Origin of the sequence: Treponema sp. (assembly GCF_052169735.1) — a bacterium.
Classification (GTDB): domain Bacteria; phylum Spirochaetota; class Spirochaetia; order Treponematales; family Treponemataceae; genus Treponema.
Window position 1 is genome coordinate 1 of the sequence record NZ_JBQNBW010000005.1, and the last position, 57,671, is coordinate 57,671.

Sequence of the window (57,671 nt, forward strand, 5' to 3'; positions counted from 1 at the left end):
TGCGCAGCAAAAACTCGCGTTCAAAAATTGACAAGGAGGTCAATTTTTGAACTTGTCACGGATACCGCTGGTTCCAAGCCGAATCGAGTTCGCATTGCGAACTCGCAGCTAAAGAATGTACAGGCGGTACATTCTTGAGCGTGCCTGCGGTACTTTTTTGCTAAACTCCTTGTATCTACGCCATCTATTTGCAAAAGCGCTGGAGATACGGCATATGAGCATTCCCCCGTACGAATCAGAGAACAGATGCGGAATGTGTAACGAGGTTTGTGAGTATTCGATTTCTGTGAAAGAAAGACCGGGAATGTTACAAATAGCACCAAGCGAATCCCCTATAGAGAGCATCGCGATTGCTATTTCACGTTTTTAATGACAGAAAGGCAACCGCACCTATTAAACCTGCTCGGGTCTTACGTTTCTGAATAGGTCTATTCCTCGTGCGGTTGCCCTGCTCCCTCTTTTTAACCAAACAGCAGGTTATTCTTTTACTTCTTTTAAGTAGGCTCCTACACCGTTTTGCAGGATATCTGCATACGAAGGCAATCCGCCCAGAAGGATTTCCTTCTCCGGTTCATTTTCCCCCATAACCTCAATATGCTGGACAACACCGGTTAAGTGCCGTCCTACCCGCTCTTCGATCGGATGCCCATTCTCATCATAGGGAACGAACAGCCGTCCGATTTTTTGAGCTTTTACATACATCGGGTCTTTTCCGGTAAGTACGAGGTTTTCGTCAGTCTTACCCCGGAGCCGTCCCTGTGAGGCATTCGCTGTCTCCATGAGAGCTGCATACGTGTTCGTGTAATCGCCCAACTCTCTGTGCGTAAGTCCGTGCAGAGTTGCAGGGGAAGGTTCAAGTCCGATCTGGATGTCTTCAAACTCCATATTCATAACAACCTGCGAAGAAATCGCCATTGCCCGCTCGTGCGCAACAATTGCGTTAATGACAGGATATTCAGGCGATGCTTCATGCAAGTCAATCGTCATATTGATGTCGTTTTTCTTGATCATTTCAGTGATGGCGAATGCGACTTTTTCCGTAAAGGTTCCATCAGGTCTGCCCGGATACGCCCGGTTTAAGTTGCGAGTTTCATTCCCAGACAGCTTTTGCCCGGACGCTGCATGGATATACACATCGGGATCCGGCCATTGGTCAAGCGGGTTTGTCGCACGGGAGCCGAACCTAAACCAGCGTTCACCGTAAGGGGTCTTAATGGTATAGCGCTGCGGAGAGCCTTCCTGCGGATCGTTATGAGAAAGCGCACTGGCATTTGCCCGCGGGAGTATATACACCATACCTTTTTCAACTTTCAAGTTTTCGATAAGCAGTACGGTTGTTAAAAAACTGGATGGTTCATTCGGGTGCGTATTTCCCAAAATCAATACGCTGCCTCCCGGCTCTGCTCCCTGCAGCACATAGACATCGCTATCACCCCGCGTACCTTTCAGCGCCGGAAGGTAGTCGCTCAAACGCTGCATTGAGGTAACCCCTTCGCCTTTTACAATCGGCTCTTGCTCCCGCGTTTTTAAAAATTCCCGCCCTGCAGCAAAGGCAATACCCAGCGCACAAACAATTAGAATAATGCCGGTTATTTTTGATCCTTTCATTGTTTTCCTCCGTTATTTTATAAATAAAAGCCTGAGAATAAGCGGGATAATAACAAGCGCAGCATTTAATTGCTTCGTTATACTTTTTTCTGTGACAAGATTGACTACAACCATTACCAGCACATAGAGCAGTATGGCTAAATAGATATACATCATCATATAGTGCTCCTTTCCGGCTTAATAGATGAGCGCCGCTAATTCTTTTGAGAAGATAATCATCACAATAGAATAGATGATGATAACCAGCGCCGGGATCAGCGATTTCTTTAACACCGGTGTGTACTCTTTCATACCGACAATCTGCGCGGCAAAAATACCGGCAAGCGCTGTCGGGGGCATTAAATCTCCCAGCGCTGCGATAAACGATATTGCAGAACCGGTGATGATTTGGTTTTTTGCCAAGAAGACCATAAGGAAGGGAACACCCAACACAGAGGATGCGCCAAATGACGAAACAGCGCCGAACAAAGGAATTGTTATTGCCATAGCGATATAAACCAATGACGGCGGCAGGCTTAAACTGTTCACAACAATAAAGCCCCGCACACCGGTGAGTGTTATGGTTTGGATAAACATTCCGACACCCATCAATATGCCCATAACCGGTAAGCTCTCGCTGATTGCATTTTTTGACACTGTAAAGAAATTGATTTTCTTACCGCAAAAAGCCCCCACCGCAGCACTAATGATAAAGATAAGCGGCATTCCAAGCCCGAAAATATTCGGCAGAACCTTATCCATGGTCATCAAAAACAGTGCGATAAGAATGGGAAGATAGAGTCTAAATCCGTATTGATTGATGGCGGAAAAGTCTATTTCATTCTTGAGCGTATCATAATCGATTTTCTTTACGTGCTTTAAGCCTAAGAACAAAACAGAGAAAATAGCAACAGGTACGGTCAACAAAAGCAGCGGAATAGTGAAACCGACATACGGCATATCAATACCGCCGCCGATGATCATCGCAGGGATATTGACCGGAGGTGCGATCATACCGCATAAGCCGCCCAGTGCAATAATCGTTGCGGTTTCTACCATCGGAATACCGATAAGCAGCAAAACCGGAGCAACAATACTTCCTGCAGTCAATACCGATGCGGTAGAAGATCCGGTGATCATACCGGGGAACATCGAAATAAACATAAGCAGGATTAAAAGCAGCCACGGTGTTTTGTGGAATCGTTTAATGATAGTTGCGCTGAGCGCATTAAGCGTTCCGATTTCTTGAATAACCTTCATAAAAACCATAGCGGTTGCTATCACCAAAATGGTATCTAAATATCCAAACATTCCTTCAACCAAATGGCGAATAGGAATGCCTTTACCGGCAATAAGGGTTCCTGTTATAGACGCAAGTACCATCGCTAAACTAACCGGTAATTTGAATGTAAAGCAGGAGATTGCAAAAACTGCAATCATCGCTAAAAATAATATCAACTCAATTGACATACAATTCCTCTACAGGGTAATTTCATCAAGCTGTTTCTGTGCCCCCGCAGAATAAGGAGGCTGTTCAACCAGAATTTCGCTGCTGCGCAACTCAAATGGTTGCCCAACCTCCTTATTCTGCTATTCTTATTTCTTTACTTGATGCAATTACCCTTTTGCTAAAAATAAAGCGTGCGGGATTTTAGAAAAATTCCGCACAAAAAGACAACCGCTCAAAATTGCTATTTTGAGCGGTTGCTGAACAGTTTACTGGAAAAGCTTTTTTAAAGGCTCAACAGCATTGGTGATTTTGGGAACAGTCTCCAGCTGTATTTTTTTTTCGGCAGCTGTTTTGGTAAAAAGACCGTCCTTATTTCCTTCATTGACAACAATTAAGTAATCGCAGTAAGGAGCCGCAACCTTTACGAACTTATCAGAAAGTTCTCCTCTTCGTGCTTCGCCGCCAATGTGCAGACCAATAATTTTAATGTTTTTTGCTTTTGCTGCTTTAATCAGCTTTTCTGCGCGGGCAAGCTCATCCTCTGCCTTTATCCCTGCAGCTCCCAATCCCTTGGAGCTGCCGCCGATTGCCAGCACGAGGGTTTTTTCATCCTTCAAACCTGCATCAGTGATCAATGCATCAAACTTTGCTTCAATACCTGCTTTTTTTAAGAGAGCTTTTACCATCTGCACATCGGCGCTCTGTCCAACGGAGGTCAGTGTAGCAGGCTTTTCAAACTGGGCAGCAAAAAGCGCCAATGCCGACAATAAAAATACGAGGGTAACAAATAATTTCTTCATGTGTCTTATCTCCCATAAAAAGTCAAGAAGAAAGTATGAACTTTCGATTGACTTTTTACGCACGTTCGCAACGAAGTGAGAACGTGCAGATGATATACTAGTTTGCGTTTGAGCAAACTAGGGTAAATAAAAGCCGTGCCATTTGTACGGCTTTTATTTTACACTCCTTAGCATAATTTTGAGGTATTTTCCAAATCACAAGCGGTTTTGGAAAATACCCTGCTTAAAACCAAATGGCTTTGTATAAACAATTAGAGTCCTAATGCCTTGCCGTCTCTTCTCGGATCAGCGCCGCCTTCAAGCATTCCGTTTGACTTATACAGTACGCCCTGTACGGAACCCATGCCTCTATCCCACTCGGAGGTCTTGTTTACTTTGTGCCCCATTTCTTCAAGCTGCTTGATGGTTTCATCGGAAATACGGGTTTCAACATTGATCTTGTTAGAGGTATTGTCCCACAAACGCGGGGTGTCGATTGCTTCCTGCATACCCATCTTGTGGTCGATTACTCTACTGATAACCTGCGATACCGTGCTGATAATTTTTGTTGCTCCCGGTGAACCCAGTACCATAAAGGGTTTGCCATCCTTTAATACGATAGTCGGAGACATAGAGCTCAGCGGTGTTTTGTTAGGAGCTACCGAGTTGGGGTGTCCTGCACCGAGTACAAAGTCATCCATCTCGTTATTCATAACAAATCCATAGCCGTCAACTACAACGGTGTTTCCAAACAAACCGTTAACGGTTTTGGTAATTGCCACCATGTTACCTTCTTTATCAGCGATGGAGTAGTGAGTAGTATCTTCAGATTCATAGAGCCACGGATCATGAGCTTTGCTTTCATGTGATACTTTAAGGTCGATGTCCTTTGCAATTTCCTTTGCATATTTTTTAGATACAAAGCCCTTCATTGGAACCGGTGTGTAGTCGCTGTCGCCCATGTACTTTGCTCTGTCCGCATACGCCAGTTTGTATGCTTCTGAGAACAGGTGAAGATACTCGGGTGAGTTTACTTTTAACGAACCGACATCGAAGTTTTCCAAAATATTGAGAATTTCAATAACGATTGCACCGCCTGAGCTGGGAGAAGGTGAAGAAATAATTTCATATCCGCGATAGGTACCTTTAACCGGCTGCCGTACCAAGGGCTTGTAATTTGCCAAATCTTCCATTGTATACAGCCCGTCATACTTATTAAGCGTCTTTACAATGGCTTCTGCAACCTCGCCTTTGTAGAATCCGTCTTTTCCATTCTTGATGATGATATCCAAGGTTTTTGCCATATCGGGGTTTGTAAAAAGATCGTCCACTTCGTAGGGCAGTCCTTCTTTATTCAAAAAGACCTTTGCCGATTCAGGATATTTTTCCAATTTGTCGAATTGAGATTTCATGTCGTTCGATAAGGTGGGGGTTACATAGAATCCGTTTTTTGCAAGATTAGCAGCTGGACGGATGACTTGTTCCCGTGTCATTGTTCCGTAGTTTTCCAGTGCATACAAAAGACCGGCAACCTCTCCCGGAACAGCAGCAGCCTTTCCGCCTTCCAGTTTCTGATTTCCCACAACCTTTCCGTCTGCGCCGACAGTCCACATCTCAGGTGATGACTTTTGCGGAGCGCGCTCTCTAAAGTCAATAAAAACGGTTTCTCCGGTCTTGGCAATTCTGATTAACATAAAACCGCCGCCGCCTAAACCGGAAGAGTTCGGTTCAACAACACCGAGCGCAAAGCCTGCGCCAACCGCAGCGTCGATCGCATTACCGCCTTTTCTTAAAATTTCCGCTCCTATTCTGCTTGCTTCAACCTTACTGGTAGACACAACACCGACTTTACCACTTGCATTTCTGTCGGTTCTAATCATTTCACCGTTTTTATCATACGGTTTCCAATTCTCTGCAGACTGAGCAGATTCTCCTTGCGGCGTACTGGTACATGATACCAGCATCATCGCAGCCAAAGCCGATACGCATGTGAATAATCGTAAAAATTTCAGTTGTTTCATTGCGAAGACTCCCTAAAACATTATTTTCCGGCAAATTGCCAATTTACTTTATGATAGAAACTCTTATTTTGTCAAGGTAAAATGAACAGTATACATATTTGCCGAAATATCGCTACTGCGTAGAACCACCGCCATCTGTGGCGGTTTTTACGGTCATAACAATGTAAAGACTTGTTATCAGCTTTGCTGATGTGGCATCTTCTGAAAATCTAACCAAGTTTTTAGAGATGTCCACCCTCTCTGTTACCGTAATACCGAATACCCTGAGGCAAACCGGAAAATCAGCTCTTCTGCCGAATTGTATAAAAAAGTATACTTTACTTAATTTAAAATATGGTTATTATCATTGCTCATTATGACTGGAAAACTTTATTACGATCCGCATGAAATACTGGCGGTTACCATTGAAAAGGGGATTATAAAAGCTGGGAATCCGTTGTACAAGCAGCTGATCTTGAGCTTTATGGCAGGAGCATTTATCGCTTTTGCTTCAGAAGGTTCCAACATGGCGGCATTTGGCTTCTTGATAAAGCCGGAACTGTATGGTTTGGGTAAATGTATCGCCGGACTGATTTTCCCCGTGGGGCTTATGCTTGTGCTGCTTGCAGGAGGAGAGCTTTTTACCGGAAATAATTTAATAACCGCTGCCTATATGGATAAAAAAGTTTCTTTTCTGGCTATGGCAAAAAATTGGCTTACCGTATATGCCGGAAACTTTGCTGGATCAATTTTTATTGCGTTCCTTATTGTAAAAAGCGGTCAGCTATCCCATGGGGCTCATCTCTTAGGAGGAGTCACCATCAAAATTGCGTACTCAAAGGTCTCACTCACGTTTATGCAAGCTGTTTTTTTAGGAATACTCTGCAATTGGCTAGTGTGCCTTGCGGTTTGGCTGTGCTATGGTGCAAAGGATATGACCGGTAAAATGCTGGGCGCTTTTTTTCCGATTTGGCTTTTTATTACCTCCGGTTTTGAACATAGTGTTGCGAATATGTACTATATTCCTGCCGGTATTATGGCTAAAGTTATTCCGGAATATGCCGCGGCATCAAAGCTCTCCGCAGAAATGCTTGCATCGCTCAATTGGCATACATTTTTTGTGCATAATCTTATTCCTGTAACACTGGGAAATATCATAGGCGGTGCATTTTTCGTTGCCTGTTTGTACAGTATTTGTTATAAACCGCGTTCATAACATTCATAACTGGAAAGAAAAGCTCTAAAAAATTGAACGCCTATCATTGGATGTAATGACAGCGAGCGCCGGGAATGCAGAATCAACATCCCCGACGCGGCTTGTGAGTATTAATCCATCGCACGAATAAAAGCAGCACACCAGCCTGAAAAATAATATACAGGATATTCTTTTGAGTGCTGTTTCAGTACATGTGGCTGTAATCCCGACAGGAAGAAAGTCTTTCTATCGGGATTTTTACCAAATGATTGCATGAGTATCCGGCAAATACATCACTTTTTATTTGCGATGCCCCCACTCCGATATTACATTATCGAGGCGAGGCATAAGATATGTTAGGTTGATGCCGCAAAGCGGCACCTGTTGGAATATTACCATAGATTTTTCTCATGTCTTAAAATTTACTGATAGGTAAAACAAATAATGATATGGTGTGCTAAGTTTATCTATAGATTCGGTATTATAACTATCTAAATCATTGTATAATAATAACTTGTTATAAAATATAATAAAAACGTAAAGCGTAGAAGTTATTATAAACTATGAGTTTATAGTTGTAATGCGAAACCCCTGTGATTTTTAGTATTATTTATAGAACTCTTTCGGAAAATATGTTAAAGTATCCTAAATAAGGGGGATCTGATGTCCTATGCAACAGTTATCGAACAGATAAAAACTTTACCAGAATCTTGTCTCGGCGATGTCTCAAAATATCTTGATTTTCTTTTTTATCAATATGCACAGGAAGATCAGAGTCTCTTAATTGAATCCAATAAAGAATTTGAAGCGAAAATGCAAAAAGGATTTGATGATATGAAGGAAGGTCGTGTTACTCCTATTAGAGAAGCTTTTACAGAAATAGAAAGTCGGTTTGCATAATGGAAGTAGTTTTATCAGATCAATCAAAAAATGATATAGCAGAGATTTATGGTTATATTTTAAATGAATTACAATCGAAAATTAATGCAGATGCTGTTTTAAGTAGACTTTATGCAGCTATAGATAATTTGAGTTTTATGGCGAAAAGCTACCATCTTTACCCGCACGAGCCTTGGTATTCGATGGGAGTTCATTATTTTTCTATAGGTAATTATTCTATCTTTTATGTCGTGGAAAAAGAGATTGCAACGGTAATACATATTTCATATGGGAAAAGAGATTTAAATAACATTTTGTCAGATTACAGAAGAACCTAACACCCGTTTCAACCTGACATTGCCTTTGCGGCAATGCAGGTTAAGCGGCAGTTATACGCACAGCCCGCCTGGCTGGTTATTTTAGGAGAAATAGTGGCGATAGTATATAAGGGATAAGTACTGTTTTTCCAGCAAACCAAATTTGCTTAAAAAAAATGGAAGCAAATGTTACGCTTTGGAGAATATACTGTATTTTAATCTTTCTAAAAATACATTTGCTTGACACCATATATAACCCCATTTATAATAAAGCCGTGGCTCAATGGGAAAAACTGCTGGCTAAAATACTATCTCTTGATAAAGATATGCGTTTTGCAGAACTCAAGAAAGTTCTACAAAGTTACGGCTATAGAATGACACAGCCAAAACAAGGAAGCAGTCATTATACTTTTCGGAAAGATGGTTGTAATCCGATTACCATTCCAAAACATGAACCGATAAAAATTGTTTATGTACGAATGGTAAAAGAGGTTGTAGAATCAGAAGATGAGCACAAGGGAAAGGAGGACTGATATGAAAACAATTGATGAATATATGAAAATGCCATATAAACTGGAAATTGTTCCGGATTCAGAAGAATTAGGTTTTGTAGCTTCATATCCAGACCTCCCTGGTTGTATAACATGCGGTTCAACAATTTCTGATGTGGTTAATAATATAGAAGATGCAAAAAAGGAGTGGTTCTTGGCTGCCATTGAAGAAAATATTGAAATTGCAGAACCGGAAAGTGTAGATTCTTATTCCAGTCAATTCAAGCTGCGTATTCCAAAATCTTTACATAAGACTCTTGCCGAAGATTCTAAAAAGGAAGGAGTAAGTATGAACCAATATTGCGTATATCTTCTTGCAAAGAATTCAGAAAAAGAACGTGGTGTATTAACGCAAAGACAAGCTGTATTCGCATAACACCGTTTTCAAAGCCGACAACGCAGACAAGCTGCGTTGCGGTTTAAAACCATGTCCAGAGAGCTTGAGGCTATAATCCCGATAGAAAGAGAGTCTTTCTATCGGGATTTTTTTTACCGTTACCGTGCAAGCAGCTTGTTCAAGCGTTTTACAAAGTCGGCGGTGTCTTTGAGCGTACTGCCTTCCAGCAGCAGCGCCTGATCTAACAGCACAAATGCGGTGTCGGCAATGAGCGCTTCGTCATCGGTATCCTTGAGCCGCTGCAGGATAGGGTGTTCCGCATTGATTTCCAAAATGGGCTTTACCTCGCCGCGGAGCTGCTGCCCCATTGCCCGCATCATGCGCTCCATCTGTAAGCTCGGATCGTTTTCGTCCACTACGATACACGAAGGTGAGTCGGCAAGCCGCTTGGAAAGGCGTACTTCTTTTACCGCATCGCCGAGCGCGTTTTTAATCTTTTCGACAATCGGCTTAAAGTCCTTTTCCTTCTGCTTTGCTTCTTTTTTTTCTTCGTCAGTACTCAGCTCTTCGTCGGAGCCGGCGCGGTTTGCAGCCTTGAGTTCCCAATCCTTATACTTGCCGACAGAGGGAATTACAATATCGTCGATTTCATCCGGCATAATCAGCACTTCAAAGCCCTTCGCCTTGTATGCTTCCAAGTGCGGGGACTGCCTCAGCGCCTTTTCATCGCCGCCGGTGATATAGTAAATCGCCTTTTGCCCTTCCTTCATCCGCTGTACATAGTCGGCAAGGCTCGTCCACGTATTTTCCTCATTCGTTGTTCTAAAGCGGATCAGTTCCAAAAGCTCGTCGCGGTGTTCATAGTCGCTGTACAAACCTTCTTTTAACGGACGGTTGTATTCGGCGATAAAGGTTTCGTATTTTTCCTTATCATTTTCCGCGAGCTTTTTAAATTCGCCCAAAAGCTTTTTTACCGATGCTGAGCGGATATTGTTTAAAATACGGTTCTGCTGCAAGATTTCGCGGCTGACATTGAGCGGCAGGTCTTCACTGTCGATAATACCGCGCACAAACCGCAGATACACCGGCAGCAATTCTTTTTCGTCCTCCGTAATGAACACTCGCTTTACAAAGAGCTTTACGCCGGGCTTGTAGTCGGCATGGTACATATCAAAAGGCGCCTTTGCCGGAACATAAAAGAGCGTGGTGTATTCCTGCGTGCCTTCCGCCTTGGTGTGGATGTACAGGAGCGGATCCTTAGAATCGTGCGAAATCGATTTGTAAAAATTCTTGTAGTCCTCGTCTTTCAGCTCAGATTTCGGTTTTTGCCACAGCGCACTTGCATCGTTGATCTGCTCGCTCTTTGCCGCCTGCGATTTTTCATTGCCCTTATCATCATATTCTTTGTGAATATAATGGAGGTAAATCGGGAAGGCTATATGATCCGAATAGCGTTTGATAATGTCTTCAATCTTCCAGCGGCTTGCAAATTCGGAATCTTCATTGTTCAGATACAGGGTGATGCAGGTACCGCTTGCCCCTTCGGGAACATCATCAATGAGCGGGAATGCCGAATCATCGGTTTGCTCTAGTTCATATTCGCCCTTGCCGTCGGAAATCCACTTCCATACGGTATTTTCGCCTGCTTTTTTAGAAATTACTTCGATTTTAGATGCAACCATAAAGGCTGAATAAAAACCGACACCGAATTGTCCGATCAGGTTGGAGTCTTTTTTATCTTCCGCGGCAAGCTGCTCCAAAAACGCCTTGGTGCCGGAGCGGGCGATCGTACCGAGGTTGTTTTTGATGTCCTCATCGTTCATACCGATACCCGTGTCGCGGATAGTCAGCGTTGGTGTTGCGGCATCTTCGTTAAAACTAATATCGATACGGGGATTAAACTGGAGATTTTTTAACGCGGCATCCGATACGGTCAGATATTTCAGCTTATCGAGCGCATCCGACGCATTTGACACCAGCTCCCGCAGGAATATTTCCTTATTTGAATACAGAGAATGGATAATCAGATGGAGCAGCTGATTAACTTCCGTTTGAAACTCATACTTTGCCATGCTATACCTCAAATTAATACGGGAACTGCTAAACACTTCACTATTTAGAGAATTCCCTCAGATTTATTTGTAAGCGGGTCAAACTGTTTATTGCCGCTATTATGCAATATTATTATGCAACATATTGAAAAATAAACGCCGCCGCTTGTGAGCCTTTCGTATTTTTATATTCAAAGGCAGATAAAATGTACTCAAAATAGTGGAAAACGGCAAATAGTTCCGGTTGAATTAACACCCCCGGTGTGAGTTATGAGCCTTAACCTTCGGCACGAATAAAAATACTCGATAAAGCTGCTTTTTAATCAAATATCTATCGTAACGATAAAAAAAGATTTGACAAAACAATGTTTACCGCGTAGTATTTATAATATAAACATTTGAGGAGGATTCTCATGAAAAAACTACTCAGCTGTGTGCTTGGATTTGCACTGCTGACTTCCGCTGTTTTTGCAATGGGCGGAAGTGATAATAATGCTGCAGCAAGCAGCAATGGTCCCGTTACCATCACGTGGTGGGAGTTCCCGAACTTCGGCGGAGAAGGAGACTTTGAACGGAACTTAATTGCCGCATTCGAGGCAAAAAACCCTGGTATTAAAGTCAACTTCGAAATGATTTCTTATGCAGACGGTCCTGCTAAAATTACCACCGCTATTGCGTCCAACACAGCGCCTGACTTTACCTATGACGCACCCGGACGTGTTATCGCTTGGGGTAATGACGGCATCCTTGCTCCGCTTGATGATGTAGTCGGTATGGAAAAAGCCAATTTGGCAGCAGGTCCTTTGGCAGCATCGAAGGGCGCAGACGGCAAGTTCTATATGTACCCGGTACACTCAGGCGGCTTTATGATGGCTTTCAATAAAGAAATGCTTGAAGACTTAGGTCTTTTGGACATGCTTCCGTACAAAACTGCGGATAGAACGTGGACATTAAAGCAGTACGAAGACCTTTTGAAGGCATTAAAAGAAAAACTGCCCGCAGGAAAGGTTCCGGCTGTGTTCTACGCAAAGTCCCAGGGTGGAGATCAGGGCACCCGTGCATTTATGGTGAACCTCTATGGGAATGCCCCGCTGATGAACAAGGATCTGACAAAATATACCTTTAACAATGCAAATGCTGTTAAGAATGCTCAGTGGCTGCAAAATGCAGTAAAAGAAGGCTGGATGATGAACGGTTCTGCTTTGCAGGCTGGCGATGCAATTGATATGTATTGTTCTTCCAATGCAGCAAGCACCATTTTGTATTCATTGCAGCTTGAACGCATCAACGAATCTAAAATCAACTACAACGGCAAAAAATTTACTTCTATCTTTATGCCCTTCCCGAACGATGCAGGCAATCCTGTACTTGAGTTTATCGTAGGCGGTACCTGTGTATTCAATAACGGAGATGAGGCAAAGATCATGGCTGCAAAGAAATTAGCACACTTTATCGCAACCGATCCCGAATGGGCGCCGAAAGTTATTGAAGCAACCGGTCTGTTCCCGGTAAGCAGCAAGATCAAGGTTCAGCTCAAAACAGACGAGCAAAAGTGGAATGCTAATGCAGTGAAATTCTTTGGTGCATTCTACAACACAGTACCGAGCTTTACCGAAATGCGGACATACTGGTTCCCGGCAATGCAGGCTCTGTTGAATGGTCAAGATGCACAAAAAACGCTCGACACCTTTGTTACACAATCGAATAACATAAAATAAAACCAAGGGGCTGTCCAAAACCTTAAGCGGCTTTTGAGACATCCCGGGAATACCGCGCGTCTATGTGCGGTATTCTTTTTTTATTCGTGCGGAAGGGTTTGATGCCCCGGCGCTTATTGAGCCGTAATAGAAGGGTATGAAAACCGGCTGCACCACCTTATTGTGGAGATATACCCATGACTATACCTCGAGTAAAAAAACTAAGCCCACAGCTTAAACAGGAAACTATTGTTGCCTATATTTTTTTGCTGCCTGCTTTTGCTTTCTTTGCCATTTTTGTATTATTCCCTATCTTTAGAGGAATATACGTTAGTTTTTTTGACTATGGATTGCGTAAATTTAAGTTTATCGGTTTAGGAAATTATATACGTCTTTTTCAAGATCCCGTATTTTTAAAATCGTTACTTAACACATTTATTCTTGTTGTAGGAACCGTTCCGCTCATCTTGATTTTTTCAATTTTTGTTGCAGCAAATATCTACACTAAAAAGCCTGCAGTGCGGTCGTTTTTCCGCGGCGTTTTTTATCTTCCCGCCGTTTCTTCCATTGTTAGCATCACCGTTGTATGGGGCTGGATATACCATCCGCTCTACGGTATTTTAAACTATGTACTGATGTTCTTAGGCATTATCCAAGAACCTATTGCCTGGCTTGGAGACCCTACCTATGCACTCGGCGCAGTTACCGCAGTTTTGTTGACTACATCTGTCGGACAGCCGATTGTATTATATACCGCATCGTTGGGAAATATTCCTACCAGTATGATCGAGGCAGCGGAGATTGATGGGGCAAGCAACTGGCAGGTGTTCCGCTATATTAAATGGCCGGCGCTGCTGCCTACAACGCTCTATATTCTGATTATTTCTACCATCAACTCATTCCAATGTTTCTCGCTCATTCAGTTACTCACCGCCGGCGGTCCGAATTTTGCCACATCGACCATCATGTACCTTGTATATGAACGGTCATTTACGCTGTACCAGTTCGGCTATTCTTCTGCAATGGCGATGGTGCTTGGGGTTTGTATTGTATTGATCTCTACAATGCAATATAAGATTTTCGGTCAAGAAGTTGATTATTAGGAGAGGCAGATTATGATGGGTTCACAGTTACAAAAAAATAAAGAGTCTCTTTTTGCAAATATCATCATTTATACGTTTTTAACGGCTCTGACGGTATTTTTTATCTTCCCCTTTTACTGGATACTCACCGGAGCATTTAAGCAGCAGCTGGTAGCGGTTGCATTCCCTCCGCAATGGTTCCCAAAAGAGCCGACTTTTATCAACTTTATTGATCTTTTTAAGCAGCCGACAACGCGGTGGATTAGTAACTCGTTTATTATCGCGATTTTAACAATGCTGCTGGTATGTGCAACGGCAACGTCGGCAGGATATGTGCTGGCAAAAAAACGTTTTGTCGGTGTGAAAACAGTGTTCTGGATCTTTATTGCGGCGATGTCCTTGCCTAAACAAGTTATCCTGATTCCGTTGGTGCAGCTGGTTTCCTCCTGGGGCTTCCATGATACGCTTGCAGCGTGTATACTCCCTGCGGCAGGTTGGCCATTCGGTATCTTCTTAATGAAGCAGTTTACCCAGACAATGCCTACAGAGTTGATTGAAGCGGCAAAAATAGACGGCTACGGAGAGTTCAAAATATTTACCACCATCGTCGTTCCGCTGGTAAAGCCCGGTATTGCAGCGCTTGCGATTTTTACCTTTATTGCTGCTTGGAACGACTACTTTTCTCAGTTAGTATTTTTGAATAGCCGCGTTAAACTGACGCTGCCGCTTGGTTTGGCGACATTGGCTCAGGAGTTTGGGGCAAACTACGGTGTTTTAATGGCAGGAGCGCTCCTTGCCTCAATTCCGATGATCGCAATTTTCTTGATCTTCCAAAAATCCTTTACCCAAGGTATTACCATGGGAGCGGTAAAAGGCTAAGATTACAGGAGTTATTATGAATTACGCACAATTACGTGACGAATATAAACTAAGACTCACCGATAGTGTGCTGCAGTTTTGGCTGAAACACGGTATGGATAAGGAAAACGGCGGTATCTATACAGCGCTTGATAGAGACGGCAGCCTGCTTGATACCGATAAATCCGTATGGTTTCAAGGACGGGCGCTGTGGTCGCTTGCTTCAGCCTACGCTGATGTTGAACCGCACGAAGAATATTTACCAGCCTGTGAATCGCTCGTGCAGTTTATCGAGGCGCATTGTTTTGATACCGATGGACGCATGTTTTTCCGGGTAACAAAAGACGGTCGCCCGGTTATTAAACGCATCCGCTATTTTTTTAGTGAGACCTTTGCGGTAGTCGGTATGGCAGCGTATAGCCGTGCATTGACACGGGCGGGGAAAACAGCCGAGGCAGAAAAAATGCGGGTGAGGGCGTATCAGATTTTTGAACAGATATTGCATATCCGCAATACCCCCGGTATTTTAATCCCCAAATTCGACCCTCAAAATGCACCATCCCGCGGTTTTGGCGTACCAATGATACTTTTAAACACTGCGCAGGAATTGCGTAAAGCCTATCCTGAGAAAGCCGCAACGCTTACCGCCTTTATAGATGAGCTTTTAGCCGAAATACAAACCTATTTTATCCGTCCTGAATTAGAAACCGTTCTGGAGCAATGCGCCCCCGACGGAACATTCCAAGCAGATCACTTTGAAGGCAGGCTGTTGAATCCCGGGCACGCTATCGAAGGTTCGTGGTTTATTATGAACGAAGCACGCTACCGGAACAACGATGCCAAGCTCCTCAAGCTGGGAACGCAGATGCTTGACTGGATGTGGAAGCGCGGCTGGGATAGCGAATACGGCGGGATTATCTACTTCCGGGATGCGCTCGGTAAAAGTGCAACGGAATACTGGCATGATATGAAGTTCTGGTGGCCGCAAACCGAAGCCATTATTGCAAATCTGATGGCGTATCATTTAACCGGCAAGGAGCAGTATGCTGAGCAATTCAAAACAGCACACGAATATGCGCACAAGCTCTTCCCTGATCCTGAATACGGCGAGTGGTTCGGGTATTTCCACCGTGACGGCAGCCTTTCCACACCACTCAAGGGAAATATGTACAAAGGTCCCTTCCATATCCCGCGTATGTATATCATCTGCCATGAACTGCTGGGAAAATTTTGAAAATTTTAGCAAAAAAGTAAAAAAGTCTAAAAATTTTTAGCCATTTCTTTATCAACGGGCTATATAGTATACAAGACTGAAAAGAGACCGGCGGCTGTAAAACCAGCTGACCGGGACTCTTATTACCCAAGGCGGGGATGTACCACATTGTACCCGCTGCCTTGAGGAGGAGGATACTATGCACAATTTGAATTCGTTGATTATTGAGGGAAATGTTGTACGAGACCCCGTGGTAAAAGCAACACCGCGGGGCACACCGCTCTGTCTCTTTTCCATTGCATCCAACCGCTTTTTTAAACAGGACGACCAAACAACGCAGGAAACATCGTTTTTTGATGTGGAAACATGGTCACGGCTGGCAGAGCTGTGTCAGGAAAATTGCATGAAAGGACGCGGTGTCCGTGTAGTGGGGCGGCTCAAACAAGACCGCTGGGTTGGAACTGACGGTAAGCACTACAGCAAAATTAAGGTTGTAGCAGAACATATTGAGTTTAAGCCGGTTTTTAAAAACGGGAAACAGCCCGCTGATGCACTGGATGAACTGCGGAAAGAACCCGAGGCTATTCCCGCATTTTGACCCATTCAAAAATACTTGAGAGACGGCTTTAATGTCCCGAAGCTCCGCTCCCAACACGAAGATATTAAAGCCGCTGCCCCGCCAAGTATGTCTATCCGGAGACATACTTGGCAGTGCGATCAAAGTTCGGATTTTGTTAAAACAAGAAAACCGCCGACCCCGGCACGGCATGTAAGCATTCCCCCTCCACATGAATTAAGAATGACTCTTATACTTGACAGCTAAAGTAGATAAATAAACCTGTTCGGAAACTGCCGTTTCTGAACATGTTACCTTGAAATGCGATGTTCTCAATCGTGCTATTTGCGCGATTGAGAACTCGTCGACCTATTCGAAAACACAGTTATCGAATAGGTCTAATATATAGTGAAAATACACCGATACTATTAGAAGGCAGGCGATAAAATAGGTAAGTGTTATAAAGAGTGAACCATTACAAAATAACATGCTGCTAAAAACAGCGGAAGGATGAATTAAAAATGAAACTTGACTTTTTAAATAAGTCAGCGTACACTTATTATAAATATCCATATCACAAATCGTCGTATTATAAATCGTTAGAAAAAAATCTCAAAAGGATAGTAGTGTCCGGACAGTGAATCCGGAAAATATCAGGAGGAATACGATGTCAATACGCTTTAAACTCAGCCTTTTTATGATAATTACCGTACTTGTTACAGCTGCACTCAGCCTTACCTTTATGGTATTGTCCGTCCGCCAAAAATTCGAGCAGCGTTTTTATGAAAGTACTAAGGCAATACTCGATTCAGCGGCAATCAATTTAAAAACAGATTTTATCAGGGGGTTTTCAGCTGCACAGTATTGGTCTGAGAATAATAATCTTATCAACTGGGTTGAGCAGGGACAGCCTGAGGGAGCGTTGAAGGCAGAAGTAATGCGGGATTTTCAGAGCCTTGCATCGCAAGAAAATATCATTTCAGTGTTTGTTGCCGGAGCCAAGGCGGAAGCAAACTACCAATCTGATGCAAATAAAGCGGTGAAAGTAGGAAAGTTAAGTAGTAAAAATGATTCTGACACATGGTTTTATACAACTTTGCAACTCAAGGATCCGATCACTTTTTTTATCAATAAAAATAAAGAAACGGGTCTTACCGCTTTATGGATTAATGCGCAGGTATTTGGAACACAAAAGCAGATTATTGGTGTTGCCGGTGTCGGACTGGGGCTGGAAACGTCGGTTACGGGCTTAAAACAGGCTGTACCGAGCGCCCATTCAACACTATATCTCGTAGACTCGGATGATAACATCGTCATATCATCAAACGATGCTGTATTCGGTAAGCATTTACAAGATTATATTCCTTCTGAAGCCCAGCCGATTCAAGGATATGTGGATATAGGATCATGGATGGAAAAAGAGCAAGGCAAAATGATCTATGCAAAAAAACCGGCTACCAAGGGATTCCCTTATACTATTGTGCTAACAGCTCCGATTCAGGATTTTTTACCGTCAGTGTTGGGAATTGTGCTAGACTCGATTGTGGCGATAATAGTTCTACTGGTTTTGGTATCGCTGCTGATTGCAATGAATGCGCGAAGAATGTCAAAACGCATTAGCGGACTGGGAACAGTATTGGGTTCGTTTGCTCAAGGAGATTTCACCGCGGAGGCTGACACTTATAAGGATGAAATAGGACAAATCGGCACTTATGTAAATCATACAACGAGTACGATGCGGGAATTATTCAAGCAAGTGAAAGATGAAGCAAAAAATATGACAGCGGTTGGGGAAAATCTATTCTCGGAAATGCAAAAATCAGGAGATGCAATTAATCAGATTGCTGAGGATATCGATGGTCTTCACGGAGCCGCAGATGATCAAGCACACAGTGTTTCTGAAACTTCCAGTGCCATTGCGCAGATCATTGAATCAATACGGGAATTAAATGTTTCGATAGAAGGGCAGTCCTCTGACGTTAGCAATGTATCTGCAGCAGTAGAGCAGATGGTTGCAAATATCCAAGCAGTTACCGCGAGTGTACAAAAGGCAAACACAGCCCTCCAGTCTCTTTCTTCGGCAACAAGCGACGGCAAAAATACCCTTGTTGAGACCAATACTATTTCGCAAAAAATTGCAGAACAATCAGGAGGTTTACTTGAAGCTTCAACTGTCATCGAGAATATAGCAGCGCAAACAAACCTACTGGCAATGAATGCAGCTATCGAAGCCGCTCATGCAGGTGAAGCGGGAAAAGGCTTTGCGGTTGTTGCCGGAGAGATACGAAAACTAGCAGAAGAATCGAGTGCGCAAGGTAAAACAATTAGCGGTACATTAAAGATGATCACAGCAGAAATAGATCAGTTGGTAAAGGCAGCGTCATTGGCTGTAGAAAAATTTACCGTTATTTCCCAACATACCGATGCAGTACAAAACTCCGCTTCTATGGTTGCCTTTTCTATGACTGAGCAATCAAAGGCCGGTAAAGAAGTGCTAGTCTCGATGCAAGATATAAATGCCGTAACACACTCGGTTCAGCAAGGGTCTGCAGAAATATCCAGCGGAAGTGAAAAGGTTATGGATGAAGTGAGAAAACTAGACAAGGTAACACACATTCTTCAAAATAGGATGGAAGAAATAGCATCAAACTTTATGAAGATTAATAACTCGATATATGAAGTAAAATCGTTTACGGGAAAAAACAAAGAAAGTATCGACCGGCTTGTCGGTGAAATTAGTAAATTCAGGGTATAAAGTACTGGTACAGGGATATTTCTGTGAATACCGGCGATATTTATGTTGACAAATCCCTGTACCATGCTGAAAGGCTCTGCTTAGCTTACAGCAAATCAGCTATTTTTTCCTTAGGCATAAACCCGAGTGAACGTTTTACTTCTTTTCCATCTTTAAATGTGATAAGTGTCGGGATGCTAGTAACACCAAAGCGGGCAGCAAGGTCTTGCTGTTCATCTACATTCACCTTCGCAAATACAGCCTTGTCGGCATTGTCTCCTGCGGCTTCTTCAAAAATAGGTCCAAGCATTTTACAGGGACCGCACCATGGCGCCCAAAAATCCACAAGTACCGTTGGGTTGCCTGTAATTGTTTGATCAAAATTATCCTTTGTAAGATATAATACTGACATAAATAGCTCCTTCATATTCATATATTTTTACCGTACTTACACACGGTTTAGGATCCACATTGATAATCCCCCTCAAGACAAAAACAGGGGCATCGAATTCTCTGCAAAAATCAATATTAAGACTCGCTACTAATAATACACAAAAAATAGTGAAACGGATAGCCTTTTGCAGGCAAACAGTGCAATTTTTTATAGCTCCTATAACCCGCAAAGAGCATTACACTGAATGTAATACAAGCCACAAAATATAATATTCGGTATAGAGCTTCAGAGCGCCTCTATTCTTTACCTTACTCAGTCCCGATGTACTGGTAATTGCCTCTGCTAAATTATGAATACGGTCTGAGGATAGTTTTGTAAATGACTGTGTTTTATGAGCCAGTTTTACCTGATCACGGATAAAAGCATTGACATCTTCAGTATTTTGTTTTCTAATCACCGGATCGATGATTGTGTTCCAGCGATCAAGCTGTTCGATAATACAGTCTTGTAGGCTTTTTCCCTCCGGTACAAATTCCGATTGCAGTTCATAGGCAATTTCCCGCGGAGAAACTTTTTTAGTAGTCTGTTGATCAAGTTTTTTATTTTCTTGCTGCACGGTATCACGCTTAGGTGCATCTTTTCCCTTGCCGCGCGGACGTATAAAAAATGCAATAATAGACGATAAAACCGGAATGGTATACCAAAACGGCAGGAGTATCTTTGTATCGGTTAAGAGCTCCTGTCTATTGAGCATAAATAAGTCGGTATAAGATAAGAGTCGGTCATTTGAAAAAATACGCCGTATTTCTGCTGCTTGATGTTCGGTAATACGCTTATTCGTTGCCAATGCCGAGATAAACGATGCCGAAAGTAATGAATAGAGTATTGGGACATATTCCGCGCATAAACTTTTAAGTAACGCATTAAAAGCGGAATCCGTATGCATTGCATCGGTTTGTTCAAATCGAATCAGCAGATGGTACCACTTTTTTAAGCACACATCCCGAATTTTTTTCCGGTTATCGTTTACGAGCGAAATAAGCAGCGGAACAGTCTTTTCCAGCATAATATAATAGCGTTCACCGTCTCCGGTTTTAAAACTAAGCAGCTCCGGCAAACCGATATCACCGTCTGTCGATGTTTTTTCCTGCATGAACTGCTCAAGGTCTTCCTGACTGTACTGCCCAAGCAATGGAACGCCGCGCGAATCTTTAAAATTAACGATTGCCGCCTTATTAAAATAATACGGCGGTTTTTGCAGCGCCAAGTCAAGATTTTTTAGTGCAGTTTCACGCTGTATAGACTGCTGCGTTGTATTACGATAATAATTATTCAAGTACTCAATGATAAAGATCGATTGTAATATCGTAATCTCATCATTCATTTTTTCTGTTTTTTTAGCGAACTCCTGCTTTACGACCGAACACAGATAGCTCCAGTATAAGTATACATCGCCTGATTTTTTCAACGTATACATTGCTTCGGAAGAATGAGCTTGAATGGTAAGCATAAATTTTCTAATAGAGTACTCTTTGCCCGGATTCGCAGTAAGGAGTTTTTTTTGAATAAAATCCCGCAGTTCATCCTTCTGAAAGAAAAAGCGCAGTTTAGCAATTGCAAAATCCAGCATTTGATCGGTAGAAAAGTTACCGGGAAAAATCAGCGCAGGGGTGTCATCAGGGAATCCAAGCTGATAGAGAAAGGTGCTGTTTCCCGTTTCCGGTTCAAGATCGGTAAAATCCGTATTTATTCTGATATAGCGGAGAAAGCGCTTGGAAAAATTCTGAGGAATTTCACTTGCAAGAGGAAAGGGCAGTTCAGGTTTCTCTTTAATAGAATCGTATTGACGAGCAATCTTATCAAGAAAGAAGAAGGGGATAAACAGCATTTTCCCTTTCCGTTTATCATCGATAAGTTCTACTTTCCCTTCAGACTCGAGGGCTTCCAGTTCTGTAATCAGCCGGCTTTCCGATACATCAAGATATTGAGCACAATCCGGCTTTTCTACCATGTTCCGTTGAGCATACCGATGCAAATACTCAGCAAGCTCGCTAATACCTACAAACGGACTATTAAAACGAAGCGCATAGGTACGCAAAATGTCCGGGAGTTTTCCACTAATAGCCATTCTATAATTATAGTACACTTTTCTGCTTTTAACAAGGGAACTACAGAAACTCAGCTTGCTTTTTACCGGTCTTTTTCTTATAGTGGCATATCTATGAATATCTTAGGAAAATTTTATGCAGATGCCAAGCGGAGGATGGAAAAACAGCCTGATTCCTCATTCCGGCAAGAATTATGCTCGTTTTTTATACAAACCATCCGTAGTTATGATAAATCCCTCCTCCCATTGGCAGAAAGTGCAGGACAACACTGGCTGGATACGCATCAGCTGGACACGCGGGAAGATGGCGTGAACTGGTTCTATTCCGTATTCGCACTTTTTGACGGGAGCTTTAGTGCCGATATGGATTTTTCCGATGAAGATTGGGATGCGCTTGATATGATTATTTCCGAATCAGCTGAATCGCTCGATATGAACACTGTTCAAACCTTACTGAGCGTTATGGTTGAACGCCATAAATTTGAATAGGTGCCGCCAGTGATACAGGACTTTTGCTGCCCCGAATATGAGTGCTGCCGAGCCTGCCCAAGACACTGCGGCATAAACAGAAATATAGGCGAACGAGGCTTTTGCGGCGAAACCGCTGAGCTGCGTATTGCCTGGGCAGGGCTGCACTTTGGAGAAGAGCCTCCGGTAACCGGAGCCGGTGGATCGGGAACCATCTTTATCACCGGCTGCAACCTTCGCTGTGCCTTTTGCCAGAATTTCCAAATTTCTCAACACGGAATGGGCGCTGCGGTTACGGTGGAAACATTTACCGGTATCTGCCTGAGACTACAAGCAGCAGGAGCAGAAAACATCAATATTGTTACTGGAAGTCATGCTATTCCGGCACTCTGTATCGGGCTGCGCGAGGCAAAAAGGAAGGGATTGACCATACCCGTAGTGTGGAATTCTTCCGCCTACGAAACCGTACCGGAGCTGGAAGCACTCGCGGGATTGGTTGACGGCTGGCTGCCGGACTTAAAAACCCTTGACAGCAGCACTGCCCTGCGGATTTTTGCCGCACCGGACTATCCTGAACGCGCCTGTACCGCAATCGGTGCTATGTCTGTTCTTTCTCCCTTGCTCATCACTGATTCTGATGAACGGTACCCTTTCGGCAAAATGCTGAGCGGCGTGATTGTTCGCCATCTAGCCCTACCGGGAAAACTACAAGATTCAAAAGCAGTGCTGCAGTGGTTTGCACACAAGCTCAAACACAAAGCCCTGCTCTCCTTGATGACGCAGTACACCCCTGTTGCAGCAAATCCGCAGGCACGGAAAATCACCGCTTTCGAAAACCGGCTATTAAATGAATCCGAAGACCTGCATTTGAAAACATTTCTGGATGACTTAAATATTGACGACGGATTTTATCAAGAATTAGTCTGCGATCAGGACTGGCTCCCCGATTTTAATAGGGTGCAAACATTTTCGTCATCGCTCTCAAAACCGCTCTGGCATTGGAAAGAAGGTTGGATATCCCCCCTCCCCAGTTTTCCAATCTCGATATAACTGGTGTGAACCGCTAAAAACCTCAATTTTTAGAAACACCCCGGTAGAATCAGAGGTTTCGCAGCAATTGACATTTTAAGATTCTTTTTACTGTAAGATACCTGCTTACAAAGATATCTGTTTACAGCGTTCGTTTTAATGCTATTTTCCCCTCAAACATAGACAAAGGAGTAGTATACGCAAGCGGATATACGGTAACACGAAAGTCTAAATCGCATGGTCCAATATTGACCGTAAAAAATGGTACCGCTGCAACCAACAAGGCAGTAGAATCTTTCATGTTTTTGATATTTGCTGCAACAAGAAGATGAAAACCGCCTTGCAGCTTATCCAGTTCTAAGCTCCCAAATCCTGAAAAAATATTGAGTCCCCCGTACAAGTCACCGGCAGTACCGGAGAACATTTTCATCAGTGGTGCCCGCGGGAATGGAGTATAACTATTTCCAATCTTGGAAACAAAGAAGGTAAAATCAAAATCGATATGATCAAGGTGTACCCGCGGCTCAAAGAAGCTGAAGAGATTATTTAAAAGCTCATCCTTCAGTGCAGTACTTCTCATATTGGTTTTATGCAAACCGGCTTGAGTAAAAAGGCTAAAGTTATCATGGAGAGTAAAAAGTACAGACACTGCAGTATCTAATGACACAGCCTGAACACCATTAGCAAGATGCACCGAAAAATATACATTTGTCAGCGCAATATTCGAAAATGCTCCGCCCTGCATATATACTCCGTATTCTTGCTTATCCTTAATTTGCGCATTCCATCCGAATGATGCCCCCAAGTAACCGCTGTTTGCAACTAATCCGGCAAAACTTATGCCAACACTTTCCCGTGCCTGCGCCGGTAAGAACCAATGTGCCGTATCATTATCATAGGCTTTAACCGGACGTATACCATGTTTTAGAAAATCGAAACTATAGGAGGAGCCGGTAAGACTTTGATGTCTTCCGGTAAATATTGAAAAGCTCAGATAGCGGCCGCCTAGCCGGGGAAAATTCAGCGAAAAATCAGCAAAAGCGAAGTGCCCGAGAGAGCGGCTTTGATAATTAGGATGAAAAAAATGCACAATATCAGAAATATGCATCCCAATGGCAAGATCGCTATAAAACCGCTCCCCCTGCAGTAAGCGGAAATTTACAGCGGCTTCTTGTGCGATCTTAACTGTGCTTTGATCCCGCGGCTTGCCTGCCATTACATCAAAATGAAATTCCGGCACGGTCAGTTCTAAAGCAGAAGCTCCATACACAATCAAAAAACAGGATAAAATGTACACTATCTTTTTTTTCATCAGAAACTCCCATTGCATCCTCTTCCGGAATTTTCACCTATCGATACCTTAAAAACGCAGATTGTTTTTACAGATATCCGCATGTCAACATAGACCGATCAGCTTTTAGAAGGCGGTGATAGTTGATAAGGACACTTATAGAATATCGGCAGTTTTCAGCGCTGCCTTACCTTTTTCGTCAAGCGGATAGAAAACATTTAACACGCTTCCCATACGAGACTAGCCCTATTGGCTAACTGCGTTTTCGAATAGGTTTAATTAAAAAGATAAACTGCTGCAAATAACTTATTTACTGCGGCAAGAGTTGTCATCACCGTTTGTTACAATCTTGCTCTGTACTCACAAATTTCCGTTTCGGGTCTTCTGTGTATTTTGCTCTTGCAGTATGAAAAAAAGCATTATACAATAGTAAATAGGTTATTTTTAGAAATATTCATCCATTTTTAAAGATGGCTGATAAATGCTGTTTGCAATACAAAGCGGCATTTTGTCTTGAAGGAGGACTATTGTGAAAAAAAGAAGCGTTGTATTGGCTGCTGTTTTGCTTGCGGCAGCAGTGGTGTGTACCGTAAGCTGCGGGAAAAAAGAGGAAACAGCCAAAGCAAAATTGGTGTATTGGACGATGTGGAACGAAGCGGAGCCGCAGGGTACGGTAATTGCGCGGGCGGTGGAAGCTTTTACAAAGGAAACAGGCATTGAGGTAGAGGTGAACTTTAACGGGCGGGAAATCCGCAAAACACTGCAGCCTGCGCTGGATGCAGGGGAAACCATTGACCTCTTTGACGAAGATATTGAACGGGTGCTTAACACGTGGGGTAACTACTTGCTCCCGCTTGATACCTATACAGCCAAGGCATATTCCACAACCGGCGGTAAACCGTATAACACCGTTGTAAATCAAACGCTGTACAATCTGGCAAAGGAACTGGGAGGCGGAACGGTAAAGAATATTCCCTATCAGCCTTCTGCCTTTGTTACGCTCTACAACAAAGATTTATTTTCAAAAGCGGGTATTACCAACACGCCTAAAACCTGGGATGAGTTCCTTATCGCATGTGAGAAGCTCAAGGTGCTCGGTGTTCCGGCTATTACCGTTGATGATGCGTATATGGCATGTTTCTTCGGCTACAATATGGACCGCTTGGTTGGTGAGGAAGCAACGCTGGCTATGGTGAATAACAAGGACTTTACTGGACCGCAGGTGCTTGAATTTGGTAAAATCTGGGAGAATATGGCAAAGAACGGTTATATCAGTGCAAAAGCGGCATCCAACATTTGGCCGGCAGGACAGGTTGAAGAAATGGCTGTCGGTAAGGTAGCAATGTACTTGAATGGAACCTGGCTGCCGAACGAGATTAAGGCTCAAGCACCGGATTTGAATTGGGGAGCATTTGCATGGCCTGTAATGTCTGAAAACGGAGATGGAATTGAAGCAAACAACTACGGCTGCCAGAGCTTTGCTATCAATAAGAATACGAAATATCCGGAAGAAGCCTTTAAACTGATTGTATGGCTGACAACGGGAGAATGGGATGCCCAGCTTGCAAAAGAAAGTATCGGTATTCCTGCTGGGAATGACACCGTTTGGCCCACACAGCTTGCGGAGGCAAAAGTTATTGTTGATAACACTACAAACCGGCTCGATTGGGCTGTCGGTATGGAAAATGACCCTGAAATCAATGCAAAAATTAAAGAAAACTTTGCAAAACTGATAAAAGGCGACCTCGACGCTGAAGGTTTTGCCGCAGCTATGGCAAAATAAACAAACATAATGGGTTGGGGGTATCCCCAACCCATTAAAAAAGCAGAATGGTATGTTAAGAAAAAATAAACCGATGATCATTATTTTTTTAACACCGGCAGTGCTGTGCTATGTGCTGGTGTTTTTGTATCCGACACTGCGGACGTTTGCAATGAGTTTCTTTTCCGTGGTAAGTGTGTCGGATCCGCTCAGTGCATGGTCGTTTGCCGGAGTTGCAAATTATAAAAAGCTCTTTACCACACCGATGTTTTTGCAGTCGATGAACAATATTTTCCGGCTGTGGTTCTGGGGCGGCGTGGGGGTTATGTTTTTTGCGCTGCTGATTGCGGTTATTTTGACAAATGGGATGTCAGCGCGGCTCAAGTCATTTTACCGCAGTATTGTGTATTTGCCGAATGTGGTGAGTGCGGTCGCGATGGGAACCATGTGGATTAACTATATATACAATAGCGACTACGGTCTTTTGAACAAGCTGTTCGGTATGCTGGGATTTGAAACATTGGCACAAACACTGTGGACGGGGCCGGGGATGCGCTTTTGGAGTATGCTGATTGCGTACTGCTTTGGAATGGTAGGCTACCACATGCTGATTTTTATGAGCGGGATAGAGCAAATTCCGGGTGATTTTTATGAGGCAGCCTATTTGGAGGGCTGCAATGTGTGGGAGCGTTTTATCCATATTACCGTACCGTTTTTGCGCGGGGTTTTGAGAACGAATATTGTGATGTGGACGGTGTATACCGTTGGTTTTTTTGTGTGGGGGCAGCTGTTCAGCCCAGTCAATCTATCCAACGATACGGTAGCGCCGATGAATTATATGTATGAATTGGTCTTTGGTTCGTCGTCTTCTGCAGCAACAATCCGTGATAGCGGAAGCGGCGCAGCGATCGGTGTGGTGATGATGTCGCTGGTTATTCTGATCTTTTTTGCAACCGAGCGGATTGTAAAAAATGATGATATTGAAATGTAGAGACACGCTTTATGAATTTTTAGATTACTGTACTCATTACTGTTTTTTGTGTAAAATTAAAAAAAAAGGATTTTTCTTGAAAATCCGGAAGTATTCTTGAAATTAAGGCGTAAAATCTAACCTTCGCTTAACCAGGCAGTACCTTTGCGGCAATGCAGGGTCGCGAATGTTAGACCGATGTCTTACGGCACTGATTGTGTAATTAGAAGTTCATCCTTTGAAAATCTTATATCATATTGTGTGTACAAATTACGCATATTATGATATATTTAATATGGAGGTAATGAAAATGGCAGTCGCATTAAAAAATGTAAGAATTGATTTGAGAGCTAACATTCAACAAAAATCTACACTTGAGAAAGCTGCTGAGCTTAAACATATTTCTCTCTCTTCATATATTCTTTCAACGTCATTGAAACAAGCACAAATAGATTTAACAAAAAATGACACTCTTGTGCTTTCCAATCGCGATAGAGATTTAATAATGATGGCTTTAGATAATCCTCCAGAACCTAATGACGCTTTGAAAAGATTATTTCAATAATGAGTGATTATAGATTAGTTTCAATCAAAGAAATACAACGAAAATCGCTTCTTAAAAATTTTGATTGCGGTATTGAGAAATTAAATGAATTTTTATCAAGATATGCAATAAGGAATGATGAGTTAGGTATAGGCAGAACTTTTGTTGCTTTGAATAACAGTAACCATATTTTAGGCTATTTTACATTAGCGACAGCTCAAGTTGCGTATCAAGAGATTCCTGATGAATGTAAAGGTAAATTACCAAAATATCCAATTCCTGCACTGAGAATTGCGAGGCTTGCTGTTAATAAAGAATTACAGGGAAATGGAATAGGAAAATGGCTTCTTTCACAAGTTTTTATAAAAGTGGTTCAAGTATCAGATATAACAGGTCTCTATTTGATAATAGTAGATGCGAAAGAAACTTCAAAAAGCTTTTATGAATATTACGGCTTTCAAAGACTCGTGGATGAGGAGTTATCGTATTTCGTAGTGATTGATACAGTAAAAAAAGCAATTCTGGGATAATATTGTATTAGGAGCCTCTAAAAACCGAAGTTTTTAGAGATACCCTATTGTTTGTTCATTTTATTCCAAACGATAGTAGTTGAATGGAGTAGTAAGAATAAAATCGTCTAACCCTCCGCTTCAACGCTGACATTTATTTTTCATGAAAGTTGCCTGAGCGGTCGCCTACGGCTCCCTTTTTATGCAACTTTCGCGCCAAGTTTACCTTACAATTCGCGTCGGCAAAGGAACAAATGCAGGGTCGTGAATGTTAGACCGATGTCTTACGGCACGATAAACTGTAATTTTAAAATAAGGGGTATTTTTTGTAAACTATGGTTTAAAATCAAAATTAATAAATGTGAACTATAAATGAACATAAAAATATGCTATAGTGAAACCGGAGGGGATTTATGTTTGCTACAATCGGAATAATTCAAAACAATACAGTTTGTGTAGAAAATCGGGTACTCGATAAATATAACGGGCGAAAAGTAATAATCACTGTTTTAGATGAAGATAATGGTTATGTTGTTGTTCCTGATGAGCAAGTATTTGAGGTTTCAGATTCGATAATTTCCCAAAATATGCAAGCGTATCAGGAACTGGCAAAATGAACTATTTTTCGAACGAACAAATTTTAAAAATTCATTCGTCATTGATAACGAAAACTGGTGGAATAGACGGTATTCGAGAATACAGCCTCTTAGATTCAAGTTTAAAATCAATATTTCAAACTTTCGATGGGAAAGCATTGTATCCCTCAATTTTTGATAAAGCGGCGCAGCTTTGTTTCTCATTAATTGAAAATCATCCTTTTTTAGACGGCAACAAAAGAATTGGTGTTCATCTAATGCTCATTTTTCTTAAAATAAACGGAATTGATTTGAATTACACTCAGGAAGAGCTCATTGATTTTGGATTAAAAATAGCTTCGGGAAAAATGAAAAAAGATGAAATAATGGAATGGTTTGGAAAGCATAGCAAATAAACGCCTAACACCGTTTTCAAAGCCGACAACGGGACTGAGTCCGTTGCGGTTTAAAACCATGTTAGATTGTTTGATCGTGGAAGATATAAATACTGAGGTGGTTTATGAATTTTGGGATAAAAAATGGATCGATAAAACAAAAACTGATGAATAGCCCGGGGTATGTGCTGTTGACGCTGTGGACTGTTTTTACGGTCATGCTGATCGGCTGGGTGGTGTTTGCCTCTCTTTCCACTTCGAGCGAGATATTTTCCGACCACATGTTCCGGTTTGATACCGGTTTTCACTTTGAAAACTACATAAAGGCGTGGAAAACACAAAAGGTCTCCGTGTTTTTTATGAACTCCCTTATGTATACCGTGATTTCTTGTACGCTGATTGTACTTATTGCAGCGCCCGCAGCGTATGTACTTTCCCGTTTTAAGTTTAAGGGAAATCTGCTTCTGCAGAATATGTTTGCATCTGCACTGGGAATTCCGGTAATTATGATTATTATGCCGCTCTTTGGTCTTACATCATCGCTGCGGCTGACAAACAGCAGGACATTGATTATCTTTCTGTATACGGCGGTGAATGTGCCGTTTGCCGTGTTCTACCTGCTTGCTTTTTTTAAGAACTTGAGCTTTACTTATGAAGAAGCCGCTGCAATAGACGGCTGTACTCCGATGCGGACATTCTGGACTATTATGTTTCCGCTTGCACAGCCGGGTATTATTACCGTTTCTATTTTTAATTTTATTACGGTGTGGAATGAGTATTTTATGTCGCTTATTTTTGCGAACAAAACAGCAGTCCGTCCGGTAGCGGTTGGGTTATACAATATGATTTCTGCTATGCGCTATACCGGTGACTGGGGCGGGATGTTTGCAAGTGTTGTTATTGTCTTTTTGCCGACGTTTGTTCTCTACCTCTTCTTGTCTGAGAAGATTATCCACGGTGTTACCGGCGGTGCAATTAAGGGGTAGATGCTGTATTTTTGCAGCGCAATATTCAAAACAAAAGGGTTAAAAAATGAAACGTTTGTGTACTGTTCTTGTATTGTCTTTTTTGTGTGGAGCGTTCTGCGCTGCCGACACACCGTATGCCTTATTTGTAGAAAATGATCATTGGATCTATGATGCAATGCATATTTTGTCGGTTGAATCGAGGAAAACAACCCTTGCTGACCGGCAGCCCCTTTCCAAGGGAGAACTTGCCGAATACTTTTCTGCCTTTGATAATGCCTCAGTACCAGACATGAGTATGCCCTTGTACCGCATGATGCAGGGGTATTTTTCCGGACATCCGTTTTTGTACAGCAATAAGTATCTGTCGTTTGATGTCAACGGTGTCTTTGCTCTGCAAGGACAGTATGTGCATAAGCGTGAAAATGAGGTACGGCAAGACAGCTTTTTACGCTATAACAAAACACCTGCCCTTATTTCCGCTCCGATGCACGTGATGTTCACCCCATACGTTGATTTTTTTTCTAACCTCAGCATAAAGAAGAACTACTGGGCAACAGTATTTTCCTATCCGTATACCAATATGCCGCTGGAAAGTAATGCATTTGATATGTCCTTTCCTATGCAGGCAGGCTTAAGCCTCGGCAGCCGCTTTGTTAATCTTACCATTGGGCGCGGGGCTTTGAATATCGGGCGGTCACTTGCGGGGAGTATGCTGCTTGCGGATAGTGTAGACCGTCTGGACTATATAACGGCATCCTTCTTTCATAAAAAAATCCGTCTGGCATTGAATGTGGTGGAACTAGAGCCGACACGCTTTGTTTTTTCCCACGAAGCGGCGTTCCGTCCGATTGACTGGATCGCAGTCCGTTTTTACGAAGGGATTGTGCTGAATGCTCCGTTTGATCCGAAATATGTAAACCCGATGATGATTTTTCACAACTTTTTCGGCTGGCGGGAGAATACTTTTAATCCGAATGCTTCTGACAAATCCGGAAAATCAAGCATCGGCTGCCAATTCGGTATCGGTATGGATATAGTCCCAATACGAGGCTTACGGCTGTATGGTCAGTATGGGCAAAATCAATTTCAGACCTCATTTGAACTGAACAACTATCCGGCAGCCCGAAATATTCCTAACAGCCTCGGCGGTTTAGCTGGTGTTGAGTACATTCATCCGTTCAGCTTTGGACACCTTTCCGTAACGGGAGAGTTTTTATACGCAAACCCGTGGATGTACATTATGGAAAATAAGTACATCAGCCTCTATCACCGCCGTAAAGACACCGTTGCGGGGAAGAATATGACGGACTCGTACATCAATCAATGGGTTGCCAATCCCTATGGACCGGATACCATGGGCTGTTTTTTTCAGTGTGCATTGATAGAACCTGCAAAATACAAGGCAAAGTTTAAGTATCGTTTTCTCGTAAAAGGAGATATTGAAGATAACTTTTTTGATCCCAGCAAAGAAAAGCCGGGAAAACCGCATATCTATTATCCTGATGCCGATCACTATGATCCAATAGCACAGGCAAAAACCCCGTCGGGGAACCCTGCATACTTCCATACCATTTCATTGGAAGGCTCATACCGGGTGATTAAACAGCTTGAGCTGAATGCAGGACTCAACTGGACAATGGTATCCGGCAGAAAGAGCGGGCATGCGGTAGATATTTATTCCTCGATTAAATACACCATCCGGTAGAAGAAGAGGAAAAGACGGTACCTCTGCATTTACTCAGATACAACAATGTACAAAACTTACCTCCTACTTGTAAAATAGGGCTAAAACCCGTATAGTAATGCCCGGCGATGTTGCTGGAAGCCAAAATAGACTTCTTTAAGATGTACTGATTCGTACGGAGGGGTAATGCTCTCAAGCTGCGCCGGGGTTGTTGATTAAACATGTTCGGCAACGCGGTTATCGAGCAGGTCTATTATGCCCTTTGTGGCTCATCTCTCCCATTTTAATCGGTATTTCCTTAAATATCCCGAGGAGTATAATATGGAAAAGTATGTATGCGATTTATGCGGTTATGAATATGATCCAAATGCTGGGGATCCGGAAGGTAACATCAAACCGGGAACACAGTTTGAAGACTTGCCTAAAACATGGGTATGTCCTTTATGCGGTGTCTCAAAAGAAGGCTTCAAAAAGGTAAAGTAAGATAAAGTAAGGTACACAAGGAAGATATATATGACAAAAAATGATTTTATGAGTACGATCGGGTATGACGGCGCTGCTGCTGTCGTAGATAAAGAACGCCGGGCTAAAAACGGCGGTAAAACAGTACAGGCATTACTGGATGCAGGGGCGTTCCGCAGTGCAGCAGCAGCAGCTGTGTATGATGATTCTTCTGATGAGCTGGCACTCGTTACGGACTATTATAATAAAGCAGCTCATGCGGACTACACCCCGGAAAATATTTTGCGTGTTTTCGGTATTACAAAAGCCGATACCAAAAAGACTATTCTGCTGTAATTGAGCTGTCGTTTCATACAATTAGCCTAAAAATAACAGGACATCTCTCATAATTTCAGTTTTTAAGGATGTCAAACACATAAGGAGTTCTCCATGCCCTCTTACCCTTTTAGCGAAATTGAAAAAAAATGGCAAAAATATTGGAAAGATCATAAAACATTTAAAGCAATAGAAGATACGAATTATCCGCCCGATCGGCGTGCATATCTTTTAGATATGTTTCCGTATCCATCGGGAGCGGGTTTGCATGTCGGACACCCCGAAGGTTATACCGCAACCGATATTTACAGCCGGTACCTCCGGATGAACGGTTATGCAGTATTGCACCCGATGGGGTTTGACTCTTTCGGCTTACCGGCGGAAAACTATGCCATTAAAACCGGTACCCATCCCCGCATTACCACAAAACAAAATATTGACACATTCCGCAAGCAGATACAGGCATTCGGGTTTTCTTATGACTGGGATCGAGAGCTTGCAACCTCGGATGTTGACTATTACCGGTGGACGCAATGGATATTTTTGCAGCTGTATAAGAAGGGCTTAGCATACGAAACGGAAGCCCCCATTAACTGGTGTCCCAGCTGTTTAACCGGTCTTGCCAACGAAGAAGTGAAAGAAGGCTGCTGTGAACGCTGCGGTACACAGGTTGTGCGGAAAAATGTCCGGCAATGGATGTTGAAGATAACCGCCTACGCAGAGCAGCTCCTTGAGGATCTGGATGATTTGGATTGGCCGCAATCTGTCAAGGTTATGCAGCGGAATTGGATTGGAAAGAGTACCGGAGCAGAGATCGATTTTACCCTCGCAGCTCCGCATGAAAAAGAAAAAATCACGGTGTATACCACCCGCCCTGACACTATTTTCGGTGCAACGTATCTCGTGCTTGCACCGGAGCATCCGCTCGTTATGCATATTACCAGCAAAGAACAGCTGCCGGCAGTACAAGCGTATCGGGAAGAAACCGCGAAAAAAACCGATCTTGAACGGACTGAGCTTGCAAAGAAAAAGACAGGCGTGTTTACCGGCGCTTATGCAGTCAATCCTTTGACACAAGAAAAGATACCGGTATGGATATCCGATTATATCTTAGTTTCTTACGGAACCGGTGCAATTATGGCTGTCCCTGCCCATGATGAACGGGACTGGGCGTTTGCAAAGCTTTTTGGGCTGCCGGTTATCCAAACCGTTGCCTCTGAGGAGGAATGGAAGCAGAAGGGAGCCGCAGGTGATTACCGCACTCCGCCGCAGGAATGCACAAGCGCTGACGGATATGCGGTAAACTCCGGGGAGTTTACCGGACTGCCCACACGGGAAGCTATTACACGCATTACCGATTACGCTGCAGCCCGCGGCTTCGGGAAAAAAGCTGTAAACTATAAACTCCGCGACTGGGTATTTAGCCGGCAGCGGTACTGGGGAGAGCCTATTCCGCTTGTACATTGCCCCTCGTGCGGTGTTGTGCCGCTGGACGAAAAAGATTTACCGCTTGCCTTACCGGAAACGGACAGCTATAGCCCCTCCGATACGGGAGAAAGTCCGCTTGCAAAGATCCCCGAATGGGTGAATACGGTCTGCCCGCACTGCGGAGCCGCTGCCCGCCGGGAAACAAATACCATGCCGCAATGGGCAGGTTCATGCTGGTACTATCTCCGCTACCTTGATCCGCATAATAGCGAGGAATTTTGCTCCAAAGAAAAGGAAGCCTATTGGATGCCGGTGAACTTATATATCGGCGGTGCGGAACATGCCGTATTACACCTTCTGTATGCCCGTTTCTGGCACAAGGTACTGTATGACTTAGGGCTTGTGCATACCAAAGAACCGTTTACGAGACTGGTAAATCAAGGTATGATCACCTCATTTTCCTACCAGCGGAAAAACAAATCGCTTGTACCGGCTGATGAGGTTGTGCAGACAGAAGACGGTACCTTTAAAGAAAAAGCTACCGGTGAGCCGCTTGAGCGGGTTGTCGCTAAAATGTCGAAGAGCTTAAAGAATGTCATCAATCCTGATGAGATGATAGAGCAGTACGGGGCAGACTCGTGCCGGATGTATGAAATGTTCATGGGACCGCTCGATATGTCTAAGCCGTGGAATACGCAAGGCTTAATCGGTATTTTCCGCTTTTTAGAAAAAATTTGGGCAATTTCGGAGGCGCCCCTCATCGATTGCCCGGTAAACGATACAAGCACACCGGAGAATGCAGAAATTACCAAGCTTTTAAATAAAACCATTAAGAAGGTAACAGAAGATACGGCAAGCCTCAATTTCAATACTGCGATTAGTCAGATGATGATTTTTATCAATACGCTGAGTAAGAGTACCGCAGTACCGCGGTTTGCATGGGAGGTCTTTGTCAAGCTGCTTGCCCCCTATGCACCTCACCTTGCAGAAGAACTCTGGGAGAAATTAGGGCATACAGGAACAATAGCATACGAAGACTGGCCCTTATTTGCCGGAAAGTACTGTATTGATACCGAATGTACGATTGTAGTGCAGGTCAACGGGAAGGTACGGGATAAATTTCAAGCAGCAATGGATGCCCCCAAAGCAGACCTCGAAGCCGCTGCATTGAAAACAGAAGGGGCACAGCGCTTTCTTGACGGAAAGCAGCCGAAGAAAATCATCGTTGTGCCGAATAAACTGGTCAATATTGTTATATAACCAAGAAATATATAACCAAGAAAGTCATCTGAAAAAGGAGTTTGACATGGATATTTCCCCTAAACTTTTAGAAAGGTTTGCAGAAGAGTACCGCGCAGATCCTGCCAATGCACTTGTTGCAGGGGCGATTGCAAAAAGCGGTATTGAAGATGCGTCGTTTAACTACGATGTACGGCGGCGGCATAATTTTTATTTTTCTCACGAGACAAAACGTGGAGAAATTACCAATCAGAAAAAGAGCGGGCGCTGCTGGATGTTCGCATCGCTGAATGCAGCCCGTGTGGAAACAATGGAAAAGCTCAATCTGGAAACATTTGAGCTTTCACAAAATTATACCCTCTTTTGGGATAAACTAGAAAAATCCAATTATTTTTTTGAAAGTATTTTGGAAACCCTTGATGAACCGCTCGAAGGGCGGCTCTTAGCGCATTTGCTGGCAAATCCTATTCAGGACGGCGGGCAATGGGATATGTTTGCGGGCATCCTGCAAAAGTACGGTGCTGTACCGAAAGATGTTATGCCGGAAACATTCCATTCTTCCGATACCCGTTTCTTTGTTGCAGAACTGACCCATCGGCTCCGTAAGTATGCGCAGCTTCTCCGTGAAGGGCACAAGAACGGCAAGTCTGTAGAACAGCTTCGTGCGGACAAAGAAAGCTATCTTTCCCATGTATACAGCTTTTTAGTAAAGGCTTTAGGTGAACCGCCTCGGGTGTTTGACTTTGAATGCCGCGATAAAGACAAAAAATTCCATAAAGCTGAACAGATTACGCCTCAGCAGTTTTTCAAAGAATATGTAGGCTGGAATCTGGATGATAAAATCAGCTTAATCAATGCCCCGACAGCAGATAAGCCTTACGGCAGAGCGTACACGGTAAAATTCCTTGGAACAGTAAAGGAAGCGGAACCTATTCATTATATCAATGTACCGATTGAGGCACTCAAAGCCGCAGCTATTGAGTCCATTAAAGCCGGTAAGCCCGTTTGGTTCGGCTGCGACATGGGACCGTATATTTGCCGTCCGGAAGGAATTATGGACACAGAAGTTTATACCTATGATAAAACACTCGGTGAACTTCCTGAATTTACCAAGGCTGAACGGCTTGATTACGGCGACAGTCTGCTAACTCATGCCATGGTACTAACCGGCGTTGATCTGGATAGCTCCGGAAAACCGATAAAGTGGCAGGTAGAAAACTCATGGGGCGATGAATCAGGCAAAAAAGGTATGTTCTCTATGTCTGATGCGTGGTTTGATGAGTATACGTATCAAATTATGGTAGAAAAAAGCTTTGTGGATCAGAAATGGCTTGATGCGCTCAAACAGCCGCTTGTACAGCTGGAGCCGTGGGATCCCATGGGAGCCTTAGCCCGGCTGTAATTACGCAAGAATACAGGTGGAGATATGCTGTAAAAGCTGTTCTCTGCCTGTTTTTTTTAAAGAAGAAGTAAGGATTATTTCATCCTTGCTGCATTCAAAAAAGGATGTAAGGGCAACAAGCTGCTTTGCCTGTTCATTTTTGCTGAGCTTATCTGCTTTGGTTGCCGTCAGAACAGCGGGTATACTGTGATCCCTGAAAAACTGCAAGGTTTGCCGCTCTATTTCAGCAGGTTCCCGCCGAATATCCATCAAGAGAAATACCGTTTTAAGCGTAGAGCGGGTTGTGCAATAATCATACAGCATAGTATCAATCCGCTTCCGTTCTGCCTGTGAGACTTGGGCAAAGCCGTATCCGGGAAGATCGGCAACACAAAAGGACTCCGCACTTGGAGGCTTGCCCGCAGGAGCATTTACCGCAAAGAAGTTAATTTCGCGGGTCATGCCCGGTTTAGCGCCTGTTTTTACAAGATTCTTTCTATTAAGCAGCATATTGATCAGCGAAGACTTTCCCGCATTGGAACGCCCGAAAAAAGCAAATTCAGGAATGCCTGTTTGCGGGAATTGTTTGCTGATCACCGCTCCTTTCAAAAATTCAGCAGAGGTGATTTTTATCATTACAATATCATTACACCTGTTTACAGCCCAAACAGCTGCGCGTATGCAGCAAGCTCTGGCGGCATAGTGTGGGACAGTACTTTTTTTGCCAGCACTTTCCCCAGCTGCACGCCTTCTTGATCAAAGCTGTTCACATTCCAGAGGAACCCTTGGAACATAACCTTATTTTCATAATGAGCCAGCAAAGCACCGAGTGCCTCCGGGGTAAGCGCTTTTCCGTAGATCAAACTGGACGGGCGCCCTCCTGCAAAGCTCTTGTTTGGATTCTCATCTTGTTTTCCGCAAGCGAAGGCAGTGATCTGTGCAATCACATTTGCCAGTAATTTTTGCTGGCTGGTAGAGCCTTCCACGGTTATATCTTTTCCGTACTGGCTTTCTGCAAATGCGATAAACTGGAGCGGAATAATATCGGTACCTTGGTGCAGCAGCTGATAGAACGAGTGCTGTCCGTTTGTGCCGGGTTCGCCAAAGATCACCGGCCCGGTTTTATAGCTGATGGGTTTGCCGAAGCGGTTTACCGATTTTCCGTTTGATTCCATATCAAGCTGCTGCAAGTGAGCAGGAAAGCGGGAAAGCGCTTGGCTATAGGGAAGAATAGCCGTACTTGCGTAGCCGAGGATATTCCGTTCGTAAACACCGATGAGTGCATCCATGAGTGCAGGGTTTCTCTTGTTGCAGGGATCGAGCGCCTGCTTATCAGCTGCAGCAGCGCCGGCAAGCAGTTCCTCAAAGGTATCCGCACCAAATGCAAGCGAAAGCACCGCAGCGCCGCATACAGAGGTAGAAGAGTAGCGCCCCCCGATAAAGTCATCCATATAGAACGAAGCAAGGTATGCAGGATTATTCGCAAGCGGACTCGTTTCGCTGGTTACAGCAACCATCTGCTTTGCGGGGTTCAGACCTGCATCCTGTAAAAATTGCCCAACAAACCGTTCGTTGGTCAGTGTTTCCTGTGTAGTACCGCTTTTTGAGACTAAAATAAACAGCGTAGCCGATAAATCTAAGGCAGAAAGCACCGCTGCTGCATCATCGGGGTCTACATTGGATATAAAATGAGCGCGGAGTTTCAGCTTGTTATTCCGTTCCCCCCATGCCTTCAACGCAAGGTATAACGCACGCGGACCAAGGTCTGAACCGCCGATACCGATTTGTACTACATCGGTAAAGGGCTTGCCCCCCGGTGCTGTAAGAGAACCGTTGCGGACAGCTTCGGAAAATTCCCGAACCTTTTCCAACTGCTCCAGATAAAAGGTGCGCATATTTTTACCATTGTAGATAACATCATCACCTAACTGACCGCGGGTTAAATGGTGCAAGACCTTCCGGTTCTCTCCCGTATTGATCTCTTCACCGGAAAGCAGCATTTCATATTTTAATGTTACTTCCTGTTCGGCGGCAAGCAGATCGAGTATGGTCAGCACCGTGTCATCAACGCGCTTTGCAGCATAATTGTAATGCAGTCCTGCCGGCATCGGAATAGAATAGCGCTGTATCCGGTATTCTGCCCCGTCTCCATCCATTCCTTCTTTTAGATCCGGTATTCGTGCTGCCTGCAAATCTTCAAATACGGGACATTCGTCCATGTTTCTCCACATAATTGTCTCCTGTATTTAGTCTGACGCATGAGTAAACCTATTCGGAAACGTATGGTTCTGAACAGGTTACCTTGAAATGCGATGTTCTACCTCGTGACATTTGTGCGATGTAGAACTCGTCGACCTGTTCGGTAACTTGCGTTATCGGACAGGTTCAGTATGCGCAAGATGTTTTTCTTTTTCAAAGTGAATAAGCGTAAAAAAGAGGATTCCCACCAGAACAAGCCCTATCAATGTTACAAGCGCCATCACTCCTTGCTGAATAATTGCAAGCGTTACAAATAAATCGATAATGATTTGGAAAATCATAAACGCTAGCAAGGCTCCCCGCGGAGAATACCCGATGAGCATCAGTTTATGGTGCAGGTGGAACCGGTCTCCTTCCCGAATCGGTTTTTTATCCCGTATCCGCCGCCAAATAGCTGCAACCATATCAAAAATGGGCAACATTAAGAAAAGCCCGGCAAAAGGGGCTGCCGCTGTTTCATACCCGTCAAGCCGAGGTACCAGCGGAAGTACGGCAAGAATAAAGCCTAAAAATTGCGAACCGCCATCGCCCATAAAGATTTTTGCCCGCGGACGTGCAAGGTTGAAAAACAAAAAGCCGATAATTGCGCAGATGAGAATAGTGCAAATGTACACCATCGAAAGCTGCGGCGGAGTCTCATTCAAAAACAGAACCGTATAACTCACCAATAAAGAAACACTCAAACAGCCTACCTGCCCATCAATACCATCCATGAGATTAACAGCATTAGTAACACCGGCAATCCAGAGCACTGTAATAGGATATGCAAAAATACCGAGGGGAATAAAGATACCGAGCGGACCAAAACTAATACGGGTAAAGCGGTAGCCTGCATAGACCACGATGATTGCTGCAATCAGCTGTACAATCAATTTCGGAGCAGCACGCCAGTTTTTCAAATCATCGAGGAAGCCCATCAAAAAGATCAAGGCACCGCTGATTAAAACGGCTGCAAACCGCATATTGAGCGTAATTGTGCCGGGAAAACGGACATAAATGACCGCAAGACTGACAGCAAAGGCTGAAAAAAAGCCGACACCGCCCAGACGGGGTACATTTCCCGAATGTATTTTCCGTCCTCCGACCCCATCGTATAGATTATGCCGTTTTGCAAACAGAATAACGAGGTATACAAAGAAAACGGATATGATGCAGGGCATCACTATTGTAAAAAATATAAGCTGTATAGCAGTTAATTGCATTCAAACCTCAAGAGCCGCACGGAATATCCTCCGGAACTCTTGTTCATAATAGCTGATTAAAGCTGAATATACAAGCATAAAGTTTTCAGCTAAACGCATCGGACTTTTGCAAATGAGCATATAGTCTTTTTGCCGTGGACACTATCATTTGCAAAGTTACTTGTCCGTCTCCCGTTCTGATGGTATACTAATAAGTATGAAAAAGAAGTACGATCCGCTCGGTATAAAAAACTTGCGTAAAACAAAGGCGCGGAAAACAATTATTGCTATTTTATCGAAGGATAAGGATCGTGCTTTTTCTGCTGAAGAGCTGCACACTGCCTGCGATGCCGATCTACAAATAGATTTGTCTACCGTGTACCGCACTATGAACACGCTCACTGAATCGGGGCTTGTTACAAAAAGTATGCGCGATGATGGAAAAGCATATTTTCAGCTGGCAGAGCCGCAGGGGTCAGTGCATCATCATCGGATTGTCTGCAGCCGCTGTAAGGCATCCGCGGATATCGCTATGTGTCCTCTTCACAATCTTGAACAGCAAATTTTATCCGAAACGGGTTTTCTCATAACCTCCCATAGTCTTGAACTTACCGGTCTTTGCCCTGACTGTAAAGCGGAAGAAGAACGATCCTAAAAACAGGAAGCCGGTCAATGCATTTGTGCGGAGTGATGAATACTCCAATGTTCTGCCGCTGGCTATCCGCGTTACGCTGAATTTATACGCCAATATGTAAACGTGTTTTTAAAGCATATTGCAATCAATTCTTGTGAAAAATTTATCCCTGCATTTTCTATTTCTTTAGAATTCGTGAGACAATAATACGCATAAATATATGTTAGAAATACTAGTCGAACAGCGAGAGATTTAACATCTTTGATTATAAAGTATACACTTATGGACTTATACGTATTTATATGCTATGATTATACGTGTGAGGTGATATATGTTGGCAAAGCTTACATTGACTATAGAGCAATCTGTAATAGAACAGGCAAAGGAATATGCTCAAAAAAAGAATAGGAGTGTTTCTCGAATTGTAGAAGAGTATCTGAAAAATATCGTAACCAATCATGAAATAGGTACTTCTTTTTCTAAAATGAAATCACCGATAACCAATAGTATTTCGGGAATGTTTCATGACAATGGAAAATCTTATAAAGATATGCTCAGTGAAGTATTGCAGGATAAATATTTATGATAAAAAAAGTTTTTATTGATACCGATATTATCCTTGATGTTGCATTAGCTCGAGAACCATTTTTTTCTGCTAGTAAAATCATATTAGCAATGGCAGAAAATAATATTATTATCGGGAATATTTCATCGAATTGTATCGCTAATATTTATTATATATTGAGAAAATCTGGGGGGAATAGTAAGGCACGAAAATTTATAGCAAATATAGTTAAGTATATAACTGTAATAATAATCGATCACCAGAATGTATTAGACGCATTAAAATCACAATTTTCTGATTTTGAAGATGCATTACAATATTTCTCAGCTGTAGAGAATCAATGCGAATATATAATAACCAGAAATATTGAAGACTACAAAAATGCAGAAATAAAAGTCCTATTGCCGGAAGAATTTATCGGAATGTTCTAATATGGATAAAAAGATTTCTAACACCCGATTCAACCTGACATTTGTTTTGTCACGAAAGTTGCTAGACGGTCGCCTCATTAAGAATGAACATCCATGTTCATTCTTAATGGACGAGTTTTCCTACGAAAACTCGCTACTGCTTATACCACGGACATCCGTGTCCGTTTTTATGCAACTTTCGCGCCAACTTTGCTGCCGCTATGCGCGTCAGCAAAGGCACAAATGCAGGTTCCGCCGCCTGTCGTCCGGCGCACAGCGCCGTCCAACATATGAATTAAGCTGACGGCGAAGCTCAAAAAACGTACGGCTTTCTCGCTTCTTGCAGCTTATCCGCCGCCCGTTAAGCTAAGTCTCTCCAAATCCTATGCTATAAAAAATTTTTAAAAAACGCTCTTGACTTCTTGAGGGGGGGGGGGGGGGTAATATGGAAGACAGTTTTCAATGTGTACGAATGGAGCTAATTGAAAACAGGAATGCACGCTTGTGCCGTTCCATATTTCTACTATGCGTAAGAACTACCCTTACGCCAAGGAGTTTTTTATGAAAAAAAGCCTCGTATGTGCCGTACTTACTGCCGCGGGTCTACTGTTTGTCCTTGCCGGATGTAACAAAATGACTGATCGCGGCGCTTCCACTCTAGGTTCCTCTAATCCAGGCTCTTCTAACCAAGACTCTTCCACTCAAAGTTCTTCTAATCACGGTTCCTCCAACGCAGATTCTTCTTCAGAAGTAAAGCCTACGGGAAAAGCCGATCCTGTATTGAAAGGCACCCGCTGGGGTACAACCAATAGGATCATTGACTTTGCAGTTGAAACCAATATGGTCGTTGTTAGCGATCCTAATGCCGGCTTGCAAGAAGCAACATACAGCGTAAATGGTTTAACGGTTTCCTTTGATCTTACCCAATATGTGCAGCTTCACAAGTCGATGACGGTTGATAAACATATCAAACAAGATATAGCTAAATTTGAAAACGATATAGCTAAATTTGAAAAGGATCTAAAAGCGGCACAGGCTGCAAACAATAAGGCTGAGGAAAAGCGAATTCAAAAGGAGCTGGAGAGGAGGAGAAGCGGGCTGGAACATCTAAAAAACCCGACAGAAGGATTACAGCGAGATCTAGCAAGCTCCGTAGAAAATATGAAACAATACGCAGCAAAACTTGAACCGTTTGCAAAATTTACCGGAAGGCTCAATTCGGAAAAGACAAAACTCACCATAGAAAAGTTCCCTGTGGGGGTATGGGATGGAGTAAAATTTGACAGAATTGAAATAAAAACGCTGATATTTACCAAGAACTAAATAAAAGCAGCTAACAGTTTCTTGTGTTTTCTAACGCCGGGTTCTATCAGTATGGTATCCGGCGTTTTTTATTCGCGCGGAGGGTTTAATCTCCCGACGCTTGCGTTGGGGGGAGTTGATTGAGCTTTCTAACGCTGGGTATCATTCAGATGGTATTCGGCGTTTTTATTTTCGGCTTTTTAAAGATATGACAATCCATATATAAACTCCCGACTTGACTTTTACTTGACCTTTTAAAAATCAGGCAGCATCAATCGTTTGATAAGTATATATATAGCAAGGAATAAACTATCGGGATGGAGGGATTTGAACCCCCGATCTTCTGGTCCCAAACCAGACGCCTTAGCCCCTAGGCTACATCCCGTCACTGCATTTGCCGGTACATACCGTACCAGTACAGCTGTATAATACGAGTTGTAACTTTACCCAAAATGCAGTATCCTGTCAAGCGGGGCATCCTGGGGCAACTGCATCAAGATATTGTAAGCAGTTGCCTTCCTCTTGCACGAAAGTTTGAATAAAATTTCGTGCAGTTTTTTAGCAACAAGAAGAATCGTATCAGATATATACCTTACATATCGCAGAATAATGAGGCTGGGACTCCATTTGAGCCGCGCAGCAGCGAAACTCTGGAAGAACAGCCCCATTATTCTGCAGGGAAACACCACAATATATCTGATGCGATTCTCCGCATGGACGGAGGTTTTTATGCAAGGTTTTGAAATTACATTTCCCGACGGTTCAAAAAAGAAATTTGTGGAACCTATTTCTGCACGGGGAGCGCTCGCGTATTGCAATATGCATGATTCTGTTGTATTCGGAATGAAAGTAAATAACGAATTGGTTTCTTTGAATAAAATGATTGATGTGCGGGCAACCATAAAGCCGGTTATAAAAGGCACGTATGAAGGTTCAAATATTTACCGCCGGACACTGTGCTTTTTATTGGCAGCTGCCGCCCGAAAGGTGTATCCTAACTTACGGCTTTTAGTCGGGCACAGTTTCGGCTATTCTTACTACTACACCTTTGAAGGCGCAAATGCTGCCGAAATCGATCTTAAACGCATCGAAGATAAAATGCACGAAATGGTAGAAGAAGACTTTCCCATCCAAACGCAGGCTATCGCTTATGCCGAAGCGCTTGAGCTGTTTGCAAATACCAATCAGCCTGATGCTTATCGGCTCCTTTCGTATAATAGCAAACCGAAGATTGTTATCAATAAACTTGATGATTATTATGATCTGTATTTCCAGCCCTTGATGGATCGCGTAGGGTATTTAAAAGTTTTTGCACTGATGAAGTACGAAAACGGCTTTCTGCTGCGGTTCCCGTCCACTGCAAATACCGAAGAACTGCCTGAATTTACCGACATCCCGCGTCTTTTCACTGTTTATAAAGAATATAAGGCATGGGGAAAAATGATCGGTGTTTCCTCTGTTGGTGAATTGAATGGACTCATAGAAAACCGCAAAACAAAGGATTACGTTGAAATTTCCGAAACACTGCAAAATAACAAACTTGCACAGATTGCAGCTCAGATTAAGGGCAAAGAACAGGTAAAAGTAATACTGATTGCCGGTCCATCCAGCTCTGGCAAGACCACTACGGCAAAAAAACTTTCCATGCAGCTGCGGGTACTCGGTTATGAGCCGCATGTTATCAGTCTTGACGACTATTATGTCGGTAGGGATAAAACACCGCGTGATAAAAACGGAAAGCCGGATTTTGAATGTCTTGAAGCCCTTGATGTGCCGCTTTTAAATGAGCTGTTGCTGAAATTATTTGCCGGTGAAGAAGTTGAGCTGCCGTCTTATAATTTTAAAACAGGTGAGCGATTTTATACCGGCAAAAAACTCCGTCTAACAAACCGCTCCATCCTGATTCTTGAAGGAATCCACGGACTCAATGATAATTTAACCCCGCAAATCGATGTTTCGCTCAAGTTTAAAATCTATCTTTCAGCCTTAACACAGCTGACGCTCGATGATCATAACCGCATACCCACATCCGACAACCGGCTCTTACGGCGTATTGTCCGCGATGCTCAGTTTAGGGGTAGTTCCGCTTCGGTTACTATCGGTATGTGGTCTGACGTGCGGGCAGGGGAGGCTCAGCATATCTTCCCGTATCAGAATACCGCTGATGCTATCTTTAATACGGCATTAGACTATGAGCTTTCAGTATTGAAGATTTATGCCGAACCGCTGCTCCGTGCCGTAAAGCCGACCGATCCTGCCTATAGCGAAGCCTCTCGTCTTCTGATCTTTTTGAATAACTTTTTGTCGGTGTCCCCGTCTTTTGTACACGGTCAGTCCATTTTGCGGGAGTTTATCGGCGATAGCGATTTTTCCTACCGCTAGGATATGAGACCTGTTCGATAACCGCATGGTCGAACAGGTTTATCCTGCATTGCCGGAAGATGCAGGCTTCTTATCCAATCAGGGAGCTATCTGCTCCCTGCGGCAGTGTTACCGAGTGCTGTGAGTGCTGTAAAAGGGAGCCTGCATTTCGTCTTCAAACATCTGTACCATCTGCTTAACACAGTGCGCATGGTTAAACTCTTTGCCGTATTCAGCATAGCGGATACCCTGTGCTGTCCGTTCTTCCGGGTGCGCAAACCAATAGTCGATTTTTTCTGCAAGAGCCTGTGCATTGCCTGCCTCGAATAAGCTCCGCTCGTCAAGCGCAAACTGAGGGGTTGCGGATTGGCTGCTGTTAGCTATGACAGGCACTAAGCCGCACGAAAAAGCTTCGATACAAGCAATGGCTTCGATCTCAGCATCGGCAGTGTGCACATACAGATCGCTATACGATATAATCGTGATCAGTTCCTCCTGTGTGCAGAACGTAAATATCGGCTGGTGCGGAAGCTGTCTGCCCTGTTTTATATACTGTTCTTTAAGCGGTCCCTTACCGGCAAAGATAAGTTGAATGCGGTTTGCATAGCGGGAATGTTTAGCAGCTTCTATTAATAGGTCTTGGCGTTTTTCCTTTGAAAACCTGCCGATCATCAGAATAATTAAGCGGTCTTGTAATTCCGCTGGTTTTTCAGTTTTGGTATATCGGAATTGAGGGGCAACCCCATTGGAAATAATGTATGTTTGCGCGGTATAGCCATGTTCTTCAAGCTGGCGAGCGATAAAGCGGCTTGGGCAGTGAATACGCCGGAAGTACTTAAAAAAATGATTCCGCATAAAGTTGTAGAGAAAGAGGTTCGGCAGTTTTGCTGTTCCCATCCCAAGTGAGTAGGTGATATTTTGTGGCTGTACATGGAATGCAGCAGTATGCGGCACATTCAGCTCTCTTGCAATTTTAACTCCTGCATTGGAAAGAAAAAACGGCATCAAAAAATGTACTAAATCAGCCCATTCAATAGCCTTTCGGAGTGTTGCTTTATCAGTACCTGCTATTACCATGCCCTGGGCGCTGATAATATTGCGCGCAAAAGCCGGCATCGCAAGCGGAGCAACTACAAATTTATCAGGCGCATCTTTCCCTGTGCTTACAATTTTTACTTCATATCCAATATTCCGTAAGCCTTCCGCCAAACGGCGGGCTGTCATGGTTGTTCCGTTGTTTTCTCCATCATACTGATCAATCACCAACAAAATCTTTTTGAGTTGCTGAGTTGCTGAGTTGCTGAGTTGCTGAGTTGCTGAGTTGCTGAGTTGCTGAGTTGCTGAGTTGCTGAGTTGCTGAGTTGCTGAGTTTATTGTTATTCTTTTTTTGCATTTGTCAAGTCCTTTTTCATATATTTATCAGAATTTTGCATTATATATATGGTAAACATAAAGCATCGCTATAGCGTTTCTATTTCTTCAGCGCTTAGACCGGTTACTTGCATGATTATTGCAGTATCGCTATGCAACTGCTTTAAAATACGTGCACTTTCAATAGCTTTTTTATGAGTCCCTTGCTCTAGTCCTTCAGCAAAGGCTATTTCATGCTCTTCTGCACGTTGTACGGCAATATCTTCTTCATAATTATATTCTGAAAATAGCATATTTATGACCTCCTTACTCTTGCGCTCGAGGTATTCACGCAAAATATTATGTGATATGCATTCCTCAATTGCTTTTTGAAAACCATATACAGGGTCACATTCTTTCCACTTTCTCACCGTTTGTACAAAGATACTGTACTCTTTGATTGGTTTGCATCTTGCTAATAGTTGATGTTCTGTGTTTTGATTGATATTTACTATGTGTACAATCAGCTCTAAATTCGGTGGTTCTACTGGGTTGATAAATGCATGGGATAGTTTGAGTGTTTTATCACTTGGATATGGTTCTATTCCATTATAAAAGACATAAAATTCGGGTGTTGGAATAGCCAGAAGTTTTCTGCTGTATTTTTCTTTTGATTCAAAAAGCCTTTCATACAAATGGCTGACGTATTCAAGACATCGTAATGGCATATTGGGGTTTATTGTTGATTGATGTTCGGCAAGGACAATGATTTTGTTTTCTACTAGATATGACACATCATTGACAAAACTTTTATACATTACCTGATCAAGTTTAATGTTTTTGAGGATATCGATGTCACAAAAGTTTGTACCATGTAAAGCATTATAAAGTGACAAAAAACGTTCTTTTGCTTTTTCATCGGTACTAAAAAGATCAACAAACACAGAGTCTTTATAATTACGGTTATCCAGTGTTTTTTCTAACATATTAATAGTATAGCATACAAAGTGAGATTATATAAGGCAGCGGAGCGGCAAAGCGCCGCTTCTTACAATACAATCCGGTCGTTGTCTTGCCGTTTTACCTTACCGGTTTTTTCCAGTATATTGAGCAGGGGAATGACGTACTTGCGTGAAAGTCCTGAGGCTGTCCGTGCATCGGCAATGGTTATAATGTCCCCTTGTTTTTTCCCTTTCAATATCGCTCCAACAGCTTTTTCATACACGGTATGATGGTAATGTAAGAACCCTTCCAGCACCACTAACTGTCCGAGCTTTACCAGATCGCGGGCATCTTTCCGCACCTGCGGCTGCTGTATTTTATCGATTTCAATACCATCAACCCCTGCCTTTAACGCAAGCTGCAAGAGCTGCTGTGCTGATTTCGATAGTGTACTGCTTTGCCCTGCCTGCTTGTAGAGGCTGCCTTCAGCGCTGAGTTTTTGTTCTGCGCAAAGCTTTTTCAGTAATTCCGGGCGTATTTTTACCGGAATTGCCGCGTCGAGTTCTTCCAAGGTAAAACCTGCTTGGCTCTTTTTTGCCGTATCAATAATTTTAGCCTCCCATTCGGTCAGCTTTGCAGTAAGCAGGAGCCACTTTCCGCACGTAACTATCTCGCTTGACTCTGTTGACAGCTCTTTGGGTGCAGCCAGTGTTTTCTCGATAAATCCATTGAGAAAAAAATCGACAGCTTTCCATGACGGCCGTTCCCGATTTGTGTAAACCGTAAACAATCGCTTGAATACCGGTACTTGATAGGAAGAAAAGGCTGCTAATATCCGGCATGAAGCGAGAATAGCACTGCCGCCGTGCCGTATCAGCACCGCGTTTTGGTTCCATCGCCCCGCGATCGGTTCTTGCAGAGATACCCGTGCAAGCGTGGGGTCGGTTTTATTAAAATGAATGCTCCCAATAGCATGGGTACTGCCGGCAGCAAGTTCCAGCTCACTGTGGTTTTTTATGCCTGTTCCGCTTTCTGTTTTGCTAAAATATTCGTCCACCCGGATCAGCAGTTCAGAACCCTGCAATACGGGGCTTTCCCCCTGTCCTGCAAGCAGCATACCGCGGTCTACCTTCGTTTTTTCTGCTATTTTGAGATTCAGTGCTGTCCGCATCCCCGGCTCTGAAGATTCGACATCAGCATGGTGATTTTGAATATTCTTGATACGGCATTCGGTTCCCCCCGGATAGAGCGAAAGAGAATCTCCTACGGCGATCCCCTTTCCCCGGAGCGTTCCGGTTATGGTAACCCCGATTCCTTTGAGGGTAAATACCCGGTCGATATAAAGGAATGGTTTATCCGGCTGTGCAGGACGGACAGTACCGAGCAGCTCGGTAATTTTCTTTTTTAAAAGATCGATTCCTGCCCCTGTCTGTGCAGAAACCGCAACGGAGGGAAGTTCTCTTCCCAGTATTTCCCTACAGTGCCGGTTTGCGTCCTCTTGTATTAGCTCGATCATATCAGCATCAGCTAAATCCGACTTTGTAATGACTAAGAGGATAGCGTTGATCTGCATTGCTTTGAGTACCCGCAGGTGATCCGATGACATCTGCATCCAGCCGTCGTCAGCAGCAACAATGAGCATTGCGGCATCCAAGCCCCAGGTGCCGGCTACCATATTCCGGATAAAGCGCTCGTGTCCGGGTACATCGACAATGCCGACCGTACCATGTACGGGGTCTTCCAGTGAGGCAAATCCTAATTCTATGGTCATACCCCGCCGTTTTTCCTCGGGGATGTGGCTTGTTTCCACGCCGGTTAAGCACCGGACTAATGCGGTTTTGCCGTGATCAACGTGTCCGGCGGTTCCTAAAATATATGCCATGTGTCGCTCTCCTTAAATGTGTGAGGGATTTTTTTCAAAATTTTACACACGCGGGCTGTAACTACTTAAAAGTCTTCTCGTTCGGTTGCTTTGCCCTTATGCACGCGGCAGTAACCGGTTTAGTTCCTGCGCAATATACGCATCATCTTCTTCGGCAACCGATGCGAGGTGCAGCATCAACCTATCTTCTGAAATAAACGCAATAATCGGTACATCGCAAGACCGCAGCGCTGTTTTGAATGCCTCTGTTTTTTTCGTATGCAGAACAATAGCCCATGAGGGAAACGCTGCGTCGGGGGTGCTGCCTCCGCCCAGAGAAAAGGGATAGGCTATAACCTCGGCACTTGCAGGCGGCAGCTGCGCAACAATGGCTTCACTGCGCTTTTTAATGACTGTTTGATCCCGCAGCAGCGCTTCCGCAGCAGCACTTTTTCCGTTGTTAAGGTAGTGAACGAGGGTTTCTTCCATTAGAGCAGCAACGGCGCGTCCTACCCGATAGGTGCGCATCAGCGGATGCCGCGCTATTACCGAAACAAGGGCTTGTTTACCGGTAATCCAGCCGCACTGCGGACCGCCGAGCATCTTATCTCCTGAAAAACACACAAGATCAGCTCCCTCTTTCAACAGTGAGGTAATGACCGGTTCGTCTTCCAGTGTAAGCGAGACATTTCCGGAACCTTGATCAACTGCAAGGATAACCTCCGGCGGGAGCGCCTTGCGTATTTCGGCGAGGGTAGGGGATTCGGTAAAGCCGCGTATTTTGTAGTTTGAAGTATGCACCCAGAGCACCATCGCGGTGTTTTCGGTTACGGCATCCCGTATATCTGCAATGGTGGTAATATTGGTTGTACCCACCTCCACCAGTATGCAGCCTGCTTCCCGCAAAATGTCAGGAATACGGAAACCCCCGCCTATTTGGACTTGCTGCCCGCGGGCAACGATAACCTCTTTTCCGTGTGCAAGAGCCTTCAAGAGAAGAAACACGGCGGCAGCATTGTTATTCAGCATCAGTGCCGATTCAGCATGGACAAGTGTGCTCATGGCTTTAACCGCAAACGGAAAGCGCTTACCCCGTTTTCCATCTTCCAAATCCATTTCGATAGCGGAATAGTCTTGGGCTGCGTCCTTGGCTGCATCCCAAATACCGCGGGGCAGCGGACTTCTGCCGAGGTTTGTATGCAAAATAATCCCCGTCGCATTGATAACACGGGAAATCCTCTTCCGCAGGTTCTGAAGGCAGCGCTGCTGAATATGCGCGATGCATTCTTCAAAGGACGGTACCGGGGTTCCGCTCTGCAAAGTCGCTTCCCGTATCTGTGCAATATAAGAAGATATAATGGAAGAAACAATAGGTCTTCCAAGCTTCTGAATGTAATAAGTAAGTGCGATATTTGCAAGCAGTTTTTCGACTTGCGGTATCTGTGATAGCGGATTTTGCATAATAATCAACCCTTTTAGTTACTTTTCCGCGATGATAACAGAAAAAGAAAAAATATCCAACAGCTTATTTATGCAGGCAACCCGCCGATAATAAAAGAGTTGACAAGAATAGGTATCTTTCGTATACTTATTATCAACAGGGCATACTTAACAATGGAAAAGGAGCTTTTGAATGAAAAGAACAAGCATACTTGTTGCAATTGCGCTTATGTTTATTGGTGCATTTGCGGTTGCTGAAGAAGCAATTTTGGTTGACTTTGCGTTGCTGAACGCAGATATTCTTGCGGATAAAAATGGAGAAATGACCCAGAACCGCAGAACAGTTATGGATTATGGAACCGTTGCCGGAACCGCCTATACCGATGAGCAAAAGGCTCTTATGAGAACATCTTTGGCTATCGGACAGTGGGATGTAGTACTGAACTCATCTTCCCGCAATCCTGTTTCTGTAGCAGTTTCTCATGCAGCTGAATCAAAAGTAAGCGATGATGCAAAGAATTTTGCTGGTCAGACTATCATGGGTGTTCGTATTGAATTTCCGCTGTGGGCACATAATGCCAGCGCTACAATCCAGCCGACATTCAATATCCCCGTATATGAACCGATGGCTCAGGTTGATGATCAGGGAAATCTTCAAGAAGCTACAGAAGAAGAGAAAGCTTCCGGAAAAGGTCGCTTCGAAGAGGGTTACGGTGTTGTACGCAATACTGGTGTTATCAAATCAATCGCAGTTAATACCTATGGTATGAACTTCCCTCATGGGCTTTATGTACTCATCCGCAACGAGAAGAATGAAGTAAAGCGCTACTTTATGGGTTACTTACTGTTTGATGGCTGGAAAGAATTGGTATGGAATAATCCTTCATACTTGACTGATGTACGCACTCGCGAGACCCGTATCTATCCTGCGTATCCTACAGCACTGCCTCATTGTGCTTTTGTCGGCTTCTTAGTAACCCGCGATGCAGCACATGATGGCGGCGGTTTTGTTGGTTATTTCAAAGATGTTAAGCTCATCTATGACAAAGCAGTGCTGAACACAGTCCGTGATTTTGCTGATGAAAATATCTGGGGTATCCAGACAAAGTTGAACAACGAACGCAAGCAGCGCGAGGTTGCCCGCTTTGGACACACACAGGTGCTTCGCTTCTTGGAGCAGGAGAAGATGGCAACTGAAGCTGGATTTACTCCTTCTGAAGGTTCAGCAGCAGCTGGCGCTTCTGAAAACGCAAATCAATAATTAATTGATTGCATAAGGTGATAGGCGGTATGTATGTACCGCCTATTTTTTTATTCTAATCTTTTAGGTGCTATGTCTTTTACTACCGTATGGATACCCGATAAGCAAGCATTAAAAAAACAATATCTTGATTATTCAGCTCACTTTACTGTTTTACTGAAACGTTTGGAAGATCATTTACGGTCAATTATTAAAGTTTCAGCATTACCGTCTTATAAAACCCGTGTAAAAAGTTTTGATAGTTATTATTCAAAGTTGTTAAAATTTCCGCCTATTGATCCCTTAATTGATTTTCCCGTAACAACTGACTTAATTGGAATTCGGATTATTTGTCCTTTTTTACAAAATCTTGATGAGGTTGAAAAACTTTTAATAAAAAATTTTTCTATCATTGAAGTTGAGCGGAAAGGGGCTAACCGTACGTTTTATGAATTCGGCTATGAATCAACTCATGTTTTAGCTGTTATCCCTGAAAGTTTTAAAGTCGGCTTATTGCTGCCGCGTGATCTTATTTTTGAGGTACAAATTAGAACGATTTTACAAGATGCGTGGGCAGAGGTTGAACATGAGCTTATTTATAAATTTGAATTTTCTCCTTTTGATTTTCCGCTTAAACGAAAATTCGCTTCAATTAACGCGAGTTTGAACCTTGCAGATATTCTGTTCCAAGAAGTTCGGGATGCTCAAAATAGCTTAAATACGGAGCTTGATAAGCGCCGTGAGCAATTTTACTCTCGTGCAGATGATTTTACCAACGAAATACTTGGTTCGTATACTGGAGCATCAGAAGTGCAGCCTATGGAATCTAGTCGACACGGCTCCAGCTTGGAAACAATTGATAGTATTATTTTTCATGCAATTAGAGCGCACAACCGCGGAGACTTTGAAACAGCTGAAGCTCTCTATACCAAGATATTAAACCAACAACCGAATAAACTTGTAGCTTCGATAGTGTACAAGCACCGCGGGATGGCATTTTTTGCACAAGGCGACTATGAAGGTGCGTATCAGGATTTTTCTTTAAGCTTGACGGAAAATCCGAAGAATTTTCATTCATATTATTACGCCGGTATTGTACTTATGATGTTAGATAGGAATACGGAAGCTATCACCCTATTCACCAGGTCACTGGAGATTAACGGTTATCAGCCTCATGTATACTTCCGCCGAGCCTTGGCATATTTTCAAGAAGATCAGTTGGGAAATGCCTCACATGATCTTGATAATGCTGTTGCTCTGGGGCTGCCAGCTAGAGAGGAGAAGAAATTACGGACAGCTATTGCAAAAAAGATCGATATGGTTTAATATTATTAGTCTGTATACTATGCTATAAGAATTATTTGGAGGTCTTAAATGGCAAATAATGCATCTGCGATCAAGCGGCATAAACAGAGCGAAGTCCGCAGAATCCGCAATAAATCGGTGAAATCTGCAGCACGTACTTGTGCAAAAAAATATACGCTTGCCGTTGTCGAAAAAAATGCTGATAGCGCAACAGCTTTGTTGAAAGAGCTTGCTCATCAACTTGATAGCGCTGCACGGAAGGGAATTATCACAAAAAATGCTGCTGCACGTAAAAAGTCCCGTATGCAAAAATTGTATAATGTAACTTTTTCTGCGAAATAGCGTATTTACCTTTTTACATTTTCGTTGTTTCTAATCTTACTCAGCCGATTATTCTGTTAAAGAGGCTTGATGTTCAGTATGTGATGTTGTGTAGGCTTCTTGTGAATTTTTTTGGTTGTTTAAAGATTGGAACAACTTTGGTATGAATGGACCCTTCTTACGCTTCTGCCTACTGCTCGTTGTGAAATGACATGTAAGCTCATGTTAATTTTGCTGTTGTTTTGCTAGGCTGCTTATAATATATTTTGATTCCACCTGGAAGGTTAAAGATGAGTAAACAAAAAAAAATAAAACCGCAAAAACAAACAAAAACAAGTATTGTTGATGCAATTTATAAAAAAACAGATCATTTGCTGAAAGATATTCACTCGGTTAGCGATTTATTTTTTGCAGAAATGTTTCAGGCGCTGGAACGGGGAGAAACAATAGAAATTCGGGGATTCGGTACTTTTTCCGTTCAATTCCGTAAAGGCCGTAAAGGAATGAGAAATCCTAAAACAGGCGAGTTAGTCGATACGGCACCTCATTCGGTGGTTGTATTCCGTCCCGGTAAAATATTGAGCGCGGCAGTTCGCCCTATAACAGAGCAGGAAGAGCCCGATGCAAAAAAATAGAAAACTTACCGCTTGGGGTATAAATGTACTCCTGTTAGTAAGTTCTTCTTTTCTTTTTGCTCTTTCTCAGCCCGGGTTTTTATTCCCAACCGGGCTGCCTCTTTTTGCTTATTTTATTTTCATACCGCTTTTCCTTTTAGTACGGCGTATTTCTTTTCAAACCTCATTCTTATGCGGCGGTTTCTATGGAATGCTCAATTATTGTATTTTCAGCTACTGGTTGTGGGGCTTCCATCCGCTTGCAATGTACATTGTCGCATTAGAATATTTCTGCTATTACATGCTGACAATCCCCTTGCTGAAGGCAGCAGATATACTGTTTCCCCGTTTCTCCTACATTGTGCAATGGCTGATTTGGGTTGCCTATGAGTATATTAAAACGCTCGGGTTTCTCGGCTTTTCCTACGGACTTGTTGGATATTCTCAATGGAAGTGGACTCCGATTATTCAAATTGCATCAATTTTTGGTGTGTGGGGTGTCTCAGCCCTGGTGTGTTTTCCTTCTGCATGGATTGCCGGAGCAATAAAGGAACACTGTACGGAGCCGGTACGGTGCTGGTTCAGCGGCTTTTGGGCATTTGCACGGCATGAGCGTGTTGCGGCAGTACTCTGGTGCTGCTGTATGATCGGCTCATTAATTTTCGGTGTTGCTGTACAACAATCCGCTCATCAGGAACTGTCAACAGCCCGTATTGCACTTATTCAGCCTAATTCCGATCCTTGGGTCGGCGGTATTGAGGCATACAAAAAAGATTTAAAAACGCTGAAATCATTATCACAGCAAGCTATTACCGAAAATCCCGGGCTGGCGCTTGTTGTGTGGCCGGAAACAGCTTTTATCCCTCGTATTGCTTGGCATTACCAATATCGGGAAGATAGAGAGCTGTTTGAATTGGTACATGAGCTGTTGACTTACGTGAACGAGCAGTCTGTTCCTTTTTTAATAGGAAATGATGATGCTGTACGGGATCTAACGAACGGAGAAAGTCTAGACCGGGCTGATTATAATGCTGCATTGCTGTTTCGTCCGAAAGAAAACGTGCTGCCGCCGAACCCTGAGCGGTACCGGAAAATGCACTTGGTTCCGTTTACGGAGCATTTTCCCTATCGCAGTATCTTTCCCTTTGTGTATGACGCTCTCATTGCAAACGATACTCATTTTTGGGAGAAGGGAACTGAGCCGGTGGTATTTTCGGTAAATGGGCTGGATTTTTCGGTACCGATTTGTTTTGAAGATACCTTCGGCTATATTACACGGCGCTTTGCCCGGCATGGTGCAAAACTGTTGATCAATATGTCAAATGATGCATGGGCAAAAAGCACCGCATGTCAATATCAGCATCTCAGTATGGCGGTATTCCGTGCGGTAGAAACACGTTTGCCCATGGTGCGGGCAACAGCATCAGGGCAAACCGCTGCAATAAGCCCCTACGGGTATATTACTGCAATGCTCCCGCCGTTCACGGAAGCCTTTTTATGTACCGATGTGCCGATCCTACAGGAACAGTCTCAGACATTGTATACCTATTGGGGGGATGTACTGGGCATCTTTATCACACTACTGGCAGTATGTATCTTGATTATCGGTTTTGTCCGGGCTATACTGCGGAAAGGAAAGACTCATGAAAAAAATTGATAAAGAAAAGAAATTGACCGTTTTAGGAAAAGAAACGGTGTTTGATGGGTTTCTGAAATTTACTGAAGATCTCCATATCCAGGGGGCTTTTTCAGGGGCTATAGATGCACAAGGCTTTTTGCTGATTGAAAAAGGCGCTGTGTGTAAAACACAATATATCAGAGCTGCATCCATTATCATTGAAGGCACGGTGTATGGTTCTATAACAGCTGCTGATAAAATAGAGCTGCGGACTGGTAGTGTGGTGCGTGGAGATGTCCGTGCCGCCCGCATTAAGATTGCCGATGGAGTTTCTTTTGAAGGGGCTGTGCATATGATCCGGGATGCGGCAGGAGCCGAAAACTCTTTATTTTCCCTAGAGCCTGATCAGCTGAAACAGAAACTCCGCTCCTAATGATGCTGCACCTTCAACCTATTCTTGATACCTTAAAAAACAGACAGCTGCTGCTCGTTACCGCCGAGTCTCTAACAGGGGGACTCATTGCTAAGCATATTACCGATGTACCCGGTGCTTCCGCTGTTTTCTGGGGCGGTTTTGTAACCTATTCAATACAAGCAAAGCAGCGCGTACTCTCTGTCCCGAAAGAGACAATAGAGCGTTTCGGTGTGGTGAGTATTGAAACAGCGAAAGCAATGGCGGAAGGAGCTTTATCGATTGCGTCGGCAGCATCCGGTACTCGGTGCTATGCCCTTGCCGTAACCGGATTGGCAGGTCCTTCAGGAGGTACGGAAGAAACCCCGGTGGGCACGGTGTGTATCGCCTGTGCAGGGAATGCGGCGGAACGATCTGTATACTGCGAACGGGTTGTCTTCTGTGGGACGCGGGACGAAATCCGGGAGCAAACATATACCCATGCAATGCAAATGCTTGCACAGGAGTTGGAAGCTCTATCTCATCTCTCCATCCGGTGATACACTGGAATCAGCACCCCCGACGCGGCATGTGAGCATGAGTCCTCCGCATGAATATAAGGATAAATAAAGGATAATCGAGTATACCTATTCCGTTACCGGTACGAACGGAACCATAAAGCACTGATCCAGTACGGATCGCCGGGTAGCGGGAGCCTCTTGGGTAACGGCATCCAAGGCTTTTATACCCGCTTTTGTGGAAAACCCTTGTGTGTTTCCATGCTTTGCACACTGTACCACAACCTCTAAAGCAGTTGCAGCTTGCCCCGCAGCATCCTGTAAAACAGTTGCATACAGCTTATGTTCCCGGATGGAAGCCCGTGCTGCATCTGTTGCATCAACTCCGATAACAGGAACAGCCAATACCGTTCCATCGCCGTCAGCATCTTTATTGGAATCGCCGGGAACATCAGTGCGGCGGTTTGCAATCAAGGCGGTAACTGCACCCAGCGCCATATCATCATTTTGTGCAATGATAGCATCAAAGGCAAGGTTTTTCTTTATCCAGTT

55 protein-coding genes and 1 tRNA gene (1 of these 56 running past the window's edge) are annotated in these 57,671 nt (G+C 43.5%); 37 read left to right on the forward strand and 19 right to left on the reverse strand.

Features of this window, described 5'->3' with window-relative positions; translation table 11 throughout:
• Positions 1–477 precede the first annotated feature (477 nt).
• From ACTTJ8_RS01545 to ggt, 5 genes are all read right to left on the reverse strand, one after another.
• Positions 478–1,608, reverse strand: coding sequence for a succinylglutamate desuccinylase (locus ACTTJ8_RS01545; RefSeq protein ID WP_442720144.1), 1,131 nt, complete (start codon positions 1,606–1,608; stop codon positions 478–480).
• Between the two features lie 12 nt (positions 1,609–1,620).
• Positions 1,621–1,767 carry a hypothetical protein gene (locus ACTTJ8_RS01550; RefSeq protein WP_442715567.1) on the reverse strand — a complete coding sequence of 49 codons (147 nt, stop codon included), beginning with the start codon at positions 1,765–1,767 and terminating at the stop codon, positions 1,621–1,623.
• An 18-nt stretch (positions 1,768–1,785) separates the two neighbouring features.
• Positions 1,786–3,057, reverse strand: coding sequence for a TRAP transporter large permease subunit (locus tag ACTTJ8_RS01555; protein WP_442715568.1), 1,272 nt, complete (start codon positions 3,055–3,057; stop codon positions 1,786–1,788).
• A 246-nt stretch (positions 3,058–3,303) separates the two neighbouring features.
• Complete coding sequence (locus tag ACTTJ8_RS01560) at positions 3,304–3,837, reverse strand: DUF6305 family protein (RefSeq protein WP_442715569.1); 534 nt, start codon at positions 3,835–3,837, stop codon at positions 3,304–3,306.
• A 251-nt stretch (positions 3,838–4,088) separates the two neighbouring features.
• Positions 4,089–5,837 carry a gamma-glutamyltransferase gene (gene ggt, locus ACTTJ8_RS01565; protein WP_442720145.1) on the reverse strand — a complete coding sequence of 583 codons (1,749 nt, stop codon included), beginning with the start codon at positions 5,835–5,837 and terminating at the stop codon, positions 4,089–4,091.
• Positions 5,838–6,192: 355 nt separating this feature from the next.
• Here ggt and ACTTJ8_RS01570 point away from each other — a divergent pair, with 355 nt between their 5' ends.
• The 5 genes from ACTTJ8_RS01570 to ACTTJ8_RS01590 all read left to right on the forward strand — a co-directional run bounded on the left by ACTTJ8_RS01570 (position 6,193) and on the right by ACTTJ8_RS01590 (position 9,134).
• On the forward strand, positions 6,193–7,032 hold the full coding sequence (locus ACTTJ8_RS01570) for a formate/nitrite transporter family protein (protein ID WP_442715571.1): 840 nt from the start codon (positions 6,193–6,195) through the stop codon (positions 7,030–7,032).
• Positions 7,033–7,674: 642 nt separating this feature from the next.
• Positions 7,675–7,911 (forward strand): hypothetical protein, encoded by a 237-nt coding sequence (locus ACTTJ8_RS01575; protein WP_442715572.1) that lies wholly within the window; start codon positions 7,675–7,677, stop codon positions 7,909–7,911.
• Positions 7,911–8,228: a type II toxin-antitoxin system RelE/ParE family toxin gene (locus ACTTJ8_RS01580; RefSeq protein WP_442715573.1), complete on the forward strand. Its 318-nt coding sequence runs from the start codon at positions 7,911–7,913 to the stop codon at positions 8,226–8,228. Before ACTTJ8_RS01575 ends, ACTTJ8_RS01580 begins: the two co-directional genes overlap by 1 nt.
• 155 nt (positions 8,229–8,383) lie before the next feature.
• A complete protein-coding gene (locus ACTTJ8_RS01585; RefSeq protein WP_442715574.1) occupies positions 8,384–8,740 on the forward strand; it encodes a hypothetical protein in 357 nt (118 codons plus the stop codon).
• Between the two features lies 1 nt (position 8,741).
• Positions 8,742–9,134, forward strand: coding sequence for a type II toxin-antitoxin system HicB family antitoxin (locus tag ACTTJ8_RS01590; RefSeq protein ID WP_442715575.1), 393 nt, complete (start codon positions 8,742–8,744; stop codon positions 9,132–9,134).
• A 119-nt stretch (positions 9,135–9,253) separates the two neighbouring features.
• Here ACTTJ8_RS01590 and htpG read toward each other — a convergent pair whose 3' ends face one another.
• Complete coding sequence (gene htpG / locus ACTTJ8_RS01595; RefSeq protein ID WP_442715576.1) at positions 9,254–11,167, reverse strand: molecular chaperone HtpG; 1,914 nt, start codon at positions 11,165–11,167, stop codon at positions 9,254–9,256.
• A 392-nt stretch (positions 11,168–11,559) separates the two neighbouring features.
• Here htpG and ACTTJ8_RS01600 point away from each other — a divergent pair, with 392 nt between their 5' ends.
• The 6 genes from ACTTJ8_RS01600 (at position 11,560) to ACTTJ8_RS01625 (ending at position 19,307) form a co-directional block, all read left to right on the forward strand.
• Positions 11,560–12,864 (forward strand): ABC transporter substrate-binding protein, encoded by a 1,305-nt coding sequence (locus ACTTJ8_RS01600; protein WP_442719481.1) that lies wholly within the window; start codon positions 11,560–11,562, stop codon positions 12,862–12,864.
• Positions 12,865–13,040: 176 nt separating this feature from the next.
• Complete coding sequence (locus ACTTJ8_RS01605; RefSeq protein WP_442715578.1) at positions 13,041–13,946, forward strand: carbohydrate ABC transporter permease; 906 nt, start codon at positions 13,041–13,043, stop codon at positions 13,944–13,946.
• 12 nt (positions 13,947–13,958) lie between these two features.
• Positions 13,959–14,804 carry a carbohydrate ABC transporter permease gene (locus ACTTJ8_RS01610; RefSeq protein WP_442715579.1) on the forward strand — a complete coding sequence of 282 codons (846 nt, stop codon included), beginning with the start codon at positions 13,959–13,961 and terminating at the stop codon, positions 14,802–14,804.
• 16 nt (positions 14,805–14,820) lie between these two features.
• Positions 14,821–16,017 carry an AGE family epimerase/isomerase gene (locus ACTTJ8_RS01615; protein ID WP_442720146.1) on the forward strand — a complete coding sequence of 399 codons (1,197 nt, stop codon included), beginning with the start codon at positions 14,821–14,823 and terminating at the stop codon, positions 16,015–16,017.
• A gap of 178 nt (positions 16,018–16,195) precedes the next feature.
• The gene (locus ACTTJ8_RS01620; protein WP_442719479.1) at positions 16,196–16,594 is read left to right on the forward strand and encodes a single-stranded DNA-binding protein; all 399 of its coding nucleotides are present in this window, start codon (positions 16,196–16,198) and stop codon (positions 16,592–16,594) included.
• Positions 16,595–17,219: 625 nt separating this feature from the next.
• Positions 17,220–19,307: a methyl-accepting chemotaxis protein gene (locus ACTTJ8_RS01625; protein ID WP_442720147.1), complete on the forward strand. Its 2,088-nt coding sequence runs from the start codon at positions 17,220–17,222 to the stop codon at positions 19,305–19,307.
• A gap of 85 nt (positions 19,308–19,392) precedes the next feature.
• Here ACTTJ8_RS01625 and trxA read toward each other — a convergent pair whose 3' ends face one another.
• Together trxA and ACTTJ8_RS01635 are read right to left on the reverse strand one after the other, a co-directional pair.
• Positions 19,393–19,698: a thioredoxin gene (gene trxA / locus ACTTJ8_RS01630; protein ID WP_442715583.1), complete on the reverse strand. Its 306-nt coding sequence runs from the start codon at positions 19,696–19,698 to the stop codon at positions 19,393–19,395.
• A 217-nt stretch (positions 19,699–19,915) separates the two neighbouring features.
• Positions 19,916–21,808 (reverse strand): hypothetical protein, encoded by a 1,893-nt coding sequence (locus ACTTJ8_RS01635; RefSeq protein ID WP_442715584.1) that lies wholly within the window; start codon positions 21,806–21,808, stop codon positions 19,916–19,918.
• A 93-nt stretch (positions 21,809–21,901) separates the two neighbouring features.
• Between ACTTJ8_RS01635 and ACTTJ8_RS01640 the strand changes: the two genes are divergently transcribed.
• Complete coding sequence (locus ACTTJ8_RS01640; protein WP_442715585.1) at positions 21,902–22,276, forward strand: hypothetical protein; 375 nt, start codon at positions 21,902–21,904, stop codon at positions 22,274–22,276.
• Between the two features lie 9 nt (positions 22,277–22,285).
• Entirely contained in the window at positions 22,286–23,305 is a 1,020-nt protein-coding gene (locus ACTTJ8_RS01645) for a radical SAM protein (protein WP_442720148.1), read from the forward strand.
• Positions 23,306–23,426: 121 nt separating this feature from the next.
• Here ACTTJ8_RS01645 and ACTTJ8_RS01650 read toward each other — a convergent pair whose 3' ends face one another.
• Positions 23,427–24,596: a hypothetical protein gene (locus tag ACTTJ8_RS01650; protein WP_442720149.1), complete on the reverse strand. Its 1,170-nt coding sequence runs from the start codon at positions 24,594–24,596 to the stop codon at positions 23,427–23,429.
• A gap of 508 nt (positions 24,597–25,104) precedes the next feature.
• Here ACTTJ8_RS01650 and ACTTJ8_RS01655 point away from each other — a divergent pair.
• From ACTTJ8_RS01655 to ACTTJ8_RS01710, 12 genes are all read left to right on the forward strand, one after another.
• Positions 25,105–26,358, forward strand: coding sequence for an ABC transporter substrate-binding protein (locus ACTTJ8_RS01655; RefSeq protein WP_442720150.1), 1,254 nt, complete (start codon positions 25,105–25,107; stop codon positions 26,356–26,358).
• A gap of 52 nt (positions 26,359–26,410) precedes the next feature.
• On the forward strand, positions 26,411–27,328 hold the full coding sequence (locus ACTTJ8_RS01660) for a carbohydrate ABC transporter permease (protein WP_442720151.1): 918 nt from the start codon (positions 26,411–26,413) through the stop codon (positions 27,326–27,328).
• Between the two features lie 289 nt (positions 27,329–27,617).
• Positions 27,618–27,872, forward strand: a complete 255-nt coding sequence (locus tag ACTTJ8_RS01665; RefSeq protein WP_442715590.1) for a type II toxin-antitoxin system TacA family antitoxin — start codon at positions 27,618–27,620, stop codon at positions 27,870–27,872.
• A complete protein-coding gene (locus ACTTJ8_RS01670; protein WP_442715591.1) occupies positions 27,872–28,381 on the forward strand; it encodes a GNAT family N-acetyltransferase in 510 nt (169 codons plus the stop codon). The genes ACTTJ8_RS01665 and ACTTJ8_RS01670 overlap by 1 nt, the downstream gene beginning before the upstream one ends.
• A 392-nt stretch (positions 28,382–28,773) precedes the next feature.
• Positions 28,774–28,977 carry a hypothetical protein gene (locus ACTTJ8_RS01675; protein ID WP_442715592.1) on the forward strand — a complete coding sequence of 68 codons (204 nt, stop codon included), beginning with the start codon at positions 28,774–28,776 and terminating at the stop codon, positions 28,975–28,977.
• On the forward strand, positions 28,974–29,351 hold the full coding sequence (locus tag ACTTJ8_RS01680) for a type II toxin-antitoxin system death-on-curing family toxin (protein ID WP_442715593.1): 378 nt from the start codon (positions 28,974–28,976) through the stop codon (positions 29,349–29,351). Before ACTTJ8_RS01675 ends, ACTTJ8_RS01680 begins: the two co-directional genes overlap by 4 nt.
• A 104-nt stretch (positions 29,352–29,455) precedes the next feature.
• On the forward strand, positions 29,456–30,316 hold the full coding sequence (locus ACTTJ8_RS01685; protein ID WP_442715594.1) for a carbohydrate ABC transporter permease: 861 nt from the start codon (positions 29,456–29,458) through the stop codon (positions 30,314–30,316).
• A gap of 46 nt (positions 30,317–30,362) precedes the next feature.
• Positions 30,363–32,003, forward strand: coding sequence for a hypothetical protein (locus ACTTJ8_RS01690; protein ID WP_442715595.1), 1,641 nt, complete (start codon positions 30,363–30,365; stop codon positions 32,001–32,003).
• Between the two features lie 300 nt (positions 32,004–32,303).
• Positions 32,304–32,465 carry a rubredoxin gene (rd, locus tag ACTTJ8_RS01695; RefSeq protein ID WP_442715596.1) on the forward strand — a complete coding sequence of 54 codons (162 nt, stop codon included), beginning with the start codon at positions 32,304–32,306 and terminating at the stop codon, positions 32,463–32,465.
• Between the two features lie 30 nt (positions 32,466–32,495).
• A complete protein-coding gene (locus ACTTJ8_RS01700; protein ID WP_442715597.1) occupies positions 32,496–32,780 on the forward strand; it encodes a hypothetical protein in 285 nt (94 codons plus the stop codon).
• A 93-nt stretch (positions 32,781–32,873) separates the two neighbouring features.
• Complete coding sequence (leuS, locus tag ACTTJ8_RS01705) at positions 32,874–35,447, forward strand: leucine--tRNA ligase (RefSeq protein ID WP_442720152.1); 2,574 nt, start codon at positions 32,874–32,876, stop codon at positions 35,445–35,447.
• A 46-nt stretch (positions 35,448–35,493) separates the two neighbouring features.
• Positions 35,494–36,828 carry a C1 family peptidase gene (locus ACTTJ8_RS01710; protein WP_442715599.1) on the forward strand — a complete coding sequence of 445 codons (1,335 nt, stop codon included), beginning with the start codon at positions 35,494–35,496 and terminating at the stop codon, positions 36,826–36,828.
• Here the strand turns inward: ACTTJ8_RS01710 and yihA are convergent, their stop codons facing one another.
• The 3 genes from yihA to ACTTJ8_RS01725 form a co-directional block, all read right to left on the reverse strand.
• A complete protein-coding gene (gene yihA, locus ACTTJ8_RS01715) occupies positions 36,829–37,443 on the reverse strand; it encodes a ribosome biogenesis GTP-binding protein YihA/YsxC (RefSeq protein ID WP_442715600.1) in 615 nt (204 codons plus the stop codon).
• Between the two features lie 20 nt (positions 37,444–37,463).
• Positions 37,464–39,038: a glucose-6-phosphate isomerase gene (locus ACTTJ8_RS01720; protein ID WP_442715601.1), complete on the reverse strand. Its 1,575-nt coding sequence runs from the start codon at positions 39,036–39,038 to the stop codon at positions 37,464–37,466.
• Between the two features lie 141 nt (positions 39,039–39,179).
• Entirely contained in the window at positions 39,180–40,268 is a 1,089-nt protein-coding gene (locus tag ACTTJ8_RS01725) for an MraY family glycosyltransferase (RefSeq protein ID WP_442715602.1), read from the reverse strand.
• A gap of 196 nt (positions 40,269–40,464) precedes the next feature.
• Here ACTTJ8_RS01725 and ACTTJ8_RS01730 point away from each other — a divergent pair, with 196 nt between their 5' ends.
• The 4 genes from ACTTJ8_RS01730 (at position 40,465) to ACTTJ8_RS01745 (ending at position 43,179) form a co-directional block, all read left to right on the forward strand.
• Positions 40,465–40,902 carry a Fur family transcriptional regulator gene (locus tag ACTTJ8_RS01730; protein WP_442715603.1) on the forward strand — a complete coding sequence of 146 codons (438 nt, stop codon included), beginning with the start codon at positions 40,465–40,467 and terminating at the stop codon, positions 40,900–40,902.
• Between the two features lie 310 nt (positions 40,903–41,212).
• Complete coding sequence (locus ACTTJ8_RS01735; RefSeq protein ID WP_442719140.1) at positions 41,213–41,467, forward strand: DUF6364 family protein; 255 nt, start codon at positions 41,213–41,215, stop codon at positions 41,465–41,467.
• Positions 41,464–41,877, forward strand: a complete 414-nt coding sequence (locus ACTTJ8_RS01740; RefSeq protein WP_442719141.1) for a PIN domain-containing protein — start codon at positions 41,464–41,466, stop codon at positions 41,875–41,877. Before ACTTJ8_RS01735 ends, ACTTJ8_RS01740 begins: the two co-directional genes overlap by 4 nt.
• A gap of 540 nt (positions 41,878–42,417) precedes the next feature.
• On the forward strand, positions 42,418–43,179 hold the full coding sequence (locus ACTTJ8_RS01745; RefSeq protein ID WP_442720153.1) for a hypothetical protein: 762 nt from the start codon (positions 42,418–42,420) through the stop codon (positions 43,177–43,179).
• Between the two features lie 291 nt (positions 43,180–43,470).
• On the opposite strand, the gene ACTTJ8_RS01750 is transcribed toward ACTTJ8_RS01745, so the two are convergent.
• Positions 43,471–43,543: transfer RNA gene (locus tag ACTTJ8_RS01750), tRNA-Pro, on the reverse strand.
• Between the two features lie 344 nt (positions 43,544–43,887).
• Here ACTTJ8_RS01750 and ACTTJ8_RS01755 point away from each other — a divergent pair.
• Positions 43,888–45,540, forward strand: a complete 1,653-nt coding sequence (locus tag ACTTJ8_RS01755; RefSeq protein WP_442720154.1) for a nucleoside kinase — start codon at positions 43,888–43,890, stop codon at positions 45,538–45,540.
• Between the two features lie 108 nt (positions 45,541–45,648).
• Here ACTTJ8_RS01755 and ACTTJ8_RS01760 read toward each other — a convergent pair whose 3' ends face one another.
• The 5 genes from ACTTJ8_RS01760 to selA form a co-directional block, all read right to left on the reverse strand.
• A complete protein-coding gene (locus tag ACTTJ8_RS01760; RefSeq protein WP_442720155.1) occupies positions 45,649–46,782 on the reverse strand; it encodes a glycosyltransferase in 1,134 nt (377 codons plus the stop codon).
• A complete protein-coding gene (locus ACTTJ8_RS01765; RefSeq protein ID WP_442720156.1) occupies positions 46,775–46,912 on the reverse strand; it encodes a hypothetical protein in 138 nt (45 codons plus the stop codon). The genes ACTTJ8_RS01760 and ACTTJ8_RS01765 overlap by 8 nt, the downstream gene beginning before the upstream one ends.
• Positions 46,913–46,979: 67 nt before the next feature.
• A complete protein-coding gene (locus ACTTJ8_RS01770) occupies positions 46,980–47,855 on the reverse strand; it encodes an Rpn family recombination-promoting nuclease/putative transposase (protein ID WP_442716450.1) in 876 nt (291 codons plus the stop codon).
• Between the two features lie 62 nt (positions 47,856–47,917).
• The gene (gene selB, locus ACTTJ8_RS01775; protein ID WP_442720157.1) at positions 47,918–49,693 is read right to left on the reverse strand and encodes a selenocysteine-specific translation elongation factor; all 1,776 of its coding nucleotides are present in this window, start codon (positions 49,691–49,693) and stop codon (positions 47,918–47,920) included.
• Between the two features lie 96 nt (positions 49,694–49,789).
• Entirely contained in the window at positions 49,790–51,133 is a 1,344-nt protein-coding gene (gene selA / locus ACTTJ8_RS01780; protein ID WP_442720158.1) for an L-seryl-tRNA(Sec) selenium transferase, read from the reverse strand.
• A gap of 172 nt (positions 51,134–51,305) precedes the next feature.
• Between selA and ACTTJ8_RS01785 the strand changes: the two genes are divergently transcribed.
• The 7 genes from ACTTJ8_RS01785 (at position 51,306) to ACTTJ8_RS01815 (ending at position 57,161) form a co-directional block, all read left to right on the forward strand.
• Positions 51,306–52,373, forward strand: a complete 1,068-nt coding sequence (locus ACTTJ8_RS01785; protein WP_442719302.1) for a flagellar filament outer layer protein FlaA — start codon at positions 51,306–51,308, stop codon at positions 52,371–52,373.
• Positions 52,374–52,406: 33 nt separating this feature from the next.
• Positions 52,407–53,678: a (p)ppGpp synthetase gene (locus ACTTJ8_RS01790; RefSeq protein ID WP_442719303.1), complete on the forward strand. Its 1,272-nt coding sequence runs from the start codon at positions 52,407–52,409 to the stop codon at positions 53,676–53,678.
• Positions 53,679–53,726: 48 nt separating this feature from the next.
• On the forward strand, positions 53,727–53,999 hold the full coding sequence (gene rpsT, locus ACTTJ8_RS01795; protein ID WP_442716454.1) for a 30S ribosomal protein S20: 273 nt from the start codon (positions 53,727–53,729) through the stop codon (positions 53,997–53,999).
• 269 nt (positions 54,000–54,268) lie between these two features.
• Positions 54,269–54,613, forward strand: a complete 345-nt coding sequence (locus tag ACTTJ8_RS01800) for an HU family DNA-binding protein (RefSeq protein ID WP_442719304.1) — start codon at positions 54,269–54,271, stop codon at positions 54,611–54,613.
• Entirely contained in the window at positions 54,600–56,249 is a 1,650-nt protein-coding gene (lnt, locus tag ACTTJ8_RS01805; protein ID WP_442720159.1) for an apolipoprotein N-acyltransferase, read from the forward strand. The genes ACTTJ8_RS01800 and lnt overlap by 14 nt, the downstream gene beginning before the upstream one ends.
• Positions 56,236–56,643, forward strand: a complete 408-nt coding sequence (locus tag ACTTJ8_RS01810; RefSeq protein ID WP_442719306.1) for a bactofilin family protein — start codon at positions 56,236–56,238, stop codon at positions 56,641–56,643. Before lnt ends, ACTTJ8_RS01810 begins: the two co-directional genes overlap by 14 nt.
• On the forward strand, positions 56,643–57,161 hold the full coding sequence (locus ACTTJ8_RS01815) for a CinA family protein (RefSeq protein WP_442719307.1): 519 nt from the start codon (positions 56,643–56,645) through the stop codon (positions 57,159–57,161). Before ACTTJ8_RS01810 ends, ACTTJ8_RS01815 begins: the two co-directional genes overlap by 1 nt.
• Positions 57,162–57,248: 87 nt before the next feature.
• Here the strand turns inward: ACTTJ8_RS01815 and ACTTJ8_RS01820 are convergent, their stop codons facing one another.
• Positions 57,249–57,671, reverse strand: partial view of a substrate-binding domain-containing protein gene (locus ACTTJ8_RS01820; RefSeq protein WP_442719308.1) — the 3' end only. It continues 609 nt past the right edge of the window; 423 of the gene's 1,032 nt are visible here — the last part of the coding sequence; its start codon lies off the right edge, out of view — the gene reads right to left on this strand; its stop codon occupies positions 57,249–57,251.

What these genes read in the sequence shown, in the direction of transcription:
- ACTTJ8_RS01785 (WP_442719302.1), top strand. Translation starts at nt 51,306, where the DNA reads ATGAAAAGAACAAGCATACTTGTTGCAATTGCGCTTATGTTTATTGGT.
- ACTTJ8_RS01605 (WP_442715578.1), top strand. Translation starts at nt 13,041, where the DNA reads ATGACTATACCTCGAGTAAAAAAACTAAGCCCACAGCTTAAACAGGAA.
- leuS (WP_442720152.1), top strand. Translation starts at nt 32,874, where the DNA reads ATGCCCTCTTACCCTTTTAGCGAAATTGAAAAAAAATGGCAAAAATAT.
- ACTTJ8_RS01555 (WP_442715568.1), bottom strand. Translation starts at nt 3,057, where the DNA reads ATGTCAATTGAGTTGATATTATTTTTAGCGATGATTGCAGTTTTTGCA.
- ACTTJ8_RS01615 (WP_442720146.1), top strand. Translation starts at nt 14,821, where the DNA reads ATGAATTACGCACAATTACGTGACGAATATAAACTAAGACTCACCGAT.
- ACTTJ8_RS01675 (WP_442715592.1), top strand. Translation starts at nt 28,774, where the DNA reads ATGTTTGCTACAATCGGAATAATTCAAAACAATACAGTTTGTGTAGAA.
- ACTTJ8_RS01660 (WP_442720151.1), top strand. Translation starts at nt 26,411, where the DNA reads ATGTTAAGAAAAAATAAACCGATGATCATTATTTTTTTAACACCGGCA.
- lnt (WP_442720159.1), top strand. Translation starts at nt 54,600, where the DNA reads ATGCAAAAAAATAGAAAACTTACCGCTTGGGGTATAAATGTACTCCTG.
- ACTTJ8_RS01765 (WP_442720156.1), bottom strand. Translation starts at nt 46,912, where the DNA reads ATGCAAAAAAAGAATAACAATAAACTCAGCAACTCAGCAACTCAGCAA.
- ACTTJ8_RS01725 (WP_442715602.1), bottom strand. Translation starts at nt 40,268, where the DNA reads ATGCAATTAACTGCTATACAGCTTATATTTTTTACAATAGTGATGCCC.
- ACTTJ8_RS01700 (WP_442715597.1), top strand. Translation starts at nt 32,496, where the DNA reads ATGACAAAAAATGATTTTATGAGTACGATCGGGTATGACGGCGCTGCT.
- ACTTJ8_RS01735 (WP_442719140.1), top strand. Translation starts at nt 41,213, where the DNA reads ATGTTGGCAAAGCTTACATTGACTATAGAGCAATCTGTAATAGAACAG.
- ACTTJ8_RS01730 (WP_442715603.1), top strand. Translation starts at nt 40,465, where the DNA reads ATGAAAAAGAAGTACGATCCGCTCGGTATAAAAAACTTGCGTAAAACA.
- ACTTJ8_RS01800 (WP_442719304.1), top strand. Translation starts at nt 54,269, where the DNA reads ATGAGTAAACAAAAAAAAATAAAACCGCAAAAACAAACAAAAACAAGT.
- ACTTJ8_RS01590 (WP_442715575.1), top strand. Translation starts at nt 8,742, where the DNA reads ATGAAAACAATTGATGAATATATGAAAATGCCATATAAACTGGAAATT.
- ACTTJ8_RS01580 (WP_442715573.1), top strand. Translation starts at nt 7,911, where the DNA reads ATGGAAGTAGTTTTATCAGATCAATCAAAAAATGATATAGCAGAGATT.
- ACTTJ8_RS01570 (WP_442715571.1), top strand. Translation starts at nt 6,193, where the DNA reads ATGACTGGAAAACTTTATTACGATCCGCATGAAATACTGGCGGTTACC.
- ACTTJ8_RS01670 (WP_442715591.1), top strand. Translation starts at nt 27,872, where the DNA reads ATGAGTGATTATAGATTAGTTTCAATCAAAGAAATACAACGAAAATCG.
- ACTTJ8_RS01815 (WP_442719307.1), top strand. Translation starts at nt 56,643, where the DNA reads ATGATGCTGCACCTTCAACCTATTCTTGATACCTTAAAAAACAGACAG.
- ggt (WP_442720145.1), bottom strand. Translation starts at nt 5,837, where the DNA reads ATGAAACAACTGAAATTTTTACGATTATTCACATGCGTATCGGCTTTG.
- ACTTJ8_RS01610 (WP_442715579.1), top strand. Translation starts at nt 13,959, where the DNA reads ATGATGGGTTCACAGTTACAAAAAAATAAAGAGTCTCTTTTTGCAAAT.
- ACTTJ8_RS01745 (WP_442720153.1), top strand. Translation starts at nt 42,418, where the DNA reads ATGAAAAAAAGCCTCGTATGTGCCGTACTTACTGCCGCGGGTCTACTG.
- trxA (WP_442715583.1), bottom strand. Translation starts at nt 19,698, where the DNA reads ATGTCAGTATTATATCTTACAAAGGATAATTTTGATCAAACAATTACA.
- ACTTJ8_RS01685 (WP_442715594.1), top strand. Translation starts at nt 29,456, where the DNA reads ATGAATTTTGGGATAAAAAATGGATCGATAAAACAAAAACTGATGAAT.
- ACTTJ8_RS01680 (WP_442715593.1), top strand. Translation starts at nt 28,974, where the DNA reads ATGAACTATTTTTCGAACGAACAAATTTTAAAAATTCATTCGTCATTG.
- ACTTJ8_RS01635 (WP_442715584.1), bottom strand. Translation starts at nt 21,808, where the DNA reads ATGGCTATTAGTGGAAAACTCCCGGACATTTTGCGTACCTATGCGCTT.
- rpsT (WP_442716454.1), top strand. Translation starts at nt 53,727, where the DNA reads ATGGCAAATAATGCATCTGCGATCAAGCGGCATAAACAGAGCGAAGTC.
- ACTTJ8_RS01600 (WP_442719481.1), top strand. Translation starts at nt 11,560, where the DNA reads ATGAAAAAACTACTCAGCTGTGTGCTTGGATTTGCACTGCTGACTTCC.
- htpG (WP_442715576.1), bottom strand. Translation starts at nt 11,167, where the DNA reads ATGGCAAAGTATGAGTTTCAAACGGAAGTTAATCAGCTGCTCCATCTG.
- ACTTJ8_RS01720 (WP_442715601.1), bottom strand. Translation starts at nt 39,038, where the DNA reads ATGTGGAGAAACATGGACGAATGTCCCGTATTTGAAGATTTGCAGGCA.
- ACTTJ8_RS01710 (WP_442715599.1), top strand. Translation starts at nt 35,494, where the DNA reads ATGGATATTTCCCCTAAACTTTTAGAAAGGTTTGCAGAAGAGTACCGC.
- ACTTJ8_RS01620 (WP_442719479.1), top strand. Translation starts at nt 16,196, where the DNA reads ATGCACAATTTGAATTCGTTGATTATTGAGGGAAATGTTGTACGAGAC.
- ACTTJ8_RS01740 (WP_442719141.1), top strand. Translation starts at nt 41,464, where the DNA reads ATGATAAAAAAAGTTTTTATTGATACCGATATTATCCTTGATGTTGCA.
- ACTTJ8_RS01810 (WP_442719306.1), top strand. Translation starts at nt 56,236, where the DNA reads ATGAAAAAAATTGATAAAGAAAAGAAATTGACCGTTTTAGGAAAAGAA.
- ACTTJ8_RS01625 (WP_442720147.1), top strand. Translation starts at nt 17,220, where the DNA reads ATGTCAATACGCTTTAAACTCAGCCTTTTTATGATAATTACCGTACTT.
- ACTTJ8_RS01575 (WP_442715572.1), top strand. Translation starts at nt 7,675, where the DNA reads ATGTCCTATGCAACAGTTATCGAACAGATAAAAACTTTACCAGAATCT.
- ACTTJ8_RS01755 (WP_442720154.1), top strand. Translation starts at nt 43,888, where the DNA reads ATGCAAGGTTTTGAAATTACATTTCCCGACGGTTCAAAAAAGAAATTT.
- ACTTJ8_RS01560 (WP_442715569.1), bottom strand. Translation starts at nt 3,837, where the DNA reads ATGAAGAAATTATTTGTTACCCTCGTATTTTTATTGTCGGCATTGGCG.
- ACTTJ8_RS01650 (WP_442720149.1), bottom strand. Translation starts at nt 24,596, where the DNA reads ATGAAAAAAAAGATAGTGTACATTTTATCCTGTTTTTTGATTGTGTAT.
- ACTTJ8_RS01545 (WP_442720144.1), bottom strand. Translation starts at nt 1,608, where the DNA reads ATGAAAGGATCAAAAATAACCGGCATTATTCTAATTGTTTGTGCGCTG.
- selB (WP_442720157.1), bottom strand. Translation starts at nt 49,693, where the DNA reads ATGGCATATATTTTAGGAACCGCCGGACACGTTGATCACGGCAAAACC.
- ACTTJ8_RS01690 (WP_442715595.1), top strand. Translation starts at nt 30,363, where the DNA reads ATGAAACGTTTGTGTACTGTTCTTGTATTGTCTTTTTTGTGTGGAGCG.
- rd (WP_442715596.1), top strand. Translation starts at nt 32,304, where the DNA reads ATGGAAAAGTATGTATGCGATTTATGCGGTTATGAATATGATCCAAAT.
- yihA (WP_442715600.1), bottom strand. Translation starts at nt 37,443, where the DNA reads ATGATAAAAATCACCTCTGCTGAATTTTTGAAAGGAGCGGTGATCAGC.
- ACTTJ8_RS01770 (WP_442716450.1), bottom strand. Translation starts at nt 47,855, where the DNA reads ATGTTAGAAAAAACACTGGATAACCGTAATTATAAAGACTCTGTGTTT.
- ACTTJ8_RS01550 (WP_442715567.1), bottom strand. Translation starts at nt 1,767, where the DNA reads ATGATGATGTATATCTATTTAGCCATACTGCTCTATGTGCTGGTAATG.
- ACTTJ8_RS01665 (WP_442715590.1), top strand. Translation starts at nt 27,618, where the DNA reads ATGGCAGTCGCATTAAAAAATGTAAGAATTGATTTGAGAGCTAACATT.
- ACTTJ8_RS01640 (WP_442715585.1), top strand. Translation starts at nt 21,902, where the DNA reads ATGAATATCTTAGGAAAATTTTATGCAGATGCCAAGCGGAGGATGGAA.
- selA (WP_442720158.1), bottom strand. Translation starts at nt 51,133, where the DNA reads ATGCAAAATCCGCTATCACAGATACCGCAAGTCGAAAAACTGCTTGCA.
- ACTTJ8_RS01790 (WP_442719303.1), top strand. Translation starts at nt 52,407, where the DNA reads ATGTACCGCCTATTTTTTTATTCTAATCTTTTAGGTGCTATGTCTTTT.
- ACTTJ8_RS01585 (WP_442715574.1), top strand. Translation starts at nt 8,384, where the DNA reads ATGGAAGCAAATGTTACGCTTTGGAGAATATACTGTATTTTAATCTTT.